Annotated in this window: 51 protein-coding genes (2 of these 51 cut by a window edge); 22 read left to right on the top strand and 29 right to left on the bottom strand. The window is 34.3% G+C overall.

The window, feature by feature from the left end:
- The 3 genes in view from ACKX2A_RS05835 to bla are tightly spaced (at most 24 nt apart) and all read left to right on the top strand, a layout consistent with a single transcriptional unit that may run on beyond the window.
- On the top strand, window positions 1-889 hold the 3' portion of the coding sequence (locus ACKX2A_RS05835; protein WP_415328274.1) for a hypothetical protein. The gene continues 44 nt to the left of window position 1, outside the view; 889 of the gene's 933 nt are visible here — the last part of the coding sequence; the start codon falls outside the window, past its left edge; it ends in the stop codon at window positions 887-889.
- 1 nt (window position 890) lies between these two features.
- Window positions 891-1,268, top strand: a complete 378-nt coding sequence (locus tag ACKX2A_RS05830) for a VOC family protein (protein WP_415328273.1) — start codon at window positions 891-893, stop codon at window positions 1,266-1,268.
- 24 nt (window positions 1,269-1,292) lie between these two features.
- Entirely contained in the window at window positions 1,293-2,150 is an 858-nt protein-coding gene (gene bla / locus ACKX2A_RS05825) for a subclass B3 metallo-beta-lactamase (protein WP_415329417.1), read from the top strand.
- 2 nt (window positions 2,151-2,152) lie between these two features.
- Here the strand turns inward: bla and ACKX2A_RS05820 are convergent, their stop codons facing one another.
- Window positions 2,153-2,536 (bottom strand): DUF1634 domain-containing protein, encoded by a 384-nt coding sequence (locus ACKX2A_RS05820; RefSeq protein ID WP_415328272.1) that lies wholly within the window; start codon window positions 2,534-2,536, stop codon window positions 2,153-2,155.
- A complete protein-coding gene (locus ACKX2A_RS05815; RefSeq protein ID WP_415328271.1) occupies window positions 2,536-3,366 on the bottom strand; it encodes a sulfite exporter TauE/SafE family protein in 831 nt (276 codons plus the stop codon). The genes ACKX2A_RS05820 and ACKX2A_RS05815 overlap by 1 nt, the downstream gene beginning before the upstream one ends.
- An 85-nt stretch (window positions 3,367-3,451) precedes the next feature.
- On the opposite strand from ACKX2A_RS05815, the gene ACKX2A_RS05810 reads away from it, so the two are divergent.
- Window positions 3,452-4,000 (top strand): DUF1543 domain-containing protein, encoded by a 549-nt coding sequence (locus ACKX2A_RS05810; RefSeq protein ID WP_415328270.1) that lies wholly within the window; start codon window positions 3,452-3,454, stop codon window positions 3,998-4,000.
- A 291-nt stretch (window positions 4,001-4,291) separates the two neighbouring features.
- On the top strand, window positions 4,292-5,404 hold the full coding sequence (locus tag ACKX2A_RS05805) for a 5-(carboxyamino)imidazole ribonucleotide synthase (RefSeq protein WP_415328269.1): 1,113 nt from the start codon (window positions 4,292-4,294) through the stop codon (window positions 5,402-5,404).
- A 53-nt stretch (window positions 5,405-5,457) separates the two neighbouring features.
- On the opposite strand, the gene ACKX2A_RS05800 is transcribed toward ACKX2A_RS05805, so the two are convergent.
- The 4 genes from ACKX2A_RS05800 to ACKX2A_RS05785 form a co-directional block, all read right to left on the bottom strand.
- Entirely contained in the window at window positions 5,458-6,288 is an 831-nt protein-coding gene (locus ACKX2A_RS05800) for a hypothetical protein (protein WP_415328267.1), read from the bottom strand.
- Between the two features lie 70 nt (window positions 6,289-6,358).
- Window positions 6,359-6,718 carry a hypothetical protein gene (locus tag ACKX2A_RS05795; protein ID WP_415328266.1) on the bottom strand — a complete coding sequence of 120 codons (360 nt, stop codon included), beginning with the start codon at window positions 6,716-6,718 and terminating at the stop codon, window positions 6,359-6,361.
- 12 nt (window positions 6,719-6,730) lie between these two features.
- Complete coding sequence (locus ACKX2A_RS05790; protein ID WP_415328264.1) at window positions 6,731-7,303, bottom strand: hypothetical protein; 573 nt, start codon at window positions 7,301-7,303, stop codon at window positions 6,731-6,733.
- Window positions 7,296-8,201 (bottom strand): DMT family transporter, encoded by a 906-nt coding sequence (locus ACKX2A_RS05785; protein ID WP_415328262.1) that lies wholly within the window; start codon window positions 8,199-8,201, stop codon window positions 7,296-7,298. The genes ACKX2A_RS05790 and ACKX2A_RS05785 overlap by 8 nt, the downstream gene beginning before the upstream one ends.
- A gap of 307 nt (window positions 8,202-8,508) precedes the next feature.
- Here ACKX2A_RS05785 and purE point away from each other — a divergent pair, with 307 nt between their 5' ends.
- Window positions 8,509-9,012, top strand: a complete 504-nt coding sequence (purE, locus tag ACKX2A_RS05780) for a 5-(carboxyamino)imidazole ribonucleotide mutase (RefSeq protein ID WP_415328260.1) — start codon at window positions 8,509-8,511, stop codon at window positions 9,010-9,012.
- A 128-nt stretch (window positions 9,013-9,140) separates the two neighbouring features.
- Here purE and ACKX2A_RS05775 read toward each other — a convergent pair whose 3' ends face one another.
- From ACKX2A_RS05775 to ahcY, 3 genes are all read right to left on the bottom strand, one after another.
- Complete coding sequence (locus ACKX2A_RS05775; protein ID WP_415328259.1) at window positions 9,141-10,715, bottom strand: BspA family leucine-rich repeat surface protein; 1,575 nt, start codon at window positions 10,713-10,715, stop codon at window positions 9,141-9,143.
- A gap of 151 nt (window positions 10,716-10,866) precedes the next feature.
- Window positions 10,867-11,259, bottom strand: a complete 393-nt coding sequence (yiaA, locus tag ACKX2A_RS05770) for an inner membrane protein YiaA (RefSeq protein WP_415328257.1) — start codon at window positions 11,257-11,259, stop codon at window positions 10,867-10,869.
- Between the two features lie 273 nt (window positions 11,260-11,532).
- The gene (gene ahcY / locus ACKX2A_RS05765; protein WP_415328255.1) at window positions 11,533-12,849 is read right to left on the bottom strand and encodes an adenosylhomocysteinase; all 1,317 of its coding nucleotides are present in this window, start codon (window positions 12,847-12,849) and stop codon (window positions 11,533-11,535) included.
- Window positions 12,850-13,396: 547 nt separating this feature from the next.
- Between ahcY and ACKX2A_RS05760 the strand changes: the two genes are divergently transcribed.
- Window positions 13,397-13,927: a HugZ family protein gene (locus tag ACKX2A_RS05760; RefSeq protein ID WP_415328253.1), complete on the top strand. Its 531-nt coding sequence runs from the start codon at window positions 13,397-13,399 to the stop codon at window positions 13,925-13,927.
- Between the two features lie 292 nt (window positions 13,928-14,219).
- Entirely contained in the window at window positions 14,220-14,834 is a 615-nt protein-coding gene (locus ACKX2A_RS05755; RefSeq protein WP_415328251.1) for a 4'-phosphopantetheinyl transferase family protein, read from the top strand.
- On the opposite strand, the gene ACKX2A_RS05750 is transcribed toward ACKX2A_RS05755, so the two are convergent.
- From ACKX2A_RS05750 to porU, 3 genes are all read right to left on the bottom strand, one after another.
- Window positions 14,815-17,100 (bottom strand): FUSC family membrane protein, encoded by a 2,286-nt coding sequence (locus tag ACKX2A_RS05750; protein WP_415328249.1) that lies wholly within the window; start codon window positions 17,098-17,100, stop codon window positions 14,815-14,817. The two genes, ACKX2A_RS05755 and ACKX2A_RS05750, sit on opposite strands and share 20 nt — an antisense overlap.
- A 249-nt stretch (window positions 17,101-17,349) precedes the next feature.
- Window positions 17,350-18,513 (bottom strand): type IX secretion system outer membrane channel protein PorV, encoded by a 1,164-nt coding sequence (porV, locus tag ACKX2A_RS05745; RefSeq protein WP_415328247.1) that lies wholly within the window; start codon window positions 18,511-18,513, stop codon window positions 17,350-17,352.
- A 60-nt stretch (window positions 18,514-18,573) separates the two neighbouring features.
- On the bottom strand, window positions 18,574-22,470 hold the full coding sequence (gene porU, locus ACKX2A_RS05740) for a type IX secretion system sortase PorU (RefSeq protein ID WP_415328245.1): 3,897 nt from the start codon (window positions 22,468-22,470) through the stop codon (window positions 18,574-18,576).
- Window positions 22,471-22,634: 164 nt separating this feature from the next.
- Between porU and gldJ the strand changes: the two genes are divergently transcribed.
- Entirely contained in the window at window positions 22,635-24,233 is a 1,599-nt protein-coding gene (gldJ, locus tag ACKX2A_RS05735; protein ID WP_415328243.1) for a gliding motility lipoprotein GldJ, read from the top strand.
- A gap of 63 nt (window positions 24,234-24,296) precedes the next feature.
- Window positions 24,297-25,568, top strand: a complete 1,272-nt coding sequence (locus ACKX2A_RS05730) for a UDP-N-acetylmuramoyl-tripeptide--D-alanyl-D-alanine ligase (RefSeq protein WP_415328241.1) — start codon at window positions 24,297-24,299, stop codon at window positions 25,566-25,568.
- Here ACKX2A_RS05730 and ACKX2A_RS05725 read toward each other — a convergent pair.
- On the bottom strand, window positions 25,561-26,172 hold the full coding sequence (locus ACKX2A_RS05725) for an NUDIX hydrolase (RefSeq protein ID WP_415328239.1): 612 nt from the start codon (window positions 26,170-26,172) through the stop codon (window positions 25,561-25,563). The two genes, ACKX2A_RS05730 and ACKX2A_RS05725, sit on opposite strands and share 8 nt — an antisense overlap.
- Before the next feature lie 40 nt (window positions 26,173-26,212).
- Between ACKX2A_RS05725 and ACKX2A_RS05720 the strand changes: the two genes are divergently transcribed.
- Window positions 26,213-26,602 carry an SRPBCC family protein gene (locus ACKX2A_RS05720; RefSeq protein WP_415328237.1) on the top strand — a complete coding sequence of 130 codons (390 nt, stop codon included), beginning with the start codon at window positions 26,213-26,215 and terminating at the stop codon, window positions 26,600-26,602.
- Between the two features lie 29 nt (window positions 26,603-26,631).
- Here ACKX2A_RS05720 and ACKX2A_RS05715 read toward each other — a convergent pair whose 3' ends face one another.
- From ACKX2A_RS05715 to ACKX2A_RS05705, 3 genes are read right to left on the bottom strand one after another with little or no spacing between them, the layout of a single operon-like run.
- Window positions 26,632-27,675, bottom strand: coding sequence for an anhydro-N-acetylmuramic acid kinase (locus ACKX2A_RS05715; RefSeq protein ID WP_415328235.1), 1,044 nt, complete (start codon window positions 27,673-27,675; stop codon window positions 26,632-26,634).
- 4 nt (window positions 27,676-27,679) lie between these two features.
- On the bottom strand, window positions 27,680-28,273 hold the full coding sequence (locus ACKX2A_RS05710) for an LPS export ABC transporter periplasmic protein LptC (RefSeq protein ID WP_415328234.1): 594 nt from the start codon (window positions 28,271-28,273) through the stop codon (window positions 27,680-27,682).
- A gap of 1 nt (window position 28,274) precedes the next feature.
- Window positions 28,275-29,573 carry a hypothetical protein gene (locus tag ACKX2A_RS05705; protein ID WP_415328232.1) on the bottom strand — a complete coding sequence of 433 codons (1,299 nt, stop codon included), beginning with the start codon at window positions 29,571-29,573 and terminating at the stop codon, window positions 28,275-28,277.
- Window positions 29,574-29,820: 247 nt separating this feature from the next.
- On the opposite strand from ACKX2A_RS05705, the gene ACKX2A_RS05700 reads away from it, so the two are divergent.
- Window positions 29,821-30,936: an ATP-binding protein gene (locus tag ACKX2A_RS05700; RefSeq protein ID WP_415328231.1), complete on the top strand. Its 1,116-nt coding sequence runs from the start codon at window positions 29,821-29,823 to the stop codon at window positions 30,934-30,936.
- A 46-nt stretch (window positions 30,937-30,982) separates the two neighbouring features.
- Here ACKX2A_RS05700 and ACKX2A_RS05695 read toward each other — a convergent pair whose 3' ends face one another.
- Entirely contained in the window at window positions 30,983-31,570 is a 588-nt protein-coding gene (locus ACKX2A_RS05695; protein ID WP_415328229.1) for a hypothetical protein, read from the bottom strand.
- 368 nt (window positions 31,571-31,938) lie between these two features.
- Between ACKX2A_RS05695 and ACKX2A_RS05690 the strand changes: the two genes are divergently transcribed.
- The 4 genes from ACKX2A_RS05690 to ACKX2A_RS05675 all read left to right on the top strand — a co-directional run bounded on the left by ACKX2A_RS05690 (window position 31,939) and on the right by ACKX2A_RS05675 (window position 37,282).
- Window positions 31,939-32,565, top strand: coding sequence for a TetR/AcrR family transcriptional regulator (locus tag ACKX2A_RS05690; protein ID WP_415328227.1), 627 nt, complete (start codon window positions 31,939-31,941; stop codon window positions 32,563-32,565).
- Entirely contained in the window at window positions 32,549-33,871 is a 1,323-nt protein-coding gene (locus tag ACKX2A_RS05685) for a TolC family protein (RefSeq protein ID WP_415328225.1), read from the top strand. Before ACKX2A_RS05690 ends, ACKX2A_RS05685 begins: the two co-directional genes overlap by 17 nt.
- Window positions 33,872-33,892: 21 nt before the next feature.
- Complete coding sequence (locus ACKX2A_RS05680) at window positions 33,893-34,996, top strand: HlyD family secretion protein (RefSeq protein ID WP_415328223.1); 1,104 nt, start codon at window positions 33,893-33,895, stop codon at window positions 34,994-34,996.
- Window positions 34,997-35,707: 711 nt separating this feature from the next.
- Window positions 35,708-37,282, top strand: coding sequence for a DHA2 family efflux MFS transporter permease subunit (locus tag ACKX2A_RS05675; RefSeq protein ID WP_415328221.1), 1,575 nt, complete (start codon window positions 35,708-35,710; stop codon window positions 37,280-37,282).
- Here ACKX2A_RS05675 and ACKX2A_RS05670 read toward each other — a convergent pair.
- From ACKX2A_RS05670 to ACKX2A_RS05650, 5 genes are all read right to left on the bottom strand, one after another.
- On the bottom strand, window positions 37,279-37,602 hold the full coding sequence (locus tag ACKX2A_RS05670) for a hypothetical protein (RefSeq protein ID WP_415328220.1): 324 nt from the start codon (window positions 37,600-37,602) through the stop codon (window positions 37,279-37,281). The genes ACKX2A_RS05675 and ACKX2A_RS05670 overlap by 4 nt on opposite strands.
- Window positions 37,603-37,917: 315 nt before the next feature.
- Entirely contained in the window at window positions 37,918-38,703 is a 786-nt protein-coding gene (locus tag ACKX2A_RS05665) for a hypothetical protein (RefSeq protein WP_415328219.1), read from the bottom strand.
- A 6-nt stretch (window positions 38,704-38,709) separates the two neighbouring features.
- Window positions 38,710-39,513, bottom strand: a complete 804-nt coding sequence (locus tag ACKX2A_RS05660) for a hypothetical protein (RefSeq protein WP_415328218.1) — start codon at window positions 39,511-39,513, stop codon at window positions 38,710-38,712.
- A gap of 427 nt (window positions 39,514-39,940) precedes the next feature.
- Window positions 39,941-41,587 carry a tail fiber domain-containing protein gene (locus ACKX2A_RS05655; RefSeq protein ID WP_415328217.1) on the bottom strand — a complete coding sequence of 549 codons (1,647 nt, stop codon included), beginning with the start codon at window positions 41,585-41,587 and terminating at the stop codon, window positions 39,941-39,943.
- A gap of 956 nt (window positions 41,588-42,543) precedes the next feature.
- Complete coding sequence (locus ACKX2A_RS05650; RefSeq protein WP_415328215.1) at window positions 42,544-44,130, bottom strand: helix-turn-helix domain-containing protein; 1,587 nt, start codon at window positions 44,128-44,130, stop codon at window positions 42,544-42,546.
- 265 nt (window positions 44,131-44,395) lie between these two features.
- Between ACKX2A_RS05650 and ACKX2A_RS05645 the strand changes: the two genes are divergently transcribed.
- Together ACKX2A_RS05645 and ACKX2A_RS05640 are read left to right on the top strand one after the other, a co-directional pair.
- A complete protein-coding gene (locus tag ACKX2A_RS05645) occupies window positions 44,396-44,716 on the top strand; it encodes a MazG-like protein (protein WP_415328214.1) in 321 nt (106 codons plus the stop codon).
- Window positions 44,713-45,264, top strand: a complete 552-nt coding sequence (locus ACKX2A_RS05640) for a DNA-3-methyladenine glycosylase I (protein WP_415328212.1) — start codon at window positions 44,713-44,715, stop codon at window positions 45,262-45,264. Before ACKX2A_RS05645 ends, ACKX2A_RS05640 begins: the two co-directional genes overlap by 4 nt.
- A 51-nt stretch (window positions 45,265-45,315) precedes the next feature.
- Here ACKX2A_RS05640 and ACKX2A_RS05635 read toward each other — a convergent pair whose 3' ends face one another.
- From ACKX2A_RS05635 to ACKX2A_RS05625, 3 genes are all read right to left on the bottom strand, one after another.
- A complete protein-coding gene (locus ACKX2A_RS05635) occupies window positions 45,316-45,825 on the bottom strand; it encodes a hypothetical protein (protein ID WP_415328211.1) in 510 nt (169 codons plus the stop codon).
- A gap of 78 nt (window positions 45,826-45,903) precedes the next feature.
- On the bottom strand, window positions 45,904-47,490 hold the full coding sequence (locus ACKX2A_RS05630) for a patatin-like phospholipase family protein (RefSeq protein ID WP_415328209.1): 1,587 nt from the start codon (window positions 47,488-47,490) through the stop codon (window positions 45,904-45,906).
- Window positions 47,491-48,024: 534 nt separating this feature from the next.
- On the bottom strand, window positions 48,025-48,924 hold the full coding sequence (locus ACKX2A_RS05625; protein WP_415328207.1) for a CorA family divalent cation transporter: 900 nt from the start codon (window positions 48,922-48,924) through the stop codon (window positions 48,025-48,027).
- 72 nt (window positions 48,925-48,996) lie between these two features.
- On the opposite strand from ACKX2A_RS05625, the gene ACKX2A_RS05620 reads away from it, so the two are divergent.
- Together ACKX2A_RS05620 and ACKX2A_RS05615 are read left to right on the top strand one after the other, a co-directional pair.
- Window positions 48,997-50,019 (top strand): 3-oxoacyl-ACP synthase III family protein, encoded by a 1,023-nt coding sequence (locus ACKX2A_RS05620; RefSeq protein WP_415328205.1) that lies wholly within the window; start codon window positions 48,997-48,999, stop codon window positions 50,017-50,019.
- A gap of 430 nt (window positions 50,020-50,449) precedes the next feature.
- Window positions 50,450-52,117: a hypothetical protein gene (locus ACKX2A_RS05615; RefSeq protein WP_415328203.1), complete on the top strand. Its 1,668-nt coding sequence runs from the start codon at window positions 50,450-50,452 to the stop codon at window positions 52,115-52,117.
- Window positions 52,118-52,152: 35 nt separating this feature from the next.
- Here ACKX2A_RS05615 and ACKX2A_RS05610 read toward each other — a convergent pair whose 3' ends face one another.
- A complete protein-coding gene (locus ACKX2A_RS05610; protein ID WP_415328201.1) occupies window positions 52,153-53,322 on the bottom strand; it encodes a thioredoxin family protein in 1,170 nt (389 codons plus the stop codon).
- 348 nt (window positions 53,323-53,670) lie between these two features.
- Between ACKX2A_RS05610 and ACKX2A_RS05605 the strand changes: the two genes are divergently transcribed.
- Both ACKX2A_RS05605 and ACKX2A_RS05600 read left to right on the top strand, forming a co-directional pair.
- Entirely contained in the window at window positions 53,671-55,296 is a 1,626-nt protein-coding gene (locus ACKX2A_RS05605; RefSeq protein WP_415328200.1) for a helix-turn-helix domain-containing protein, read from the top strand.
- Window positions 55,297-55,579: 283 nt separating this feature from the next.
- Window positions 55,580-56,473 (top strand): hypothetical protein, encoded by an 894-nt coding sequence (locus ACKX2A_RS05600; RefSeq protein WP_415328198.1) that lies wholly within the window; start codon window positions 55,580-55,582, stop codon window positions 56,471-56,473.
- Between the two features lie 208 nt (window positions 56,474-56,681).
- Here the strand turns inward: ACKX2A_RS05600 and ACKX2A_RS05595 are convergent, their stop codons facing one another.
- From ACKX2A_RS05595 to pruA, 3 genes are all read right to left on the bottom strand, one after another.
- Window positions 56,682-56,891, bottom strand: a complete 210-nt coding sequence (locus ACKX2A_RS05595) for a hypothetical protein (protein ID WP_415328196.1) — start codon at window positions 56,889-56,891, stop codon at window positions 56,682-56,684.
- Between the two features lie 136 nt (window positions 56,892-57,027).
- Complete coding sequence (locus ACKX2A_RS05590) at window positions 57,028-57,168, bottom strand: hypothetical protein (protein WP_415328194.1); 141 nt, start codon at window positions 57,166-57,168, stop codon at window positions 57,028-57,030.
- A 441-nt stretch (window positions 57,169-57,609) separates the two neighbouring features.
- Window positions 57,610-57,671, bottom strand: partial view of an L-glutamate gamma-semialdehyde dehydrogenase gene (gene pruA / locus ACKX2A_RS05585; RefSeq protein WP_415328192.1) — the 3' end only. Its footprint extends 1,564 nt past the window's final position; 62 of the gene's 1,626 nt are visible here — the last part of the coding sequence; its start codon lies off the right edge, out of view; it ends in the stop codon at window positions 57,610-57,612.

Below are 57,671 nucleotides of genomic sequence, written 5' to 3'. Positions count from 1 at the left end.
TTTAATCATTTTATTTTTAAACGATCACATCTTTAAATTTCAATATACAAGCTGGTTTACAGGAAAATTATCAGACGTTGTCGGAATTATTTTATTGCCGATGCTTTTGACGTATTTATTTCCAAAGCTGAAAGAAAATTCTGTTTTCGAAGCCGGACTATTTTTCGCTTTTTGGAAGTCTCCGTTTTCTGAAAGTTTCATCAAAATTTATAACGTAATTTCTCCAATTTCAATTCATAGAGTTGTTGATGAGTCGGATTTATTGGTTTTGTTGCTGTTGCCGATTCCTTATTTCTTGATTAAAAATATTCACGTTTTAGATCAATTTAGCTTAAAAAAAATTAATGTGTTTGCGGTATTGTTGCCGACGGTTTTTGTTTTGATGTCAACTTCACAAGCGAATGTCTACAGTTATTCTTCTGACACAGGAATATTAAGTTTTAGAGACGCAAGATTTGAAATAAAAAAAACTGGTCCCAATTTGTTAAAAGAGTTTGAAGATCAAAATGTTGCGTGGGTAAAAGATACAGTATACATTCTTGAATCTATGAGATTTCAAATAGCAAGAATGGGAAAAATTGATCAAAAAGCAATTAAAAATGGAGGTGATATTTTTAAAATCAATAACACTGAACTAAAAGAACATATTGAGAGAGAAATTTATTACAGTTCAGATTATAAAATTAAAGAAATTAAGATTGGAGATCGAATCATAAAAAATCTTCGATTCTCTATTCATCCTTCTTACATGAAAATGAGTCCTAAAAAATTTGTTCAAATTGAAGTTCGTGAAGTTCAGATTGATAAAAATTTAGATCAGGACAAAGTAGGAGACAGGCTCAGAGAGCTTTATCAAAGTATTATAGCAAGCAAGTTTAAACATTTTTAAAATGAAAATTCATCATATTGCCATTATCGGCTCAAGTTACGAAGTTTCAAAAAAATTCTATACAGAAATTTTGGGATTAAATATCATTCGCGAAGTGTATCGCGAAGAAAGACAATCGTACAAACTCGATCTCGCTATTGGAGATCATTATATCATTGAATTATTTTCTTTTCCGGATCCACCACCAAGACCTTCCAGACCAGAATCTTGTGGTTTAAGACATTTGGCTTTTTCGGTTGAAAATGTTAACGAAAAACGTGAAGAATTAATTCAAAAAGGATTAAACTGCGAAGAAATAAGAATAGACGAATTCACAGGAAAAGAGTTTTTCTTTACCCAAGATCCGGATCAGTTGCCGTTGGAGTTTTATGAAATGTAAAAATTAAAGAAATAAATTTTAATGATGAGAAAATATGCAGTAATTTTTGCACTTGCGATGGCAGGTCAGTTTCAAGCTCAGATTGTCAATGAACCCAAAAATCATTCTAAAACTTGGTCGCAACCTTATGAACCATTTAGAATTGCCGGAAATTTGTATTATGTTGGAACTCAGGATCTGGCTTCATACCTTATTGTGACGAAAAAAGGAAATATTCTGATCAATACCGGATTGGCAGATTCGCTTCCGATGATTAAAAATAATATTAGAAAACTAGGGTTTAAATATCAGGATATCAAAGTTTTATTACTTACTCAGGCGCATTATGATCATTTAGGTGCGATGGCTGCGATAAAAAAAGAAACCGGAGCAAAATTATATGTCGATTATGCAGATGCAGACGTTGTGAAAAGTGGCGGGAAATCCGATTACGAAATGGGAAAATATGGAGTTACATTTGCACCGATAAATCCGGATTATATTTTAAAAGATAAAGATTTTGTAACACTTGGAGATACAAAATTAATGATGCTTCATCATCCGGGACATACGAAAGGCTCCTGCAGTTTTTTGTTTGAAACAAAAGATAACAAAAGAAACTATAAAGTTCTGATTGCCAATATGCCGACAATTATTATTGATCATAAATTTTCTGATGTTGCCACTTATCCAAACATCGAAAAAGATTACGAATATACTTTAAATGAAATGAAAAAACTTGATTTCGATATTTGGGTCGCTTCTCACGGAAGTCAGTTTGGACTGCTTGAAAAACGTAAACCAAAAGATCAATATAATCCTAAAATTTTCATGAATAAAAAGAAATATATGGATGAACTTGATTCTTTGGAAAAAGCTTTTATTGAGAAAAAATCAGAATAAATTTAATGAGCGTAACCTGTAAAAAAGCTTACCGCCATAATCGCCAAAACAATTGAAGAAATGACTACGTAGATGTAGTCTTTTTCTTTTAAATACCCAATTAAAGCGAAAATAATTCTCATTAAAGGTGTAAAGATCAATAGCAAAATTCCCAATTGAATAATTGCCATTCCTTCCCCTTTGCAAAGGGAAGTCCAGAATTGTCCCCACACTTTTTCGGAAGACGTTCCCATGTCGAGAGAAGTATATTTTTTCGGCATTGTAAAACCTTCCATGAAGAGTTTAATAAAGCCAATCAAAGAAGTTACAACAGAAAGAATAACTCCCAGTCTCAATAAATTTCCTACGGAACGGTTCAGATCTACGTCTGTGAAATTTTTTCTCATTATCTGAAACTTTTATTGATACCATTATACATCATGTAAACCGATAAAATCGTGATTACAATCGCAAAAAATACCTTCAATTTTTTTGTCTTAGAAACCATCAAAGTTTTAGATCCGATGAAACTTCCAACCACAACTCCAATTAAAACAGGAGCTGCAATAACAGGAATAATTTCACCTCTTTGGAAATAAATCAAAGCACTTGCAACAGCCGTTACCCCAATCATAAAATTACTTGTCGTGGTCGAAACTTTGAACGGCAATTTCATCATATTATCCATCGCTAAAACTTTCAATGCGCCAGAACCAATTCCCAATAATCCGGACATTGCACCTGCAAACATCATCATCAAAAATCCAGGAACTGTATTTCTTGCCGAGTAATTTTTTAAAACACCTTTATCCGGAAATGTCCCATAGAGTTTTAATTTTTCCTCTAAACTTCCTTTAATTACCCCTTCCTGATGATCTGGTTTTCCTTTTAAATTTAAAATAACCGTTAAAAGAAGAATACTCGCGAAAATAATTCCGATTGTGTTTGGATTAAGCATTCCTGAAACCAAAGCTCCGATAATCGCACCGGATGTTGTGGCGATCTCCAAAAACATTCCGACTCTCATATTGGTAAAACCTTCTTTCACAAAAGCGACTGCCGCACCGGAAGAAGTTCCGATCACGGAGATCAAAGAAGCGCCGATGGCATAATGCATAGGAACGCCGAAACCCAGCGTCAATAAAGGGATAATGATAACTCCTCCTCCTAAACCGGTCAATGAACCTAATAGTCCTGCCGAAATTGCTCCAAGGAAGAGTATGATGATTTCTGACATGCTACAAATATAAAACTATTGCGTTAGTCTGCCAAACGTTTAAAAAAGATAAATTTAACGTATTTTTGCATAAACAAAATTTTAAATGAAATTATTTTATATCATCCTCGGCGCAACACCGAAGGGAAGGAATATTGAGCAGCATGATGTATTTTTCGGGATTGCGGAAAGTCTGAAAGATCTGGTTCCGGATATGAAAGAATTCTGGAAAGAAGCAGATGGGAAAATTCACCTAGATTGTTATCAGGAAGTGAAATTTGCCGATGGATATGAAGTGAAAATTGTTGAAAAAGGTGAAAAAAATTCAGAAGAGCAATTGTATTTTATTAATCTGGGAGGTTATAAAAGAGGATTTTTTGAAGAATTTCACGAGCAGCATTTGATGGTGGGAAATTCAATGGGAGATATTGTGAAAAAAGCAAAAGCAACCGAATTTTACAAAACGATGGGATTTGAAGGTGCAGTAAGTCACATTGATGATAAGCATGGTGTTGATATCGATGATATTTTTAATGTAAATGATATTCTGCCTGAAAAAATGAAAGAAAAATATTCAATTTCATTAATAAAATCTGATGCTGATAATCAGGAAAATGTGATGGGGTTGGGATATTTGAAAATTGATAAAATTTAATAAAATTTGTTTAAACTTTTTATTTTCACAGTTTGTCATTCCGTAGGAATCTAGGCAAAGTATTAGAAAATAAAATGGAAAGATTCTACGGAATGACAAACTCTGTAGATATTTTCCTAATGCTTCAATAGACGACAGCAACCATAGCCCCGATTGTAACGGCATCCTTTTGTGTAGCGAAGCGAAACAAAAGATATAGTGAAAAGCGGGATAAAGCTCCTAAAAAAGTTTAAGCAAGTTTAAGGTTTTTAAATCAAAAAATTAAATCTAACAGAAAAAATAAAAGTAAAAATGAAAATAGGAATTTTAGGAGGAGGACAGCTTGGAAGAATGCTGATTCAGGAAGCGTTGAAATACGACGACGAATTTTATACACTGGATCCGGCTTCTGATGCGCCTTGCCACAATATTTCTTACTTTACACAAGGGAATTTCAACGATTATGAAACAGTTTTGAATTTCGGTAAAGATAAAGATGTGGTGACGATCGAAATCGAACACGTAAATGCAGATGCTCTTGCCGAACTGGAAAATCAGGGAATAAGAGTCGTTCCGAATTCTAAAATCATTAAAACTATTCAGCAAAAAATCCTTCAGAAAGAATTTTATAAAGCTCACGATATTCCAAGTCCGGAATTTGAAATCATGGACGGAAGTTCTGACGAAATTAAAATGCCATTACCTTTTGTTCAAAAAATGAATACAGGTGGTTACGATGGAAAAGGAGTTCAGGTAATTCGTACCAATGAAGACATGAAAAATCTTTGGATTCAGGATTCTGTGATTGAAAAATTGGTTGATATTGATAAAGAACTTTCTGTAATTGTAGCACGAAACGAAAACGGTGAAACAAAAACTTTTCCTGTAACGGAAATGGTTGCCGATCCGAAGTTAAATTTATTGGATTTTAATATTTGTCCGGTTTTCCTGACTGAGGAAATCGAAGAGCAAATTAATTCGATAACAGAAAAATTCTTAAACGCGATCAATTCTCCGGGACTTTTTGCGATTGAATTATTCTTGGATAAAGAAGGAAAAGTTTGGGTAAACGAAACGGCTCCGAGATTGCATAATTCCGGGCATCAAAGTCAGGAAGGAAATGCCAATTCTCAGTTTGAGCAGATGTATCGTGTGGTGAAAAACTTGCCTTTGGCCGATACAGACGCTATTATTTACAGCGGAATGCTGAATTTAGTGGGAGCTGAGGGATTCTCAGGAAAAGTAGTTTACGAAGGAATGGAAGATGTATTGAGACTGCCTGAAACTTACGTTCACCTTTACGGAAAAACAGAAACCAAGCCTGGAAGAAAAATGGGACACATCAATGTTTTGGCAGATTCCAGAGAGGAGCTGATGGAGAAGCTGGTGATGGTGAAAGGAATGGTGAGGGTGATTGCGGAGTAATTAGCTTTAGATTAGATATTGAAAAAGACTGCTTTGAGGCAGTCTTTTTTATTTTAATTACATTTATATTCAGCAAATCGAGGATATCCGTTCTCGTTGTATTCATAGCCACTTATTTCATAGCTTTCATATGGGGCAGTCGGGTTAGTTGGAGAATTGTTGGTATAAACTACTGTTTTTAAGTATTTCCTATGGTTATTTTTAGAGAGTCTTAAGAAGAAAATATCTTCAAAAGGAACATTTACGTTGGCGTATGGATTTTTGTAAGAATCGTAATTATCATATTTTGTTACTGTTTTAGCAGTTGGTGTACTTGCATTTATTTGTTCAATTACTCTTAGATTTCCATCGGCATCATAAGTAAGCGTTTTGGTGTTTTCATCATAAACATCTCCCCAACTATTAGTTGATTTTTCCGCTATCAAGACTATTTTATCATCAGAATAGGTATATTTAAAATTTTTAGTATAACTGCTGCCATCATTGTAATTACTTAAAACCCTATTCTTTTCAGATAATTTTCCCTGATTGTCATAAGAAATATACTCAATATATTGATTGTTGTAATAATCAATAGGTTCAATTATTTTTATGGGTTGACCTAAGGAGTTATACTCAATATTAATGGTACTTTTTAATTGGGGTGCATAAGTTGGTGGAAATTGACCGGGAGCGCTATTATCTACCAACGAATAATCCAACTTTTTTATAATTTTATTACCATCATAAACATATTCAGAAGTATAAAGTTGTTGTCCGGTAAGAGAAATATTTACTTTGTTGAATTTCGTCATGTAGCATTTCTGTTCCTGTACAGAGTCATCATCATTATTAGTACATGAAAATAAGAATAGTAGTGAAACTATTGCAAAGAGTTTTTTCATTTGAAAGGTTATTATTTTTTTGATGTGCAAATATATAAACTGCTTGGGAGAAAAAGACTATAGACTGATCTTATTTAAAAATTTTAGGATAATCAACAGTCCATTTTCTTTCTTTAGAATTCCACATGAGGTAAGGACCATCAAAACCTTCAAGGTAAGTGAGTTCATAGTTTCCTTTATTATCGGTTGTGTAATTAAGGTAAGATACGGAATCCTCGAACTTAAAACCTAATTTTTCTAATGCCTTAAAATTTTGGTTTTCAGGAAGTCTTCCATTTGTTTTTTGGTAAGTTTCAATATTTTGAATGATTTTATTTCCTTTTTTAATGTCGGATTTTCTTGTAACTTCGATTGGTAAATTCCAATAAGTTGTGATTGAAATTATAACAAGAACTATAAAAGAAATGATAATTAGTATAATTTTTTTCATTTTTGAATAAATTTATCTTAATAACTCTATTTCAATATATTTAAAATAATTACTCCTAACACTATTTGTAGTATCAAATATAATTGCAGAACCACCATTATTTATTTCATCGAGTATTATATTGCAACAAAATTCAATTCCTTGTAAATTTTGTCCTGCAAAATCAACAATTAAATTTTGAAATTTAGATAAAACAGAATAAAGACTTAATAATTTTCTTGGATTTCCGGCAAGCCAATTAACTTTTGTTTTTTTATTTATCCAGCTTATTTCGTAGATCTTTTCCGCATATAAATTACTAAGATTAGCATTCTTTTTTAGATATTCACCCACAGTAATCGGATGAAATATTCGTCGGAATTCAGATTCCCAAATATAGTCTACAAATGTAAGTGTTTGATAAATAGAAGTATTTTTATGTTTGATTTTACCAATGAAAATATCTTTTAAAAACATCTGAATATTAAAACTATGTTCATTATTAAGAAGTTTAATGACAATAGTTTCACCTTTCTTCAACTCAAAAGGAGGAATATAAAAACGTTGTGTTTTTATCCCATTACTTTTAATTATTAAATCACTCAATTCTCTGCTTTTTAAACATCTGCGGATTATAATTAATCACAAACACTCCAAAAATAATTAAAATTGCAGCAATAATAAATTTTACGGAAATTTCTTCATTCAAAATAAGCCAACTCAAAAATATGGAAATAATTGTATTAATGTAAGCTAAAATCGAAACCTGAACAGGCGAAACTTTTGTCAGCGCATAATGATACGCAAAAAATGCAGCAACAGAACCAAATATGGCAAGATAAAGCATTGCTCCTATACTTGTTGCACTCCAATTCCCAAAATTGTAGTTTTCAGTGAAACAAAATGCAAAAATAATCTGTAAAATCCCGGCAAAAGCAAATTGATAAAACAAATTCAGCGAAATATTTTTACTTTGAATATTCAGTTTTTTTGTGAAAATTGTTCCTGAAGCCCAACCCGAAATGGCGACAAATAACAAAAGAATTCCAAATCTGTAATCCGGATTGGCAAGATCTTTTATTCCGTCCCAAAAGATGAAAAGAATTCCTCCAAAACACATCAAAAGTCCGATCAATGCTCGGATTGTGAACTTTTGCAGACCAAGCGCAAGACTTCCAAGAAAGACAACGATAGGAGAGGTGGCGCTGATTAATGAAGTCAGACTACTCGTCAAAGTTTCTTCAGCCACAGTCGTCAATCCATTGGCCATAACCAGCATCAAAAAAGAAAAAACGATCTGGTAGCCTAAATTTTTCCAGCCTATCCACTCAAACTGTCTTCGGTAAAGAAGCACCAAAAGCATAATAATTGCCGCCAAAAACTGTCGGATTCCCGCTACAAACCAAGCCGGAATAGTCTCTACCGCAACACGGATTGACAAAAAAGTAGTTCCCCAAACAATGGCGACAGTGAGGATGGCAAAAGTCAGTTTGTAATCTTTCATTCAATGATGTAATTAGCAAAAATATATAATTAAAAACTGCATCGATGGATACAGTTTTTAAACTTATTTAGGTAACAGAATCAACTTTTGCGCCTTTTTCATTATTATTGAATTTCTACTATCGCTTTTGCTCGGGAATTCTGTTTTACATATTATTTAGAGGTTCATTATTTTATTTTAATCCGAATAAGTTTTTTAAAACAGGAAAAATTCAATAATAAAGTAGGCTGACGGTTAACAATTCAGAATCAAGCATTCACTCATCCGAACAAATTTCTTTATCTTTGAAATCTAATAAAATTGAAGAATGGTAGGAATAATTATGGGAAGTCAGAGCGACTTACCGATCATGGAACAGGCTGCAACTTTTTTGAAATCTTTGGACATTCCTTATGAATTGACAGTGGTTTCTGCGCACAGAACGCCGGAAAGAATGTTTGATTATGCAAAAACAGCTCAGGAAAGAGGTTTGAAAGTAATTGTTGCAGGAGCGGGTGGTGCAGCGCATCTTCCGGGAATGGTGGCAAGTTGTACGACTTTGCCCGTGATTGGTGTTCCTATTTTGTCGAGCAATTCTATCGACGGTTGGGATTCTGTATTGTCGATTCTTCAGATGCCGGGCGGAATTCCGGTAGCAACTGTTGCTTTGAATGGAGCTTTGAATGCAGGAATTTTAGCAGCAAAAATCATTGGAAGCGGTGATGCTCAGGTTGCGGAACAGCTTCAGAAATATCAGGATTCTCTGAAAGATAAAGTGTTGGGAACAGTAGATGATATTAAAGCTCAACATCCGAATCATTTTGATAAATAAGATAAATGAATTCTGAATAGTCAATTCGTTTTAATTATGAAGTTTTATTAATTTAAAATTGACTTTCGAAGAAAAATTGACGATTCGCAATTCACAACAAAAAGCCTCACATTTCGTGAGGCTTTTTATTATTTTTTAATGAACTTAAAACTTTGAAGTTTTTGTTTTGAAATAATTTGTAAAATATAATTTCCCGGAGGCAGCGTCTGAACATTAATATAATCCCTTACGAAGGAATCTTTCATTATAATTCTTCCGCTGACGTCGGATATAATGTAATTTTTAAGATCAGAAATGTTTTTCACAAAAATAACATCATCGGCGGGATTAGGAAAAATCATTGCAGAGGAATGAGCTACATGTTCTGAGGTATCTAAAAAACTGCATTCAGACATTGTATCACCTGTCATCGACCAACCTTTTGACAAAAGTAGAGATCTCTCATTGATTACAGCAGCAGAATATACCAGCGGACTTACACTTTGAAGATTAACGTTGTTGGAAGTACTGGGATTAAGCGCCCATCCGTAAATGATTTTACTGAAATTTTCACAATTTACACCTGAAGCATAGAACATATTGTCCGCAGAAGAAAGGACATCGAGTCTCCAGTCTTGCAAGGTTTGATTAAAGCTGGAAGCTTGTGAAAACATCGTATTCATGTCTATAACTTTGCTGGTATTCCACATATTGATGGGTTGATCGAAGGCTGTACAACCATGGAATAAATGTCCCATATTGATAACATTCGAAGTATCCCATTGATCAAGAGGTTGATTAAACGAAGTAAGAAAATGAAGCATGAACATCATATTGGTTACTTTCGACGTATCCCAATTGTTAAGAGGTTGATTAAAAGCAGTACATTCAGCAAAAAGATATGCCATGTTGGTGACATTAGATGTATTCCAGTTATTGATATTTTGGTTAAATACTCTTCTTCTTGTAAACATATAGCTGAGATCTTGTGCAGATGAAGTGTTCCAAGTTCCGATAGGGGGATTGAATGTATCATTTAAAACAAATCCGATGGGCGGACTACTAATATGACCAAACATATATTTAAAATTCTTAACATGCGAGACGTCCCAATTCTCCATCGATGGAGCTCCTTTAAAATTATAAGCATGGTTAAACATCAATGAAGCATCTTCTACAATGGAAAGATCGGGAGAATCTGTTGCAGTAAGCTGTACATTCATACATTGCGCAAAAGCATTATTCATAGATGTCCATTTTATATTTCCCCATTGTTCTATTTCAACTATTTTATCTGAGCTTCCTGAAGTTTGCACAAGTATGAAATCGATGATCGGGTTTGTTTGTATAGTATTGTTTGCAAATCTTATTTGTTTAAAATTTCCATTTCCGTTAGAGACTTTTACTCTGTATGTTGCGTCTTCAGCGACTGGATTTAAAGGTGTTCCAAAATAGATGAAAACACGGTCTGTAGAAGTAACATTCTCCATAAGGTCATTATGAGATGGAAATCCTACTTCTTCCCACGCAATCGTATAGTTTTCGCCAATTCCGGGAAACCAGATTTGTCCTTGCCCTGCCATATTGGGCATAATGGGATTTACAATCGGATTAGCAGTTGTAGCTGGTAAATTGGGCTTCCAAACGGTAATGAATTCGTTTTGAGCTTTTGTAATTTGAATTAAAAAAATAAACAGAAAAAGGGTTAATAGTTTTTTAAGCATATCAAAAAATTGTGAATTAATTATTGTAAAAATAAAAAATTCTTTAAAATATTAATTGATTTACAGATATAAATGTAAAACTTTAACAAAAACTATATGTTAAAATCTATTTTTAAATAAAAAACTCTCCAATTTGGAGAGTTTAAAAAATTTATTCCTGAATCATATTATCCCTTGTATTTTTCTGAACTGCAATAGCTCCGAAAAGAGCCAGTAGAAAGGCAAATCCATAAAATCCTTTTTCGCTGGGAAGAATGGTTGCATTCCAAAGTCCGATTGCTAATAAAACGATGGAAGAAAGGGTGGCAAACCAACAAATACCATAATAAATATCAGTTACTTTGATGTTTTCCAATCTGTCACGAACTGCTTTCTGTAAAGAAACCACGGCAAATAAACCGTATAATAAAATGGTGAAATAATAGCCTTTTTCGTTTAGTTGCATTTCAGCTCTCACAAGACCTACGATATAACCGATCATTCCTGCTCCCAATGCAATCCAGGATGCCGCAACGAATGCGTTTGATACATTTTGCTTTTTCATGTTAATGTTTTTGTTAAAGCTCCAAAGATATTAATTTAAATTAAATGCGAACGACAACTTAAATATTGAATTTTTATTGCATGATTGAAAAGTCAATTGTTAATTGTGAATTCATTTTATTGGTTCCGGGCGGCGCGGCTTTGCCGCGCCGCCCGAAACCAATAAAATAGCAAGTGCAGGGAGTAGGAAATAGCTCCAAAAACAAAAAAACTCCCCAAAAACTGGAGAGTTTAATTTATGTTGAAATCCTTCGACAAGCTCAGGAAGACAATTTTAGTATCTGTAATACTCCGGCTTGTAAGGTCCTTTCACATCAACACCGATATACTCAGCTTGTTCAGGAGAAAGAGTTTCCAATTCTACACTTAATTTCTTAAGGTGAAGAGCAGCTACTTTTTCATCTAAATGCTTAGGCAACATATACACTTCGTTTTTGTAAGCAGCAGAGTTGTTCCAAAGTTCGATTTGAGCCAAAGTCTGGTTAGAGAAAGAGTTTGACATTACGAAAGATGGGTGACCTGTAGCACAACCAAGGTTTACCAATCTACCTTCAGCAAGGATGATAACTTCTTTACCACCTTCCAAAGTATAGATATCTACTTGAGGCTTAACTTCAGTTTTTGTGTGACCGTAGTTTTCGTTCAACCAAGCCATATCGATTTCGTTGTCGAAGTGACCAATGTTACAAACGATAGCTTTATCTTTTAATTTTAAGAAATGCTCTTTTCTTACAATGTTGAAGTTACCAGTAGTCGTGATTACGATATCTGCGTTATCAACCACAGTATCTAATCTTTTTACTTCATAACCGTCCATTGCAGCCTGAAGCGCACAAATTGGATCGATTTCAGTTACGGTAACGATAGAACCAGCTCCTCTGAAAGATGCAGCAGTACCTTTACCTACGTCTCCGTATCCGCAAACTACAACTCTTTTTCCGGCAAGCATTACGTCAGTCGCTCTTCTTACAGCATCTACTGCAGATTCTTTACATCCGTATTTGTTATCGAATTTAGATTTAGTAACAGAATCGTTTACGTTGATTGCTGGCATTACCAAAGTTCCGTTCTTCATTCTTTCGTACAATCTGTGAACACCAGTTGTAGTTTCCTCAGAAAGTCCTTTGATATCTTTTGTGAATTCAGGGTATTTATCGAAAACCATGTTCGTTAAATCTCCACCATCATCCAAAATCATGTTCAATGGTTTTCTGTCTTCACCGAAGAATAAAGTTTGTTCAATACACCAATCGAATTCTTCTTCATTAAGACCTTTCCAAGCATAAACAGGAATTCCAGCAGCAGCAATTGCAGCAGCAGCGTGATCTTGTGTAGAGAAAATATTACAAGAAGACCAAGTAACTTCAGCTCCTAAAGCTACCAAAGTCTCGATAAGCACAGCCGTTTGGATCGTCATGTGAAGACATCCTGCGATTCTTGCACCTTTTAATGGTTGAGAAGGTCCGTATTCTTCACGGATAGCCATCAAACCAGGCATTTCTGCTTCAGCAAGAGTAATTTCTTTTCTTCCCCATTCAGCAAGGGTAATGTCCTTCACTTTGTAAGGAACGTATTGTGTTGTAGTACTCATATGTTAAATGAATAGGTTTTAAATTCAATTAATAAAGTGCAAAATTACAATTAATAATTTAGATAGAAAAATGACATTTTTTGGATTTGGGTTTGGCAGGAAGTTGGAGGTTTGAAGATGGGAGTTTTTAAAGTCACAAGAATGAATTTTTTGTTTACTTAGAATTTATTTAATTTTTTTTTGAAGCTATTTCCCGCTTTTCACTGTATCTTTTTGGTTACGGGCTCCGCTTCGCTCCACCCGCAACTAAAAAGGATGTCGTTGCAATCGGGGCTAGGGTAGCAGTTTTCCATTTGAAGAGAATAAAAATAACAACAAATTTTACCATCCAAAGTCGAATTTGCTATTCTCTCAATACTATATTTAGGTTCTTACAGAATGACAAACTTTGAAAATATTTAATAAAAGCAATTAAAAATTATTCTTGTGACTTTAAAAACTTCCATCTTCAAACCTCCATCTTCCAGCCATTTTACAAATATTTTACATAAGAAATTATTTTTCTTTATTCTAAATAAACTATTTTTGCAGAAATAAATCTTTTATTATGAATCATACAAATACTCAGGAAGAAGCACAGAAGCAAGCAAAACCACTTACTCCGAAAGTTAAAGAACTTATCGAGAGAACGAAAAGTGTAATTTTAGCAACGGTAGATGCAGAAGGAACGCCGAATTCTAGTTATGCCCCATTTGTTGAATTAGACAATACTTTCTATATTTTGGTTTCTTTCATGGCAAAGCACACAAAAAACCTTGCTGACGGAAGAAAAACTTCAATAATGTTTATTGAAGATGAGTCTGCTACAAAACAAATCTATGCTCGTGAAAGATTAACGATCGAAGCATCAACTTCTCAAGTTGAAAGAGATTCTGAATCTTGGAACACAATTGTTGCTCAATTAAAAGAAACTCACGGGAAAGTTGTAGATATCATCGCTGAAATGCAGGATTTCATCTTGATCGGACTTCATCCAACGAAAGGTTCTTATGTAAACGGATTCGGAAGCGCGTATTTTGTAGATCAAAATCTTGAAATCATGGAGCACAGAAACGATGTGAATCATCAATCTAAATAATTTGCTGGAAGCTGGAGGATTGAAGTGTGAGGCTTTTACAACTGACTGCTTTATTGTCCTTAAGCTTTAAAAATAATATAGAATTCACTTGAGTCTTTGGATTTAAGTGAATTTTTTTTGCTTAAATTTTTATTTGAATACAAACTTTTGCGGTCTGTTTGTAATGCTGAAAACATCTCAATTTTGTGCGTTCGAACATTACTTAGATACTTTCAGCATAACAAACTCTGTGTAAAAACTCCCATCTCCCAACCCGAATTTTTTCACTAATTTTGTCCAATAAATCAATTAAATGCCTCTTTACCGCGACTTTTCCGATGACAATGCTACGATTCTCGTATGGAAGTACGATGAAACTGAAGATTTAGATATTAATCAACTTCTAGAACCGGAAAATGCTGATAAAGTAAAAGATTATCACCCGAAGAAATTGTTGGAGGTTTTAATGGTGCGTAAATTACTGAAAGGTTTAAAGCCACATTCAAAAATTCTTTACAAAGAAAGAGAACCCTTTTTATCTCCAAAAGATGCTGAAATTTCAATTACACATTCTTTTCCGTTTGCTGCGATTGCGATTTCTAAAAATAAAATAGGGATCGATATTGAGAAATTTAATCCGAAAATTTTAAGGGTAATCGATAAGTTTACTTACGAAAATGAAAGAGGTTTCATTCCTTTTGATAATGAAGTGACTTTCTATACGATTATTTGGAGCGTGAAGGAAAGCATGTACAAAATTCATCATTCCAAACATTGGTCTTTGAAAAAGCATTATGATGTTCAACCTTTTGAATTAAAACACCTTCATCACATCAAATGCAGAGTTTATGATGACCAAATTTCGGATGAATTAAAGGCTAGAGTAGAGTTTTTCGACGATTATTGCTTTACGATTGTTGAGGAATAGGTTCTACAAAATCCGATTTCTCATGTGATTCGTTTCGATATTTTTCAATCACTTTTCGTTGTTCTTTGGCAACATCATAGATTAGCTCCAAAACGTCATGAATATTTTTAAGCTCCGTTAAATGTGATATTTTTTCGGGATCTCGAAGATCGTAGCTTTCATTTTCGATAAGCTCGGTTCTTCTTTTTAAAATTAAATCTTCTAATGACGAATCTTCGGGCTCGATTCGGCTGTCCATTTTTAGAACTTCATCGATTTTATTTCCGTTTAATAGATTGAAAACCTGTTGTAATTCCGCTTCGATTTTCTTGCTCCAACCTTCTGCATCGATTTCAGGGTATTTTTCATCATCCTTCACATATTGCGAAAGTGAAGCGGTATAAGCCGTAATAAGATGTGAGGTTGCCACAAACTGATGCACAACTTCCAATTTTTTCTGCTGATTTTTAGGTTCAGAAATCATTCTCTGGAAATTATCGGAAAGATTGGCTAATGAAATGATGGCATTTTTACGTTTCACTTTATAATCTTCTTCATCATAATGTTCTTCAAGAAATTTAGAAATCACATTTTGAAAATAGGCTAAATTGCATTCCGCCGTTTTTTTCATTAATTCTAAATTCTGTGTGTGCTCCCAAACCGGTAAAACGATATACGCAACCAATGAAGTAATGACTCCTGCAATGATAGTATCGACAATTCTGTCTCTAAAAATAATGTTTACATTTCCGGGACTTAAAAAATTAAAGCTCAGAAAGACATAAATGGTCATAAATAAAACTGCCCAGAAATATTTCCCTTTCAAAAAGCTGAAACACATTATCATACTTAATAAAAGTACGGTGAAAAGTACTTCGCCAACGTTTACAAAATGTAAGATTCCATAAGCAATGACGGCTCCTGCAATTGTTCCGTACAGACGAAGGAGATTTCTTTGTTTGGTGATGGAATATGCAGGTTTTAAGATCGCAACGATTGTAATTAAAATCCAATAGGTATGACCAATTCCAATAAACTGAAACAACGAAAATGCATACCCCAATAAAAGGGCAATCGTGATTCTAAGCGCGTGTCGGAAATGTGAAGACGAAAGCGAAATATTGTTTTTTAAAACTTTAAAATTAAGTTTCTCTTCATTCGGCATGAATTTCTTTAAATCCAATCCAGTGGAAAGGCTTTTTGCCAGTTTCACGTTTTGGGAAAAGACTTTATAAATCTCGTTTATTTCTTTTGTGATTTCATTGATTCGCATTAAAATTTGTCGCAAAATCATGAAATCCTCAAAGTTATCAGGCGAAATTTTTTTGTTTCTTAAATCAAAATAATTGTGATTCAGGCTTTTTAATTCAACATCCAGATTGAACATTGGTTTTGCTCTTGTTCCAATTTGAAGTGCGATTCCGATGTTGGTGATTTCTTCGGCCAATAAATTTAGATAATCATGAATATTGACTAAAATTTCAGAATTGTCAAAACTTTTCTGAAGTTTTTCGTAATCACTTTCAGAGGTCATCAGTTTTTCGTGCAGATCCATCGAATTCAGTAGCATCAGCATCAGCAAACGGCTTGTTGTCGTAGATTCGTTCACGATCACCCTTGTTTTGAAAACTGTTTCTCTGGTTTCTTCCTGAAGGTTTTTTATTTCAATCTGTTTGGCGATAACTTGTGTTGTAAGTTTATCAAAATCAGGATTTTTTTGGTAATAATTGGCTTTAATTTTTAGAAATTCAGCGAGTTGAAGATAGTTTTCTCCAATCATCTGACTTGCTAATTTATAAGGTTGAATCGTGGTTACAATTAAAAATATCAATAAAAACCAAGCACAACCTGAAGCGAAAATCAATAAGCTTTTGAAAATATTGGCTCCCGTTAAATGTCCGTCGATAAAGATCGCCAAAACAACCAGCGAAAGTGATCCGACTGCTGCTAATCTTTGTCCGTAAACACCAATTAATGAAAAGAACATTCCGAAAACGATGATTTCGCCGAGAACCAAAATTTTGATTTTCATGACTAAACTTGCAATAAGCGCCACAAAGACAAAGCAAATAATAGCAAAAGTTAAGGCATTTCTTCTACGTATAAAAGGTCCCGGTTGATCACAAAGTGCTACAAAGCTGGTTCCCAGAGGGAAAAGGAAGTATTCTTTTAAAATTCCGAAATGGGCAAGAACCAAACATGGTAAGACAGTGGCTAATGTAATCCTGATTGCAGAATACACATATTGGCTGGTTACGAATTTTTTGAGCTCCGCAGAATAGTTCATAGTGCAAAATTAGGTATTGGAAACAGAAATTGCCTTATAAAAATAAGACTTTTGTGAACATATTTTTTATTGTTGATGTTTATTTTTTTGTGAATTGTGGATTTTTCTTCGAAAGTGAATTGTGATTTTTGTTTTTGGAAAATAATTAAACCTTCAATGTTTCAAAAACCTTGAAGGTTTGGATTAGGTTGTGAATAAAAAAAGCCCCATAAAAAATGGAGCTTTGTATTTATAAAAGATAATTTTTAATTATCTGTCTACGTTAGATGTTTCATCACCGATGTTCCAGGTAAGACCGAAACGCAGTGTGTTATCCAAAGCAGTGTTGATTTTTGACATATTGATAAGGTAAGAAAGATCAAGACCGAAAGAACGGTATTTTAACCCGATACCTGCAGTCGCAAATTGTCTTGCTCCCTGCTCTTCACTTTCGTGGAAATAACCTGTTCTCACAGAGAATGCATTATCATATGAATATTCTAATGCTCCACTCATCATGATAGAGTTTTTGTTTTTGAAAGATTTTGAAATCCCCTGAATAGGTCCTACGTTTGGAACTTCGTAGATCGGTTGTCTAGTATTCGGATCCATTCCCACGTATTCTGAACCAGGAACTAAGATTTTTGAACCTTCAAAACTGATCCCAACTCGGTTCATATCATCTAGATACATATCATAACCAAGACCTAATCTTGCCATCGTTGGAAGGTAAGATCTCGATTCTTCGTTTCCTGTATAGTCTAATTTCGGACCTAAGTTTGTAATCGCAAAACCTCCGTTGATTTTACCATCCATATTTCCGAAGCTTGAAAATCTAGGAGATGTATAGTAACCTGAAACGTCTACTGCGAAAGAGTTTGCCGGCTTCAAAGTAGTATCTGTGTTGAATCCTCCGGCTAAATCTGAACGGATGAATCTACCAGTAACAGCCATCGAGTATGAATCGGATAATTTAAGACCGTATGCAACGTCGATAGAGAATTCGTTTGGTTTTGATGTACCCATCGAAGTTACTTCATTTCCTACTAATTGAGTCAAATCTACTTCACCCATATTAAAGTAATAGATACTCGCAGAGATGGTAGATCTTTCTTCCTGCCCTAAGAATTTGTGGAATGCTCCGTATAATAAAAACACATCATTGGTAAGTTTCGACATGTAAGGTGTGTAGTTTAACCCTACTGAAGAACTTGTTCTGCTGAAAGGATATTTCGCCGCGTTCCAGAATTGTGAGAAAGCATCAGGCGAGGTTACAACCCCCTGGTCTCCCATACCTCCGGATCTTGCATCTGGCGCGATTCTTAAGAAAGGAGCTCCGGTTAGAACAGGTCTTACTAGACTTAAATCTTGAGAATAGCCTAAAAAACCAGCACTTAACCCAATTCCTAAAAGCAGTTTAGTAGTTAAATTCATATGTTGTCTTTTATATATTATCAGTTTTTTGTTAATATTATTACTGTTATCGTTTTAAATTTATTTCAAAAGTACCATTTTTTCTACAGCTGTAGCACTTCCTTTGCATTTTTCTTGATTTTGACTTTTTGCAAATATCTTAAAAATATACGTACCTTTTGCTACTGTTGCCCCAAAATCGTCTCTTCCGTCCCATTCTATTGCCTGACGTGGCGTTCTAAAGCCCTGTAGGAAAGGTTCTGCAACCACAGGAGTAGATAAAGTTCTTACTAATTTTCCTGTAATTGTATAAATCTGAACATTCACATCCAAAATATCATCACAATTATGCTCAAACTGAATATACGTTTTGTTGGTAAACGGATTCGGCCAGTTCAGTGGTCTGTTGATAACCAAATGCTGATCGGCTTCATCCTTAACCTCAAAGTTTAACGTACTAGTTGTCGAATTATTGTTTATATCCCAAACTTTAAATGTTAATTGATGTTGCCCTACTGCAAGATTTCTGAAAGGATACGTTACATTTCCTTTTTGATAATCTGCCAAACTTGGGCTTACACAACCATTTCCTTCTCCTGAAGCGTAGAAGTCATTCAAAACAACAGTGTTGATAATTTGACCGTCCAAATATACAGTAATATCGTGACCAATACCAGAACCTGTTGAATTTATTCCTGTATCATCTGTAATACATGCCAATAACATCGGATTTTGGTCTGTAATACCTCCATCTGCAAAATTGGTGTTGTTCATGTACAATTTCACCTTTGGAGGTTCATTATCATTAATTCCATTTGGATTGATGTCTCCAACTTGTACCGCTTGGTTATTGAAAACATCTGTCGCTTTATTATCTGCATATCCTAAGATTCTACCTTCTCCGATAGCGTAGTTAATGTCTTTCGGAACATAGAATTCTACGTTAAATACACCATTCACAGCCGTTCCTGATGCTTTTACAATGGCACTTCCTTCTTCTGTATATTGAAGAATTGGAGTCAATCCACCGTCGTTATTAAGAGTAGATTTATTTAATCTCTTATCAAAAATATTAATGACAACTCTTCCGTTGAAAGTTGTATTAACAGTACCGTTTGGATTACTGATGTGACCTTTTACTTTTACAAAATCCAAACCTCTGATTAATCCCGGAACCGGAGTTTCGATAGCATCAATCGTTAATAATCTTTTTGGTCTGCTCAGCTTCATCGCAGGATCTCCAAGGAAATTTACCTTTAAGTGATTCGATTCTGCTCCTTTTTGTTTTTTAGCATTTAAATGAGCGTACCCTAAAGTATCAAAATCATCACTCGTTAATTTAAAAATATCCTGAGTGAATAAATTGGTAAAATCGATACCGTATCCAACAGCAATTGCACGGCTGGAGGTAATCATTGTAGCAGGTCCTCCTTGTTTTAATTTAATGAATTGTTCACCTGCAGAAGAGGTATCCGGATCATCCCAAAGTGTAAATTCACAGGTAATTGTCGATACAAACGGGAATCTGCTGTATACATTAGAAAAATTATTGGCATTTTGAATTTCATCCAGTGTTAAAACTCTTTCCTGCGCCCAGCCATTGATTCCACCATGTCCGAAATAGAAAAGATACAAACTGTTTCCTATATCATTAGAAATCGCCTGATTTACCTGAGGATATCTTTGTCCACCTGCTGTACTTTGTGCCTGAAAAGCATCCAAATATAATTTTCTTACATTATATTCTTTAAGAGTCGTTGTATTGGTTTCAAAAACTGTCTGCAAAGAATTATTCATGACAGTATGGAAAGGAACTCCACCATCATTGTCATCATCCACAACGAAATCCACCTTCATTCTCCATTCTCCGAAAGGAGTAGACTGACCGGATAAATTATTATAATATGCCAATGTTTTATCAATCATATTCGCTGCTTCCGTTACGTTTGCCGCAGGAAGTCTTCCCACAGGTACATCCGGAAGATTGTTGGTGATAAATTGCGTTGTCTGAGGCTTAGTCATTACAATATAATCATCCGTAACGTAAGAATTGATCACATCCGCAGATTCTTCACTCTGATAAGACGATACAACATTGGTGTTATTGGAAATTCTGTTTTTATAATCGTAAGAAGTATCTCCTAAAAGGAAAACATATTTTAAACTTCCAAGTGGGGTATTCAATTTTGTAACGAAATCTCGGATTGCGGTAAGATCTCTGCTCCCGCTTCCGAATTCATTATAAATTTTGTCTGTGTCTACAACCTGTACATTATAATTGTTTTTTGTTTGGTGATAGTTGGCTAATCTCTGAGCCTGTCCCATCATTTCAGGAGTTGTAATAATCAGATAATCTACATTTTGCAATGCTGAAAGATCTTGATTATTAATTCTTCCAACAAATTGCGGACTGTAAGCTGCATCTGCTTTAAAAGCAACAAACTCATTATTAAAGTTTTGATTTGATGCAGTGTAGGCAAAATTAAAAGTAGCATTACTTCCTGCTTTATTTACCCTTCTGTTGGCATTGGTAATATCAGTAACATCCCATACTTGCTCTGCAGAACCCGCATTCGCAAGACTAAATCCGTACGTTGTATTACTTCCGCTTAATAAAGAAAAATCTCTGAAATTCATCTGAGTTCCGTTGAAACTTAAATTATCTTTATACTGAACTTCAAAATAGTCCGGATAAAAAGTTCCGTTCGGATTTACCGTAATGCTTGGCGTTAGATTGAAAGTAAGCTGGGTTCCGCTCAGTCCCGTTACAGTTCCGGAATAGTTGGCCGGATAGAAATCATAAATTCCTCCCGAGTTATTTGCAGGAATCGGAATTGTTGCCGCATTTTGATTATTAATATTAAAGCCAATGGTATTTTGCTGGGATTTGTAACCTACTACCTGAGCTCCGTATCTGATGACATCACCTCCCTGAATAGGCGAGGCTAAAGTAAAAGATATTGTTTTATTCGTCGTAAAAGGAGCATCTTCTACCCAGATTCTACCAACTTTCATCAGGTTTTTCTGATCATTGTTAATCACCTGATAATTGTCGAATCTAGTAATAAGTGGAGTAGCAGGTAAATTGATATCAACCGGCTGCACTCTTTTTCCCGGGCCTTTATCGAAATTAATATAATAATATGAAACATCTTCGTAAATATTTTTTACGTTTTCGCTTCTGTTACTTCTTGTATCAACTCTCTTAAAACCGTTTCCGTTTGAAGTATTATAAAGGTTATATCCATTCGGACCTTGAGCGTAGAACAAAGCATAATCGTTATCATTCCAAGTTCCGTCATCTTCTCCTACAACCTGAATGGCGTTTTCCTGTAAAGCACTATATTTTACATCCTGATTGTACTCAGGAAGCATTAAACCTCCATTTCCATAAATTCTAAAATTCTTCGGATTTACAGAAGAAGGATTGATTCCGTTATCCTGTAAAAACTGTCTTGTAATCTTAAAAATACCAGATTTATCTACCTTAATTTTATAAAAATTTCCGGTTCCAAGAGGATTATTGGCAGTTCCGACTTTTAAAGTGCTTCCGGAATTGATGGAAGAACCACTTTCAGAAATTTCAAATGAAGATAATCTTTGTACCCTACCGTTTACTTTCTTGAATAAAGCAACATTGATGCTTGCATATCGCTGCCCGTCAAGATAATAATAGTTGATGTCATTAATATCATAGCTCGGAAGAAGGTCTTTGCTCATTTCGAAAAGATCTCTTCCTGAAATATTTTCCCAAACAGGATTAGAAATTTTCAATTGCTTTTCGCCAATCTGTTGTTTTGTAGATATAAAAATGTTATTTTGGCTGAATGAAAATCCTTGATTTTTGAAATTTGGAAGATTAATTTTTGTGTCACCAAAGTCTTGAATTTTTGATCCATCCCATTCGATGGTCATTCTTTGACCCCAAAGTGCTGACGCAGAGATTAATAAGGATAAAAGCGTGATTTTTCTTCTCATGTTTATTATTGAAATTTCTAAATTACAAAATAAATGAAAATTTTATAATTAAATTGTGATACAATAAAATTAATTTGTTAACGTTTTTCAAAAAAATCAAATCTTTATTTGATTTATTGAATAATTTATTTTTTCTTTGTACTTTGAAAATATTTATATCGACTATGAAAAAACTACAGTTGTTTTCATTAATAGCATTAAGTTCTACACTTGCATTAACCAGTTGCGGAGGATCAAATAATGGCGGCGGTACTAAAAAATTTGTCAGCAAAACAGGTTGGAAACCAAACGAGAAACAAGGTTGGTTTTTTGCAGGAAAGCAACAAAAGCAGAAGGGTTGGCCGGGAATGGTATATGTAGAAGGTGGAACTTTTACAATGGGATTAGTGAAAGATGATGTTATGCACGATTGGAATAACTCACCGCGCAGAATGCAGGTAAGTTCGTTCTTTATCGGAGAAACAGAAATTACTAACTACGAATACCGCGAATACCTTACATGGTTGAAGTACGTATTCCCTCCAAGTGATCCTAGCTTTAAGGATATCTACAACGGTGCGTTGCCAGATACTTTATTGTGGGACAACAAATTATCTAGAAATGATTACAACGAGACGTATTTCCGTTCTCCTGAATTCGATTACTATCCTGTAGTAGGAGTGTCTTGGACTCAGGCAAACAGATACTGTGAGTGGTTGTCAGACAGAGCAAACGAGAAAGCTTTAATGCAAGCCGGTATCATTGCAAAAGATTTGTATATCAACGAATCAAACAATCAAGGTGGAACTGCATTCAACATGGATAAATTCAAATCGAATGATCCGGAAATGCAAGGATATATTAATGAAAAAAGAATGCAGCAAAAGAATGGTTTGAAAACTACAAACCAAAGATTATTAGCTGCTAACAGAGCTCCAAGTGCTGCAATGGTAACGAAATTCAGACTTCCGACTGAAGTAGAATGGGAATACGCAGCTTTAGGAATGGCTAAAAACAGAGAATACAACCAATATAAAGGTAAAAAACCTGAAATTGAATTGTTGAGAGGTACGAAAGGTAGAGACAAAGGTATGTTCCTTGAAAACTTCAAGATGGGAACTGGTGACTACTCTGGTATCGCAGGTTGGAAAAATGACGGTTCGGCTAGAACTTCAGACGTAAGACAATATCCATCAAACGACCTAGGTATCTATGGTATGTATGGAAACGTTGCTGAATGGACTGCTGATATTTACAGACCTATCATCGATGAAGATTTCAGTGATTTCAACTATTACAGAGGGAACGTTCCTGAAGTTGTAGTAAAAAATGGTGACGGTACTTACAAGACTGTTGACGAAACAAGCATCAAGTATGACACTTTAGCAGATGGTAGATTGGTTTACAAGAATCTTCCAGGTCAGTTTGAAAGACAGGCTATCGCAGATTACAGAAACTATAGAGATGGTGATAGAATGTCTTCACTAGACTACAGAACAAATTCAGATTCTGCAGATTCTTCATACAATATGTACAATGCTCCAAAATCGAGATTTATCGTAGATGCTGCCGGGAAATTGGTAATGCAGAGAGATAAAGGAGAAAGAACTTCTGCTATGACGAATGATATCAGAGTTGTAAAAGGTGGTTCTTGGCAGGATACAGCTTATTGGTTGGATCCGGGACAAAGAAGATATAAGACGGAGAACAAAGCTTACGGATGGATCGGATTCCGTGTTGCGCAAGATGCAAGAGCAAGCGACAAGACTAGAACGAGAAGATAATATTTATCAAAATAATTTCAAAAAAACCTTCCAATCTTTGGAAGGTTTTTTTATTTTTGAGCTATGAATATAGAACAGTTTTATCCACTATTTTTAAGATCTGAAAAGGTAACTATCGACAGCAGAAAAATCGGAAAGAATGATATTTTCTTTGCTTTTTCGGGAGAAAATTTCAATGCGGCGACATTAGCTGAAAAAGCGATTCAGGAAGGTGCTTTGGCTGTAATTGTAGAGCAGAAGGATTTTGAAAATACTGATAAAAACATTTTCTATGTACCTTCAACATTAGAATTTTTGCAGAAATTGGCTGTTCATCACAGAAGACAATTGCAGATTCCTGTTATTGGACTGACTGGAAGTAATGGTAAAACGACCACGAAAGAAATCATTCATGCTGTCCTTTCTGAGAAATTCAATGTTCAATATACTTTTGGAAACCTTAATAATCATATCGGAGTTCCATTAACAATCCTTTCTATTAAGCCTGAACATGAAATGGCAGTGATCGAAATGGGAGCTAATCATCAAAAGGAAATCGAACTTTTAAGTTCAATTGCTCAGCCAAATTTTGGATATATTACCAATTTTGGGAAGGCACATTTGGAAGGTTTCGGAGGTTTTGAAGGAGTAATTAAAGGTAAATCTGAGTTATATGATTATCTTAAAAATAATCAACAAACAATTGTTGTTAATGAAAATGATCCTATTCAGGTTCAAAAAACAGAAAATTATTCACCTAAGATTACTTTTGGAAAAGAAAATTCTGATTATCAATTTGAATTATTTTCTGAAGAACATTTTGTTGGTTTAAGCTATCAAAACGAAAAAGCTGTTTCAAAATTAACCGGTGAATATAATTTTACCAATCTTTGTGCTGCAGCAAGTCTCGGACTTCATTTTGGAATTAATTTCGATCAAATTAAAAGTGCGATCGAAAATTATACACCAACAAATATGCGTTCTCAAATCGTAAAAAAAGAAGGGAGAACTTTAGTTTTGGATACATACAATGCCAATCCAAGCTCTATGACGGCTTCTTTGAACAACTTTATCACGTTTGAAGGTTCAAAAACAATCATTATTGGTGATATGTTGGAATTGGGAGATGAAAGTGAAAAAGAACATCAAAATATACTGAAACTAGCTCAGGAATTAAATTTTAATGAAATTATTACAGTCGGAAAAAACTTTAAAAATGTAAATTCCTCTAGAACGGCTTTTGAAAGCACAGCAGAATTAATAGAATATTTAAAATTAAATAAAATTCAGTCTGAAAATATTTTATTAAAAGGATCGAGAGGAATTGCTCTGGAAAAATCGATTGACTTTATTTAGTCTTCGAATCCCAGAATTCTTTGATAATCAGTTTGATATTTTTAAATGTGCTTGGGAAAACTTCATCCTCGATCTGGGCAGTAGTTTTCCAAGCAACCTCAGTGATTCCTTCCTCTATTTGCGGAGTCGAAGTGTCTTCACCGTTAAAATTCATTTCAAACCAATGCGTGCATTTCAGGACTTTGTCACCGTTTCTTTCAATATAAATATGATATGTTGTGTTGATAAATTTTACCAATTCAACGTCTTTTAAACCTGTTTCTTCCTCGATTTCACGGACAGCAGACTCTTCACGGGATTCGCCTTTCTCCATTTTTCCTTTTGGAAGATCCCATTTTCCCAGTCTTTTAATGAAAAGAATTTTACCATCAGGATCGTTTACAATTCCTCCTGCCGCTTCAATAATTCTAAATAATTTTTGAAATTCTGTCCAAATTTCATCAATATTTTCGCCAAAAACATTCAATTCGTTTACAGATGTATTTTCCAAAAGATCCAAACCGATCTCCAGCGTTGTGACGTTTTGATAGTCCAGCGATTTTTCTAAGTTTTCAGATTGCTTAGACAATAATAATTTTTTTTCGTTCACAAAAACTTTATACATATATTTGTAAGAATTAAGAATTTAAATACAAAAATAAAAAATGAATTTAGAAGGACGAAAGATTATTGTCAATAAATCATCTAAAGAGTTAACAGAGATCCTAAAATCTCCTGAAAACTACAAAGATTTTATGCCAGACGGGCTTCAAAAGTTTGAAACAAGAGAAGATGGATTTAAATTCGGATTGCAGGGGATGCCTGAAATTGCTTTAAAAATTGATGAAGTAAACGATCAGAAAGCAGTTTTGAAGTCTGCAAGTTCGAGTTTAGACTTTTCATTGACAGCAACTTTGAATCCTCTTAATGAAAATCAGACAGAAGTACAGATGTTATTCGAAGGAAAATTCAATCCTTTTATCAAAATGATGGTTGAAAAACCGCTTCAAAACTTCATCAATACGCTTACAGATAAAATCGAAGCTTATAAATAAAAAGAAAACCTTCAGAAATGGAGGTTTTTTTATGCAATAATGCCTGAGCTGTGATCGTGAGAACTTCCCGTCGCAGAAGCCAAGATATTAATTTCATTATTAAGTCTTAGAACTCCCATAAATGCGAAGATCAAAGCTTCTTTGTAGTCTATAATTTCTTTTTCAGGAATTATGATTTCCGCGTTTGTTTTAGCTTTAATTTTCTCAATTAAATATTGATTGTACGTTCCGCCACCCGTAAAAAGTACTTTCTTTAATTGATTTTCATTAAGAACTTTCGCGATTTGTTGAGCAACGTGTTCTGTAAAAGTTGAAAGAATATCAATCGTTTCTATGTTTTCAAAAAGAGGGAAAATATTTTCGTTGCACCATTCAATTCCAAGAGATTTTGGATGAGATTGTTGATAAAAGCTTAATGAATTTAATTTTAATAATAAATCTTCATCAATTTTCCCTGTTCTTGCTAAATCTCCGTTTTCGTCGAAATTTTTGTTGAATTTCTGAACTAATTTATTCAAAACAATATTTACCGGAGCAATATCAAAGGCGATTCTTTGATCATTAATTTTTAAAGAAATATTCGAAAACCCACCTAAATTTAGACAAGCATCGTATTGAGAAAACAACAATTCATCGCCAATTGGTACTAGGGGAGCGCCATTTCCGCCCATCAAAACGTCCTGAGTTCGGAAATCGTAAACGACAGGTAAATTTGTTTCCAATTTAATCGCTCTTCCGTCACCAATCTGTAAGGTAAATTTTCTTTGAGGCTGGTGAAAAACCGTATGACCGTGAGAAGAAATTAAATCTATATTTTCAAGCTGATGCTTTTCAATGAAATTTTTAACAGATTGGCCTAAATAAAAACCATATTCTGAGTTCAATTCCAATAATTCTTTCGCCGAAAGATGAATGGAATTTCTAAGCTGATCTTCCCAATTCTTGAGATAAGGAATGGTTTCTGCTTTTAAAATTTGAAAACTCCAAAAATCTTGCTTTTCAAATTTTACAAAACAAATATCCAAACCGTCTAAACTCGTTCCGGACATCAATCCGATTGCATGAGAAATCATAGGATTATTTTGCTTTTTCAGATATTTTGGTTGATGTAAAATTTCCTGAGTTTTGATAGAAAACGTATTTTGAGAAATCGTCTTTTGCCCACATTCCATTAGCTCCAACGAGTGTAGAGCCGTCTTTTCGAGTTACATAAACTGTATCTTTCGTATACATTTCCTTTTTTATCTGATCCCAGTAAATACTTTGCATAGCAAATCGATCACCATCGTTGGTAGTGATTCTTACATCACCTTTTGCTTCGTAGAATTTTTTATAATCCAGAAAACGAGCATATTTCGCCTTAATCGTTCCCGGAATCTTTGGTTTTTTCTTATCAAAAAACTGGATGTCAATTCCTTTTTTTGCAACAGTGTAAGGACTGTCGATCAACTCATATTTTTCAATAATAGGAGCTTTTGCTCTTAAGGTAACAAAACCTGAATCTCTCTGGATAATATTTGCATTATTGATAATGGTTGAAGGAAAATTTTTACTTTGTTTACCATTGTTTTTGGTAAGATCTTCCTCACAAGATGTTATAATAAAAAATATAGCACAACTAAAAAGGTATGCTATATTTTTTTTGTATGATATGTTTCTAAAAAACTTCATTTTAGTTATATAGAGTCTTTCTAAACCACTTATCAGCAAAATTGAAACCAACTCTCAGGTTGATGAAGTTTTGGTTGATTAAGTTGTTTTTAAGTGTTCCTCTTTTTCCAACTTCAAGACCCAATTCAAGACCACTCATTCTCGTTATGCTGCTGTTTTTGAATGGAAGTAAAACTCCTGCAGAAACTCCAAATTTGTTAATGTTTTGTCCTGCAAGCTGTAAGCTCCCTTTTTCATAGAAAGCTCCGTAACGGTAAACAATTCTTGAAAAATAACTTCTAAAGTTGTTGTAATTTGGCAAATACCAACCTCCGGCAGAAATTCTGTAAGAATCCTGAAGATCCAAAGATTGTCCGAAATAAGCAATTGTTTCTCCTTTTTTATAATCTCCCTGCAAAGATAAGAACCACTTGTTTTCTTCACCATAACCTACACCTAATGATGCTTGTAATGGTAGAAGGTTTTTAGAGCTCATACTTTTTTGCTCGATTGTACTTTCGTTACTTTTTACCGTTTTGTCGGCATCTGTATAGAAATAAGTACTGTTCAGGTAATCGGTTGTCATATTACTTGTGTTTCCAAAAGTAGTGGTCGCACCAATTGTCAGTTTTCTGTCTGTACTTGTATTCAAATTTTGGTAGCTTGCTCCTAATGTAAAGTTGAAATTTCTTACATTATTTTTAGTCTCATAACCATTGATTAATTCAGCATTAGACTGATATAATTCGTTAAGGTCATACAGATTTCCAAAATAATAATTCGCTCTTACACCTACAGCAAATTTATCATTTACTTTATATCCTAATGCAATCTGAGCAGTGTTCAATGTACCGCTTCCTTTGAATCTGTTGTATCTATTGGCATATACTACACCATTTTCGTCTTTAAGCTCATCTGTATGTAAGATTTCATAACTTTTAGAGCTATAAGGCTGGTAAGAAAATCCCATTTTCAACTTTGGTGACAAAGGAAAGGCTAATGAAATATTAGATAAATACGTAGAATGTTTAGTAGACTTCGTATTATTATAATCAGTTTTGAAGTAATTGTTTTCGTTGGTTGCTTCCAGCTTTATACTTGTAAGCTCGAAATTGGCATTGTTTGCTGGGTTTGCAAAATTGAAATTACTGCTGAAATCGCTAATAAATGCTGTTGATATACCTCCCATAGAGGCAGTTTCAATCGTATTATCATATTTTACATCTCCAATTCCGTAAGTTGCATAAGGTGAGTTACTCAAATTCTGCGCATTTAGGAAATATCCAACTGATATGAATGATAGTACAAAGATTTTTTTCATTCTTTATTTTTAAAACAATGCGCAAATATCTTAAATATTAATGAATTGTAAAAATTATAAGAGGTTAAAGTTTGTTAAGGGGGATGAATAGACATTAATATGGTGAATGGTGAATTGTAAATACGCTTTACTTATGAATTTTTTAAAGAATATTTATATAGTATAGGATAAAAATTAACAATTCACTTGCAAAGCAAAATTGACAATTCGCAAATCGTCCGTTGCAAAAATTCTTTATCTTTGAGCCATGAATTGGGAGAACATTGCCGGACAAGAAAGTCTGAAAAAACTTCTTAGAGACAGTATCGCCGAAAACAGAGTGAGCCACGCCCAGCTTTTCACAGGAAAAGAAGGATATGGAACATTGCCGATGGCTTTGGCATATGCAAAAGAAATTCTTAGTGGCGAAAATGAGCATGCTGCCTCTAAGGTGGAACACTTAAATCACCTTGATTTACACTTCAGTTTTCCGGTTTTTACGGACAATAAGAATTCTTTAAGCAAAAATAAATTTGATGAATTCCGCGAAATGATCATCAATGCTCCTTACTCCAGTTATGATGACTGGACAGCTTTTCTGGAATCGGAAAACAAGCAGCTTTTTATTTCTGCAGATGAAATCGATGATCAGAACCAAAAATTTTCATTAAAGAGTTATGAAGGCGGAACCAAAATTTTAATTGTCTGGCGAGCCGACAAAATGAACGTCGCTGCCTCCAACAAATTCCTGAAATTTTTAGAAGAACCGCCCGCAAAAACCATTATTTTACTTACCGCAGAGTCTACAAACGACATTCTTCCCACGATTCTTTCGAGAACGCAAATTGTAGAAGTTCCCAGAATTATTGATGAAGATCTTGAAGCTTATTTAAAAAAGAATTTCAATATTTCTGATGATAAAATAAGGGAGATCATTCACCAAGCTCAGGGAGATTTGAATGATGCAATTAAGCTTTTACAATCCGGAAATAAAACCGACGAATTCGAAAAACTCTTTGTACAATGGGTTCGTGATGCTTTTATGGTAAAAAAGAAACCGGAATTTTTGAAAAGTATCATTCTATGGGCAAGAGAAATTGCCAGCTGGAATCGTGAAAAGCAGAAGAACTTTTTAAATTACTGTTCCGAAATTTTCCGTTTGGCTCTGCTTCAGAATTATCAGTCGGAAAGTTTAGTTTACAAGAAAATTGATGCGAATGGGTTCAATTGGTTAGGTTTCTCAAAATTCATCAGTGGAGCCAATATTGAGAGTATTTTAGAAGAAATCAATACTGCCGATCTGCACCTTACCAGAAACGGAAATCCTAAAATTGTCTGGACAGATTTAGGTATAAAATTATCAAGATATATTCATAAAAGTTAATAGAAAACTCCGGCGATTTGTCGGAGTTTTCTTTACCCATTTAAATTTACTCAAAAACAATGTCGATGTAAGGAATAGATGTATTATTAATGGGGCCTCCTGTTCCGTAATATGATGAACCCGTAATTTTAAGATCTCCGTAAACTATTGGAAGAGTTGGGCTAGCTATTCTTCTGCCGATAGTATTAGTTATATTTCCTGCATAATTGTTTTGACTTCTTTTTATGGTGTATGAATGTCCTGTCTGTATAACGACAGGTGTTATTGCTACATAAGAAGTTATAGTCGAAGAAAAAACATGGCTTCCAGAATACATTACTGTTCCTGAAGTATTGTCATAAATTTCAATATCATAAGGTGTTGTACTCATTGCAGGAATGCTTCTATATCCCACTTTACAGATGACTTTGTTGGAAGTTACGCTAAAAGTATAGGAATGAGTAACAAGATCTAATGAAACATTGTTTCCTGAATCTGTTGAAGTGATAAGGCTAGTGTAAAGCTGATTAAAAGTTGTATTGGATGAATCACACATAACCTTGTTAATTTCTTCGTCCATTTCATCATCTGTCTGACAGCCTAATGAAAATAATAATGTTGCAGAAAATAAAAAAGGGATAAATTTTTGTCTCATATAAAATTGTTTATTAATTGTTTTCTTGTTATAGTTTTTTGAATTTCAAATTGAACATCAATTGATGTTTTCAAATATAAACAAAATCATCATTTTAATAACTTGTTTTAAATCGTTTTGATTCTTTTTTTATTTATAATTTTAATTTAATAACAATTTTCGGGACGCGATTTTATCACAAAAAACCAATAAAACACAAAATCTATAACATTTATTTAATTTATAAATAAAGAATAAATATTTGATAATCAATAGTTTAAAATTTTAAACATTAAAAATAAATTAAATTTAAATTAAAAATCAATCAATCGTTTGATTTGTTGAAAAACTATTGTAAATTTGCTCCCTGAAAAAATGAGAGTATAAAAATGATTTCAAAAGAAGAAAATATATTGTTTGCTGCCGAAAAGCTTTTCGCCGAAAAAGGTTTCGAAGGAACTTCAACCCGGGAAATTGCCAAAGCTGCAAATGTAAATATTTCTATGATCTCTTACTATTTTGGTTCGAAGGAAAAGCTTTACGAAAAGCTGGTAGAATACAGAATGAATGAGGGGCAGTTTTTTTCGAAAGATATTATTGAGAGAACGGATATTAATGACTGGGAGAAAGTAGAAAAGATCGTAGATCAGTTTGCCGGTAAAGTAAGAAACCATAAATGTTTCTACAGAATCATGCAGAGAGAGCAGCTTCACGCAGAAAACCCTCAGATCGTGGAGTTTTTGAAGGAAACCAAAATGGGATTTCTTACCATGTACTCAAAAATTTTGGAAAGCGGATTACAAAAAGGAACTTTTACCAAAAATCCTCCGATTTATCTGCTTCATTCAACAGTAAGCGGAACTTTATTTTATGCATCAAATGCAAAAGAAATGTATAAAGAATTTCTTGATAATACTGAAGACGAAGAAGTTTTTGAAGAAAAATTTTACACAGAACTTAATATACATATAAAATACTTACTAAAAGACCTTTTAGGTTATGAAGAGAATAAATAACTCAGTTATTGCCCTTTCCTTACTTTTAGGAATCGCAAACGCAAATGCTCAGGAGAAAAAAAGACTCACTCTTGATGAAGCTGTGCAGTTGGGTATCCAAAACAGCAAAAACCTGAAGATCGACGCAGCTAAAATCGAAGAAGCTACTGCAGATCTTTTGGAAGCAAAAAACAGACAACTTCCCGAATTGAAAATTTCTGGAAGCTATTTGTATCTTCCCAATAAACCGAATGTAAATATAAAACTTTCCGGAGCTTCATCAGAAGGAGGTGGAAGTAGCCCAGAAGTTCATCAGGTTGCTTACGGAATGGCAAATCTTAGTGTTCCGATTTATAGCGGCGGAAGAATAAAATACGGAATCGAATCTGCAAAATATTTGGTGGAAGCATCAAAATTGAATACAGAAAACGATAAAGTAGCGATTGCTTATAACGTTGCTCAGGCTTACAATAATTTATTTAAAGCAAACCAGTCCATTAAAGTTTTAGAAGAAAACCTTACGGCTTCTCAAAAAAGAGACGAAACTTTTCTTAAACTTGAAAACAATGGTGTTATTGCAAGAAACGACCGTTTAAAGGCAAATCTTCAGACTTCAAATATCGAATTGCAATTATTGGAAGCAAGAAATAATTACAATATTGCTAACATCAACATGGATTTATTAATTGGTCTTCCCGAAACTACAGAAATTGAAGTTGACGAAAACTATATCGATGAAGGAACAGATGTAAAACCTGTTGATTTCTATGTAAATGAAGCAAAAGAAAATCGTAAAGATGTTCAGGCTTTAGCAAAACAAAGACAAGCTGCAGCATTGGGAACAAAAGCAGCAAAAGCTGAAAATCTTCCTTCAGTTGCATTTACAGGGGGTTATGTTGCTGCAGATATTCCTAAGTTTTTAACGATTTATAATGCTGTAAACGTTGGAGTTGGGATTTCATACAATTTATCAAACATCTGGAAGAAAAATTCAGCAGAAAAACAATCTCAGGCAAGAGAGTTGCAATTATCTGCAACGAATGAATTGTTGAATGACAACATCAAACTAGATGTAAACAGAGAATATCAAAACACAGATTATTCTAAAAAGAGAATCACTGTTTTTGAAAAGTCTGCTGAACAAGCTAATGAAAATTACAGAATTACAAAAAATAAATACGATAACGGTTTGGCAACCATGACGGAATTATTGGATGCAGATGCCGCTCAGATTGCTGCAAACGTTGGAGTGATCAATGCAAAGGCAGATGCAGCATTGGCGTACAGAAAACTTTTACAGACTACTGGAACTTTAACAATTAAATAAAAAATAAGAACTATACCAACAATGGAAAATAATAATACACAAGCGACTGAACCTAAAAAGAAAAAAAGTTTAGTTTTCCCGATAATTTTAGCGGTTGTTTTAATCGGTGGAGGAATCTACGGTTATAAAACATATTCTTACGGACAAGTTCACGAAGAAACAGATGACGCACAAATTGCTTCAAATTTAGCTCCGGTAATTTCTAAAATTTCTGGATATGTAACTGAAGTAAAAGTAAAAGATAACCAGTTTGTAAAGAAAGGAGATACGTTGGTTATTTTAGATAACAGAGATCAGAAAATGGCTCTTCAACAAGCTGAAGCGGCGTTGGTTACAGCTAAAAGTAATATTTCTAATGCACAAGCTTCTACAACTGCAACTTCAAAAAACATCGGTTCTTCTGAAGCAGCGGTAACAACTGCAAACGCACAAATTGAAGCTGCAAAAGTAAACGTTTGGAAAACAGCTCAGGATTTAAAAAGATATTCTGTATTGGTGAAAGATCACTCGATTACAGAACAACAATATGAGCAGGCTTTGGCTGCAAAACAATCGGCTGACAGACAGTTACAAGTTTTGGTTGACCAAAGAAATCAAATTGCTCAACAAACAAATATTGCTTCTTCTCAAACGGCTGCAAGTTCTCAGCAAATCAGTGTTGCAGGATCTGTTGCTAAACAGAGAGAAGTAGATGTAGAAAATGCAAAATTAAATTTATCATACACAGTAATCGTTGCTCCTGAAGATGGATATGTTGGAAAAGTTCCAATTCAGGCAGGGCAATATTTACAGGCTGGTTCTCAGTTGTTTGCTTTAGTTAAAAACGACCAAAAGTGGGTTGTTGCAAACTTCAAAGAAACTCAGGTTGATAAAATGGTTGAAGGACAAAAGGTAAAAATCGAAATCGATGCCTTCCCGGACAGAGAATTTGATGGTGTTGTAAGCTCATTCTCTCCTGCAACGGGTGCTACATTTTCTATCCTTCCTCCGGATAATGCGAGTGGTAACTTCGTAAAAGTAGTTCAGAGACTTCCTGTAAAAATCGATTTTATAAATCTTGATAAAGATGTAGCAAAGAGATTAAGAACAGGAATGAACGTAAAAGCAGAGGTTTCTTTAAAATAAAATTTAAATTTTCAAATAAGTGAATTGTCAGTTTTGCAGGAGCAAGTCGATTGTGGAATGTAAAAGAAGTAGTAAAATTGACGACATGATGGATGATCCACTCACAATTCACTTTTTGAATTCCATATAAAGTGGATTGTCAATTTTGCAAAAGTGTCTGATGCTGTATGAAATTGAAGGAGTAAAATTGATGATGAAGTTGATGCCGGAAATGATGATAAAGTCAATAATGAATGTGGAAATGAAGATGTTGGCGATGAGGTTGATTCTGGTTTAATGAAGATGGAAATCAAGAATGCGGTTGGTAAATGTAGCGGTATATTGATCATGTAGTTGATGCCGGTTTTGAAGAGGAAAGTCTCAATGTTGCAGAAAATGAAGCAGAGGACGATGAAGTTGATACCGGAACTGAGGATGAAAATCAATAATGATTTTGGAAATGAAGTAGTAAAATAGACAAAATGAAGTAGGTTTAATCATTGACAATTCACTTTTAAAAATTAAGATATTTAGAGATTCGGAAACGATCTGTGTGGATCATCGGTTTAGATTGTTTTAAACATCATAAACTCGACGGGTGAATAAGTTTTTAACCTTAATCTTAGCCTAAACACAGATTCAATCAGTTAAGTTAGTTCGTAAAAATGCATATATTGATTGTAAATCTCTGAATCTCAAATCTCTTAATTCCCAAAAAATATTAAAAAAACTATGCAAGATTCATTAGTAGAATATGGAGCCCGAAGAGTGATCATTACAATCACGGCGATCCTTTGTGCCCTGCTGGAAATTGTAGACTCCACGATTGTAAATGTTGCCCTGAACGAGATGAAGGGTAACCTGGGAGCTACACTTTCGGAAGTAGGATGGGTGATTACAGCATACGCAATCGGTAACGTAATTATTGTACCGATGACGAGCTGGCTGTCTCAGCAGTTTGGGCGTAGAAATTATTTCGCGGCATCCATCATTATATTTACAGTATTTTCATTCTTATGCGGAAATGCTACGAATATCTGGGAATTGGTATTCTTCAGATTGATGCAGGGAATCGGTGGGGGAGCCTTATTGGTAACTTCACAGACGATTATTACGGAATCTTATCCGGTTGAAAAAAGAAGTATGGCTCAGGCGATTTATGGTCTTGGGGTAATTATTGGTCCTACATTGGGGCCACCTCTGGGAGGATATATCGTAGATAATTTTAGCTGGCCGTATATTTTCTATATTAATATTCCTATCGGGATTGCAGCAACTTTAATGACGCTTCAGTTCGTGAAAAGTCCAAAATATGCAGAAAAACGTAAAGCTTCGGATGTCGACTGGATTGGTATCGGATTACTGGCAATTACGGTTGGTTCATTACAGTATATTTTAGAAAGAGGGCATGAGGAAGACTGGTTTGCAAGTGGATGGATTGTATTATTTACCGTTTCGGCCGTTTTAGGATTTATTTTATTCCTTTGGCGAGAGCTTACTTTCAAATATCCGATTGTTGAATTAAGGGTTTTAAAAAATAGCAACTTAAGGATTGGTACGGTGATGTCCTTTGTATTAGGATTCGGATTGTACGGTTCTACCTTTATCGTTCCTTTATATACGCAGAGTATTTTAGGATGGACGGCTTTTCAGTCCGGTGCTTTGATGATTCCTGCGGCGCTAACGACCGCTTTCATGATGCCAATTATTGGACGATTGCTTTCAAAAGGTGCAAAACAGCAGATCCTGGTATCTTTAGGATTATTAGTATTCTTTATATATAGTTTCTGGGGATATAAAATTTTGACACCCGATACAAGTAAAGAAGCATTTTTCTGGATGCTAATGGTGAGAGGAGCAGGACTTGGATTATTATTTATTCCGATCACTTCATTATCATTAAGTACCCTGAAAGGTCAGGAAATTGGTCAGGGAGCAGCTTTTACAGGGATGATGAGACAACTTGGAGGCTCTTTTGGAATTGCAGCAATTACTACATTTATTGCTAATGCAGGTCAGAAATACAGACTCAACCTTATTTCTCATCTCGATGAAACAGATTTTGCAGTTCAGCAGAGATTACAGGCACTGAAAGGCAGTTTTATGGCAAAAGGAATGACTCCCGATGCGGCAATGAATGCCGCTTATAAAATGCTCGATCTGTCGGTAACAAAACAGGCAACAGTATTATCTTATATGGATGTTTTCCTGTATTTGGGGATCGCATTCCTTGTCTGTATTCCGTTTATCTTATTAGTAAAAGAACGAAAAAGCAAAGAAAAAATAGATTTGAGTGGTGTACACTAAATTTTTCTTACCATAATAACAAAAACCTCCGCAATCGTGGAGGTTTTTATGTTTAAATACAGGTTGAGGTCGTCGGATTTTCCGAAAGTCTTAACCTGTTTAGTTTCTTTCCGTCGGAACTTCCGACAGCTTACATAAATATCGATTCTTCTCGTCGGAGTTTCCGACGATGTAAAATAGTTTTGCTTGGTTTCATCGGAAGTTCCGACAATGTGAACTTGTATTTTGGATGAATATTGGAGGATTTTTTTACCCTTCCTTTCATTTCCGCGAAGGAAGAAATCTATTAAATAGGAGAGATGCTTCGGCAGGCTCAGCATGACAGGTCGCTAATACCAACTGTTTTATCTGCAATTATTTTTAATGAATTCAGGCGGAAGCAGCTAGTATTAGCGTTGTCATACTGAGTGCGAAGCAGTCGAAACATCTTTAACATTAAACAATGACCTCAAAATATTAAACAAAAAAGAACCTGCTCAAAAAAGAACAGGCTTCTGATAACCTAACTAAAATTAAAGGAATTATTTTAAAATAGACCGGAACACGCGCGTTCCCGAATAATTTTTATATAGACATTTGTATTTTTAAGAGTAATGAAAAATGAGGGGAAATTTCATTACAATATATCATACATTTTAATTGTTGATATAAGACGCATTAAAGGACATGGAAATCGCTCTGCATACCATATTTGAACCCGATGCTACACCATTATTGAAAGATCTGATCATTCTTACATCAACAGTATGAGTACCAGCAGACAAAGTTTTTACCGTACTTATTGAGTATTGGGTCTGGGATCCTCCTTGTACACGTTCCTGCGTGACAAGATATACATTGGTAGGAACATCGTCTACAAATAATCTTGCTTCATAATAAGCTGCTCCGCCGCCGGGAAGAAATGTAAAATAATCTATTCCCAACATAAAATTGATGAATACTGCTTTTCCTCCTGCCGGAATATTCAGAGTTTGTTGAGAAGTCGGAATAAGCGTATAAGCCTGATCATTTACATTGTAACTGAAGCCAGTAGAGTTGGACACCTCAGCGGTGATTACATTAGGACTGGTAGGTGTCGGAACTGTAACTACATTTCCAAGCTCGTCTACTCCAAGATTTTGCCCGGTTGCGGCGATAGGCGTAGATGAAGTTAGATTTCTAAACTTTAGACCACTTTCGTTTGTTGTTCCTGAAAAGATTTCAACCTTTGAAGTTGGTGCTGAAGTTCCTATACCGAGATTTCCGGAAGTATTGGCGGTAAAATCATTAAGCTGCTGAGCCGTAGTTGGAGTTCCTGAAGTGTTGTTATCTTTAGCACCATCCACATGAAAGGCAGTCTGAGGATTCTGGGTATTGATTCCCACTTGTGCAGACATAGTTGTGACGGCTAACAATCCTGCAAATAATAAATGCTTTTTCATAAATTATTAATTTAAGTAAGAAGCATTAAATGACATAGAGATTGGTCGGCAACCTGTAACGGTACCTGCCGCAGTTCCATTGTTTGCAGTTCTTCTCATTCTGATATCCAGAGTATGAGTACCTGCTGTAAGGAATTTTACCGTATTTAAAGTATATGAAAGCTGCTGACCTCCAGTAGCTGCTGCAGATCCAACGGGTTCCTGAACAATAAGATAAGTATTGGTGGCCACTCCATCTATAAACAGCATGGCTCGGAAGTATCCTGCTCCTGTTCCTGTAGTTGTTGTAAAATCGATTCCTAACATAAAGTTAATAAATAGAGCTTTTCCTCCGGTAGGAATATTTACAGTCTGTGAAGTTCCCGTAACCATGGTGTCCGAGGAATCATTCACGTCAAAATCAGATGTAGCTGTGATTGTTGTGGAGGCTACTTCTGCTGTTGTAACTCCCACAGCAGTAGGATTAGGTAAAGTGACCACGTTTCCCGATGCATCCACACCGATGGTTTGTCCTGCTGAAATAGGGGAGGCAGAGGTAAGATTGGTCAGTTTAAGTCCACTCGTGTTTGCCGTTCCCGAATTGATTTCCATTTTTGCGGTGGGAACTGTTGTTCCTACTCCCACATTTCCTGCGCTCGTTACCACCAAATCATTAAGTTGCTGAGCCGCAGTTGGCGAACCGGTAGCGTTGTTGTCTTTAGCTCCGTCGACGTGGAAGACCCCTTGCGGATTGGTTGTGTTTACTCCCACCTGTGCGAATGAAACTCCGAAAGTAACTAAAGCACATGCTACAATAATGTTTTTTTTCATTGTTTTAAAATTTTAATATGCTTGACATTGTTTGCAAATGTATCAGAAACGCGACCTTAAAAAAAGAAATAGGCTTTTCGTTTTCGGAAAAGAGAAAAAATAAAACTTTTAATATATTGATATTTAATTATTTATATAGAAGTGTTGAAATTCAAAATAATTCTGTTTGCAGTGATAATTCTGGGAGTTTGCAATCGATTTCTTTTAATCTTAGCTTAAATATTTAGTGTAAATCTTTAACTTGAGAAAAGAATACCCTTAAAAAAAGGGTACTCAAATTATACAGCTAAAAAAATAACTGAATAATTAAACATGACTGTGAACTTGTAAATTGAAATTATATGTTTTCTATCCTTATTTTGGGAACAGTGGCTTTTGAAAACATGTAGTAAATTGTAGTGTGTTTTTAGAATCTAAATAATTTCTTTTATTTTACAGCAACTTTTACACTTGATTCGGTTTTCTTTACTCCAAGAATTCTTTGCATATCTTTTATTTGCTGAGCCAAGTTAGTATATTCTTTTTCCATTGTTTTGGTATTTTCTACAACATCCGCAAGTTTTTTATTTTCTTCTTTTAACTGACTGATTTCCTTCTGCTGTTCCTGAATTGCCTTCGCAAGCACCGGAATAAGTTCTGTATACGAAACCGAAAGTAGTTTATCTTTATCTGCACCACTTGTAACCAAGGAAGGAATCACTTTAGCAATATCCTGAGCTAGAAAACCTATTTCATGCTTGTTGTAATCATTATTTTGAATGCTATTTTTCTTTTGATATTCTACAGGACGAAGTGCCATTACAGTCTTCAGACCATAAGATGTATCATGTATATCTTTTTTCAGTCGAGAATCTGATGTAAGTACAACACCGTTTGCTCTTACGTTTCCAGAAGCATTGATAACACCATCTACATCAAGCTTATACAATGGATTAGAGACTCCGATACCTACATTTCCGGATGCCGGTTTTATTCTCAATTTTTCAACCAATCCACCACCTATCGAAGAGCCAATATAAAAATCTTCCTGGGCTCCGGTAACAACTCCAACTCCTGAGCGAATAGATCCTACTGCCCAATTAGCTCCTCCATTAGTAGGACCACTATTAGTAAACCCTAAAAGTGAATAATTTCCGACCGCCATTGCAGATGTATTTCTTAAAGCAAGGATAAAATATTGATCTGTTCCCACTGGTGAATCCATTAGATTGAATCTGGCCGAGTTTTCCACAGTAGAGACAACATGAAGTTTTGTTTCGGGAGCAATAGTTCCAATTCCTACTTTGTTATTCGCTCCATCAACTGAGAAAGTATTTCCATCGACAGAAAATCCATGAGGAATAGTTGGGGTAAAACGTAAAAAATTAGATCCTTGAGTTACGACACGGTTACCGGTAAGTGTTCCGTTCGCTACATATAGATTTACAGGGTTTTCCCAACTTGGTGCTGTTGCAGCTCCTCCAGAAGTAAGAATTTGTCCGTTTGCCCCAGCACTTCCGGCCGTTGTATTGGTACCTCCTACATTGAATTCGTTGGTAAGTTGCATAGGTCCATTAATATGTAGTTTTCTTTGCGGAGTAATAGTTCCGATTCCTACTCTGCTGTTTTCTCCATCTACAGAAAAAGTGTTTCCATTTACAGAAAATCCGTGAGCAATGGTTGGGGTAAAGCGTAAAAAGTTTGCGCCTTGTGTAACGATTCTATTTCCGGCCAAGGTTCCGTCAGTGTTATAAATATTTACAGAACTTGAAGGTGTCGATGAGGTTGTTAGCTTTGTCCATAATGAACCATTAAAATAATAATATCCTACATCATCAATGTTTAAAGCGTTCCCAGTTTGCCCTCCGTTTGCTACACTGTTTACATAAATCAAGGTAGAAGTGGGAATAGATGCCATTGTTTGAGCTTTCAGTCGATCGACTCTGGGAATTAATAATCCTTCTACAGAATCTCCTACTGTCGTTTTAGCAGTAATGTCCAATGTTGCTGTTGGAGTAGAAGTGTTAACGCCTACCTGCCCAAAGGCAACCATGCCAAATGTTAGAGACAAAATTGTTAATAGTTGTTTTTTCATGTTTGTAATTTTAGAATCTTATGATTTAATCTTTTTATGTGTTTTAAATATTTGGGAATAGGTAATAGCAGTCTCTTAAAAATCATAATAGATTTCTAAATTTTTAAAGACTTTATCAGCTATGAATCATTCTTGTAAAAGCAAGAAAGGGGAATTTAATAGTATGAATGGCTTTCTAAATGAACAAATGTTCTGTCAGAAGAGAAGGAACAATTTGAGGGATAAATTTTTTCATGTTTTAAAGTTTTTATTATGCTTGACATTACTTCGCAAATCTACAGCAGAACCTTTGTTTTGAAAAGAAAGATACTTTTCATTTTCCGAAAATGAATAGGTTTTAAACCTCAATAGATTGATTTGTAATTATTTGTGTTTTGTTTTGAAATTCGATAAATCTTTGTTAAGTGATAAATTAATTTGTAAACCTGAAATAATTTTTAAACCTAAGTTTTGTATGGATAACTGAAACCTAGCCCCGATAGAAACGACATCCTTTTTGGGTTGCGGCTGGAGCGAAGCGGAAGCCGTAACCCAAAAAGATACAGTGGATAGCGGGAAATAGCTTCAAATAAAAAACTGCAGGAAACAAATCCGATGATATTCGTGATTATAAAAACTGTAGAGTTGTATTTATTCTGAGTAAAAAAGAATGCGGGAAAATAGTTTCCCGCATTCCGCTAAACATAGCAAATTTTTCAGATGTTTTTTTAAAACATGTGTTTTGTAAATTCTGTCAAGGCTTTACACATCTTACTCAATAATTCGCCTGGTTTATACCTTCACAAATTTATCTTAAGAAAATATTTCCTGAAAATGATATACTTTTCATTTTCGGTAAAAAGAAAAGCAACATCTTTTTTTAGAAAATTATGTGATGTAAGTACCTTAGAAAAGACAAAAAACCTGTACCATTGTAAAGTACAGGCTGGTGTAAAAAATTAATAATTGTATCGAAATTACTTTTTAGCTCTCTTTGCCTCTTCTTGTTCGATGAAAGAAATAAAAGTAGAAGGTGAAATTCCTGTAATAGATTTAAAAATAGTGGTGAATTTGCTGTGAGAAGAAAAGCCGCATTCTTCTGCCAAAGCGCCTACTTTGTATTTTCTGTATTTTGGTGAAGTATTTAGTTTGTGGATAATGTAGTTGATTCTCAGTTTGTTAATGTAGCTTTTGAAATCAACTCCTTTATGTTTTTTCACGACATAAGAAATATATCGAATATTGGTATTGAATTCCGTTGCCAAAAACGATAGCGAAATATAAGAGTTGTTATACACTTCATCTTTTTCAAAATGTTCAAGCTGTTCAAGGATTTTTGCCTCAGTTTCTTTATTAATGGCAATATCGGTTTGTTTATTTTCTGAATCCATTTCTTCCACGATCTTTTCTTCTTCTTTTTCAATTTCGTCTCTATCAGATGTGATAATTTGGGTTTCCAGAACGTATTCTTCTTTTTCTTTATAATGATCGATAATACTTTTGAATTTTTTGTATTCTTCTTGTTGTTTCTTCTTATTTATAATGAAAACAATGATGAGGCTTAAAAGAAATAGAGAAGCGATACCAATTACAATGTTTTTTGTGTTGTTCCAACTTGCGTATTTATTTTTTTCTTTTTCTATTTTATTGTTGTCCTTAGCAACATAATATGAGATTCCACCCGCTAGTTTTGCATTGGTTTTAGCATTCATTTTCCTATAAAAACTAGCCTTTTGGTATTGTTTGGTTTCATCATATAAATCAGCAAGGCACTGGGCAACAAGATTTTTCATTCCGGTATTTTGCGATTTTTCGGCGAACTCCAATGTTTTTAAAAAGATCTTTTCTGCCTCGCTGTAGTTTTTTTCTTCAAGCAAAACCTCTCCAAGCCCATTTTGAGCAAAAGCCATAGTGATAGTTCCCTTTGGAAGAATATTTATTGCTTTCAGATAATATTCTTTGGAAAGCTTGTATTTTTTTGTAGTAAAGTAAAAGGAACCAATCTCTTGGTAATGATGTCCCACATTTTGGCTGTCAGTAGGTATTTTTGAAAGATATTCTAAAGCTTTAAAATGATAATCTAAAGCTTTTTCTGGTTTATATTGGGCAAGTGCTGTGCAAAAACGAGATTGCACTAGTGCCTTTTTTACAGGATCTTTTATTTTATCAGCAGTTTTAAGACCTTCATCAAGACATTTTTCTGCTTTTTCATATAATTTTAAAGTACCATAGTTTTCTGCTAAAAGTCCAAGAGTTCTTGCCTGCAATTCATAATTATCTGTTTTGCTAAGAACTTCTCTTGCCATTTCTCCATACTTTACACTTCTTCCAAGTTTGTATTGGAACATATAAATATTGGCGGTTAAAAGATAGCTTTTTGCTTTTAATTCAGGAGTTTTAGCAATTTTAGCTAAAGAATCTGCGATTTTTAAAGCACGTACAGGATCTTCTGTTGCGGTTTCATTCATTGTTTTTGCATAAATATCAACAACAGGTTGTGCAGACTTTTGAGCCCATGTCATTGTAGAATACAAAATAATGAGAAGTAGTAAGTTTTTAGCCATGGCTTAATTAAATGTTAATTTTATTCTAATATAATTTTAATTTAATTAATTTTAACAAATATAAATTAAAAATTACTTATTATGATTTAATTTTCTATTAAATGTGGTAAGCGTTGAAAATGAGATTTTTAATTGTTAAAAATTTTCATTAGGATAATTTATCTATCATATTTGAATGATTTTTCTAAAAAGTAAGATAAAATTCTCCTGACATACAGTTGTCACAATATCATCTTATCTTTATCCCGACAAAAATTATTTGTTTATGGATCATAATAATTTAGATAAAATCATAAAGCGTTCTCTTGAAATCAGAGAAAAATATCATCAATTAGAAATTCAGCAAAATGGTCAAGAATGGACGCTGGAACAGGATGCTTTAGCATTTCTTACCGATACGGCATTGGTCGGAAGAAATGTAATGTCGCATGAAAAAACCTGGACAAAAGCAAATGCTGCCGAAGAACTGGAACATAAATTAGCCGAAAATATCTGGTGGTTGATTATCTTAGCAGACCGAACAGGAATTGATATTAAAGAGGCCTTAGAAAAATTTTTAACCAAAACAGAAAATATACTGAAATGAGTTATTGTTCAGCCATTAAAGGAATGCAGCCTGAAAGCAGGAGAGAACTTCACAAAAAATACCACGACAATTATTACGGTTTTCCGATTCATGATGATAATGAATTGTTTGGAAGACTCATCATGGAGATCAATCAGGCCGGTTTGAGCTGGGAAACGATCTTGAAAAAAGAAGAAAGTTTCAGACTGGCTTATGATAATTTTGATATCCAAAAAGTAGCAGCTTACACCGAAACTGACCGCGAAAGATTATTAAGCGATCCAGGAATCATTCGAAATAAATTAAAGGTAAACGCAGCGATCGAAAATGCAAAAACTATTATAGAATTACAAAAAGAATTCGGTTCTTTTGAAAAATGGCTGGAAAGCAACCACCCGAAAACCTTACCGGAATGGATGAAATTATTCAAAAAAACGTTCAAATTCACAGGTGGTGAAATTGTGAATGAATTTCTAATGAGCATCGGTTATTTAAAAGGTTCTCACGATGAAAGTTGTTCTATTTACAAGGAGGTTTTGAAGCATAAGCCAATGTGGGAGAAAGGGTAGAGTTCCTAGCGTTATGTCATGCTGAACCTGCCGAAGCATCTTTAATTAAAACTACCTCAAACTTCTCACAGAAACATCTGGTTTTTCACCTTGCGGGACGATAAAAATCGCATCATCATTGATGGTATCTCCCGCATCAAAATAATAACTTCCCGTTATCGGAATAATATTATTGACAAATTTACCTGATTTATCGTAAGCAGAATAAGTAACATTGATGATTTGAGCTTTCATTTTTAGTTCAATCTTTTTGGATGTGAGTTTGGCTCCGGTTGCATTAATGCAATCCAGTTCGACAAGCCCGATATTACTGGCAATCTGCGGATATGATGAAAGTCTGATGTTGTACGACTTATCAGAAGTATTTTTCACAGAAGCCGAAACTTTGTAGCGATCATAAGATTTTCCGCCCGCTTGAATGGTTTCTTTATTTAAAATATTAAATGTAACATTCATTCCATTAACATCTATAGATTGTCCGTCTGTGATTTTTTGAGCATTCACAAAACTTCCGAAACCGATCATTACAAGTAGGAAAAATGTGTAGATTGAATTTTTCATGGATGAATATTTTGATGTTGTGATATTAAAGCTACGAAAAACATTAATGTAAATAGTGAGAATTAATGGAAATTAATTTTACCCCACTGTCTTCGTATTTTCTTCCTTCAAAATCTTTTTCTCCTTCATCGACAGCATCATTCTTTCGCACTTGTATTTTTCCCAATCGAAATTATTAAGAAAATCTAAAGCTGCAGAAAATCCGCGGTTAAAAAGTTCTTCTTTTTCCTCTTTTTTCATGAAGAAATTCAACCAGTTGCTCGTTCCACAATTCACGGTTTGGATGCTGAAAAGATGATAAAAAGTATGTTTGGTAAGAAAGGTTTTATCATTAAAACCTTTCAATGTACTGATGATATTTCCTGCAAAAGAAAGAGGAGACTTCAGTATTTCTGCGCTCGTTTTTCCTTTTTCGGACAGAATATCAGAATCGCTTGTCAATTGAACACCAAACAAAGGCATTCTCGGATAAAAAATATCGGTGGCGTGGAAAAGATCGATCGGGAAATTCGAAATACTTCCGCCATCAATGAAAACTCCGACAGGATTAATATCTTCCTGTTTTGTATTCATCCAGAATTTCCATGCATATTTTACGGAATCATCATTTTTGTCGATTTGTTTTTGCAAAGGTTCAAAAAAGAATGGAACCGACATCGAAGCACGTACAAATTCTGCAGGACTGATGTGTTTCATTTCCTCTTCAGACCAATATAAATTCGCCATTGTCGGCAATTCAACCTTGATTTTTGCATTAATATCTGTTGTGATAACGATATATTCCGATTTTAATGAATAGAAAGGATCTTGTTTGTAATAATCATTGTTTACTGCACTTTCGTAGAAAATTTTGTAGCGAATTTCGTCGATGTGCTCTTTATTATTCACTTTGATTTCTTCGATGCTGTTTAGGGCGATGGCATAGTATTCCATGCCGTTTCCGTAGCGGTAATTAAGATTGAGATCTTTTCCGGACTGTACGAATTTATCATTCAAAGCAGCGACGGTTTTTATTCCGAAGCTTTCCAAAACTTGGGTCATCTGGTTTAAAAAAGCATTTCCGGGATTCAAGCCAGAATTGGCTTTCTTCAAATCACTGTACAATTTTCTGAAATAAAAAAATGCAATAATAATAGGAATGATAGGAACTAAAAAAAGCAATTTTGCTCTCAAAGTCGTTTCAGAAGAAATCGCAAACGGCATAATTACAAGAATTAACATAATTACGGCTGCAATAATTGCATTGGTCTTGATGAAATTCTTATTGTTCAGCATCGAATGAATGGTGGTTTTCACATACGATTTACCATCCATAAAATCAGAAAAATTCCAGTTGAAAAGTATGTCCTTTATGGTTTCGCTTTTCGCTTCTTCTTTCGTTTTACAAGCTGCAATCAGCATGGTGTTGATTGCTCCTGCGCTCGTTCCCGCCACTTTTAGAAAACGGATTCCGAAAATTTCCAGACCATACAAATAACCGACCAGCGCACTTCCCCAAACTCCGCCACCTTCCTGTACGAATTCCACATATTGGTTGCCTTGCTCATCCAAAAGATCAGAAAATTCTTTGGACGAAATATTTTCATGCAAAGCCGCAAGTTTCTGTTTTGATTCTGGTGAAAGAACGTCTTCTTCAAGAATTTTATTCAGCGTTTCGGTTTTCATGGTTTCTTTGTTTTTATGGCGTTTTTTTATTTTCTCTCACAGATTTATTATTTTTATTTGGAGCTTAATCCCGCTATCCACTATATCTTTTGGGTTACGGCTTCCGCTTCGCTCCAGCCGCAACCCAAAAGGATGCCGTTTCTATCGGGGCTAGGGTGGAAGTCATTTATTTAAACTTTGGAAAATATTTACAAAGTTTAAATAAATCAAACATAAAAATCTGCGTCATTTGCTCAATCTGCGAGAGAAATAGTCATTGTGAGGAGTAAAGCGACGAAGCAATCTCAAAGAATAATTGATAAATCCCAAGTTTGTCATTCCGTAGGAATCTCAACTATTATCTTTAAAATACTGCCTAGAGTCCTACGGAATGACAACTAGACGATTGTATGCCGTTTCGCTTTAAAATTTCAATGAACTTTATATTTTTAACATAATAAAAATACAACGTTTTGCTTATTAGTTTTATAATTTAAAATTAATTATAATTAAAATATTCAAAATCAGGGTTTTTACGATTTCAAATTAGGGAAATTACCATTGTTTTCTTCTTGCATAGATAAAAGTACAGATTACAACAACAGCCATTAAACCTAGTGTAAAAAAATAACCATTTTTATGATGAAGTTCGGGCATGTTATCAAAATTCATCCCATAAACTCCTGCTATAAAAGTAATTGGTAAAAAGTATACAGAATAAATCGCCAAAACCTTCATCACTTGATTCGCCTTTTGATCGGAAAGAGCCAAAAACATTCCGATTAAGTTGGTAATCTGAACGTTAAGATGGTCAAAGTCAGCAACAACGTCTTTATGCTTATCTTTTAAATCAACGACTTCAGAATCTTTTAAACCTAATAATTTAAACTTATCAATTGCATCTGTTGAAATCGTCAACACTCTGGAATTTAATCCTGATTTCCTTTTTAATTTATATAATCTTTTAATTTGATTGGTATGGTTTGTATTTTTAAGGAAAATCTCGTTTTCAATGTTGTCCATTGTTTCCAGAAGACTTATCGATTCATCATCAAAACTTTTCATAATTAATAAAGAAATTCTCAACGCAATATTTTCAGCCGTTGTTTCTTCTTTTAAGCATGAAACCTGTTTTTTTGTTTCAGAAATACTTTTGGTTTTCATCCTGTGAATCGTAATAATCGTCCTTCCCATAAGGAAAATGCCGATTTTGGTACTGATATCACTGATGGTGTTAAGATTTTTCCTTTCCAATTCAGTACTTTCTCGTAAAAGAAAGAATTTCACATCTCCGTCTTCTTCATATTTCGGTAAGTGATTGGGATCCAAAGTATCTTCCAAAAGAAGATTATTGATTTCGTATCTTTCATGAAGAAATTTCATATCTTCCGCTGTAGGCGCTTCTACGTCTACCCATTCGCATTGTGAATCTCTGTATATTGTGTCGATTGGCATATCGTAAAAATAGGAATATTTTGAAATACTATGTCTTAAATAAGTTTATCTTTGTCAAAATTAAAAAACTATATGATTAAAAGTACAATAAAAGGGATCGGATTTTATGTTCCAGATAACGTTGTTACCAATGATGATCTAGCAAAATTAATGACCACCAATGACGAATGGATCACCGAAAGAACGGGGATTAAAGAAAGAAGACACAGAAAAAACAGAAACGATTCTCAGGAAACCAGTGCTTATTTAGGTTTTAAGGCATCGGAAAAAGCTTTGGAAAAAGCCGGAATGACGGCTAAAGATATAGACTATATTATTTTTGCGACACTTTCTCCAGATTATTATTTTCCTGGTTGTGGTGTTTTGTTGCAAGATATGTTGGGTTGCGATACGATCGGAGCTTTGGACGTGAGAAACCAGTGTTCGGGATTTGTATATTCGATGAGTGTGGCAAATGCTTTCATTAAATCAGGAACTTACAAAAATATTCTGGTAGTTGGTGCTGAAATTCATTCTTTTGGGTTAGATTTTTCTGACGAAGGAAGAGGTGTTTCTGTAATTTTCGGGGATGGAGCAGGAGCGATCGTACTTTCTGCAACGGAGGATGAAAATGCAGGAGACATTTTATCGGTAAATATGCATTCTGAGGGGAAATATGCAGACGAATTGTGTACGCAATTCCCAGGTTCTAAATTCGGGTGGAGCGACAGAATGAGAAAAGAACCTGAAAATGTGACGAATAAGGAAGTATATCCGATCATGAATGGAAATTTTGTTTTCAAGCATGCAGTTACGAGATTTCCTGAAACGATGCAGGAAGCTCTTGATAAAGCTGGAAAAAAGATTGAAGATTTGGATATGTTTATTCCACATCAGGCGAATTTGAGAATTGCTCAATTTGTACAGCAGAAATTTGGTTTGCCGGATGAAAAAATACACAATAATATCCAGAAATACGGAAATACAACGGCAGCTTCTATTCCCATTGCTTTGAGTGAAGCGATTGAATTGGGTAAAATCAAAAGAGGTGATTTGGTACTTCTTTCAGCTTTCGGGAGTGGTTTCACTTGGGGAAGCGTTTTGTTTGAGTATTAATTTTACTTTTAAATTTAAAATAGAGACAGTCTTAAGCTTTTTAAGGCTGTTTTTTTATGCTTTAATTTCAAAATGTTTTAAAAATTTCATTAAAATGAACATTTTTGATATTGATTTTATTTTTGTAAATGATCTGATGGAAGAATTTTATTCATCATTTTAATTGATTTAAAGTGTAATTGATTGATATTTAACTGTTTTTATGAACATTCGAGTGTTTGTAATTGTGATTTATATATTTTGATTATCTATTTTAATTAATTCAAATAATTTTCATTAAAAATATTAAATGTGTAAACGTTTAATTATTATTATTGAATTATGTTTAACTATAATTATTCTATTTTTCACATTTTTCAATATGATTTAGTTTAACTTTGAGTAAACAATTGTTGACAAAATTTATTTTTAACCGTAAAAATCTAAGGTGATGAAAAACATAATTTTAATGAGTATTTTAATGACTCCATTACTTTATTTCGGTCAGGTAGGTATAAATACTACTTCTCCTGCAGCTACTCTTGATATTGTTGCAAAAAACTCGACCGGAACTTCTACAAATATTGATGGTTTAATAGTTCCAAGAATAGACAGGCAAAGAGCGCAAAACATGACAGGAATTACAACTTCTACATTGGTTTTTATCAATAGTATAGCAACAGGAACTCAAACAGGAATTGCTGCAAACATAGACACAACAGGATATTATTATTATGATGGTACAGTTTGGGTGAAACTTCATAATCCTACAAATGCGACTAATCTTGGAGTAAACATTTATAATTCTGATGGTACTTTAACAGGAAATAGAATTGTAACACAAAATGCAAATACACTGGCCTTTACAGGAACCGCAGTTAACGCTTTTTCGGTTGCCGGATCAGCTTTTTCTGTAGATGCTTCTAATAAAAGGGTCGGAATAGGAACAATAGCTCCCTCAAATTATCTACACATAGCAGAGCCAAACCAAAATACTGGGATTTCCACAAGTTTTGTAAAAGGAGCAACTATAACTGCAACGGGTGGTGGAGCAAGTGGAGGTTATGCAGGACCGGGAATGTATTTTGAAAATCTTACAAATGCTTCTGGAGAGAAAATTTTTAAACTTAATTATACCTCTAATTCAAACAATGAAGGAATATTGAATTTTCAGACCGTATCAGATGATGCTTCATTAGCTGTAACTACGCCTATGGTATTAACGCATAACGGAAAAGTCGGTGTAGGTATCACAACACCTCTCACAAGGTTTCATGTAGACGGCGGGGAATCTAGATTTAGTTCCGGAACTTCAACTTGGGGACTTGTACCCACAACGGGTGGAACTACAGGAGCTTCCAATTCCCTTGAGCTTATTGATCGCATAAACAACGTACGCCGAATCGTTTTTAATGATAATGGAGATGTTTCTTTAGGAGGAATTATTCTTTCAAATTCTGGAATGGGAGCTATTTCTATTCGAAGTGGAAATGTTGGAATAAATACTGCCACACCTCAAAAATTATTTCATGTAAATGGATCATTACAAGTGACGAATGAATTGAATGTAGGTGGTAATGCAACTACGGCAGGATCAGCAGGGACTTCTGGCCAGGTTTTGATTTCTAATGGTACAGGAACAGCTCCTTCTTGGAAATCTCCCAGTACCATTAGTGGAACTGTGTTTTCTGCTTCTTATGTACAAGGCACTACGGCTCTTACTGTTAATCAAGGAACTGTGGCAGATGTTCCAGGGGTAACTTTAACGCTTACAGTACCTTCTGGAAGTACACAAACCTTCCTTTTTACTATTATGGGATATGCTATTTCTAATTCGAGTACCGATTCACAGGGAGCTTTTTACCTTTTGCAAAACGGAACTAAAATATCATCGGCTTATGCTTCAATGGTAAGTGGATCGCAGCTTGTAAGACTTCCTATGTGTACGACTTTTTTAAAGGCAGTGACACTTTCTGCTGGTACGTATACGTTTAAAATACAGTATTCTTCCTGGTCTGGAAATGGAACGGTGAATTTTGTTCCGTCCGGATATTCCGGCTACAATGGAGATACAGAAGCTATGCTTACAAAAATGCAGGTAATCGTTTATAATAATTAAACAAAAAATCCGCAGAACAATCTGCGGATTTTATTTTATTGAATGTTAAGACTTTTCAGCAATTTTTCAGTATCTGCCGAATCCTGTCCTGTTTTTTTCGCCAGTTCAATCGACTTTTCAGCCCAAATTTTAGCGTTTTTCTTATCTCCAACTTTGTTGTAAAGGTTTGCTAGAGTATCTGTATTAGCATAATTTTCACTTTTCTTTACAGATTCCTGTGCCCATGCAACTGCTTTTTCTAATGATGCTTTGTTGGTTACATTTTCAAAGAAATTCCATGCAACTGAGTTTAATTCTTCAGAACTTGCTGAAGATGGATCTTTGTAAAGTTCAATTGTTAATTTTTCATATGTTGCAATATCTTTATCTTTCAAGGCTCTGCTGGATTTTGCTCTTTTTAAGATTTTTTCAGCCTCGTCTTTAGATAAAAATTTTGTAGATTCTGTCATGAAATAACTGTCGTTCCATGTTTTTGTATCCGCGTTGTAAGATTTTTTAACAACAGAATTCAGCTTAATGTTTTTGTCAAAAGCTTCATATCTTTCAGCCGGAAGAATTTTTGTTATTTCAGCTTTCTTAGCCTGAAAAATTTTATACAACGGACTGTCTGTGTTTTGCGCACCAGAAAGTAACATTTGTACATCATCTCTGTCCAGCTCAGTTTTTCCGTTGAAATAGCGTTCCATTACTCTTCCTGCAAATTCAGCATCACTGTATATAGTAAGACTTGCTAAGTTTTTCAAAAATTCAGGATCTTTTTCTCCGTTTTCAAACTTTTGCTTTAATGCTGTTAATCTTTTACTAGGATCTCCTGCATCTTTTGCAAACTGGATAAAATCGTTTTCTTCTACATAACCTAAAGTTCTATGTACCACTTCACCGTTTCCATCCACGAAAAGGTAAGTTGGGAAAGCTTTTACGTTATATTTTTTTGCCAAATCTACCCCTTCACCTTTTTCCATGTCGATTTTTGCGTTCACGAAATGTGAATTATAATAGTCTCCAACAGCTTTTTGAGGGAAAACATTTTTCACCATCAATTTACAAGGACCGCACCAAGATGCGTATGCGTCGATAAAAACAAGTTTATTTTCTTTTTTAGCTTTTGCTAAAACGGTTGAGAAATTGGTGTCCTCAAATTGAATTCCCTGAGCAAAGGCAATAGCACCGATGAATAGGGAAGAGAGTATTGCTAATTTTTTCATAAATACTTTTTATTGATTGCAAATGTAACAAATATGTTAACACATAAGTCTTCATTAAATAAAAATAGTTACATCTTCATTTTGATTAATTTTTTGAAATCAGGTTAAAGAAAAATTTCACCTTTAGATTATTTAATATTACATTTTTTAAAATTATTAATTCCGTAAAATAAAAAATAAATCAATTTGTTGTTAAAATAAACAATTGTTTAATTTTTAGTTTAAAATATTAATCTACCAGATAAAATTTTAATAAAATATAAATTATTCTTAATTTTGTGAAAAACAAAAAGACACCCATGAAAATGATGAATTATTATAATACCCAAAATAATAATTTATTAGTTTATGCCTAAAAGTTTTCATTGGCTTGTATTTTTACTAATCATTACTATTCAAATTCCGGCTCAGGAAAAGAACGATTTTGAAAAAATTTACGAAAAAACTTTTTTAGAAACTGCACAGAAAGATATGCCCAAAGCTTTGAAAGTGGCAGATTCTTTATATATATCTTCAGAAGATCCTTTAAATAAGGTAAAAACATTGATGCTGTCGGCTAGTTTGTACCAACAAATCGGAGATTTCAAAAAATCTATCTGCTATGCTGAAAAAGCAAATTTATTAAGCAACAAAATCAATGATTCCGGTTGGGAATCGATGATTATTGGTTTTCTTGCAGCGCAATATCGATCGGTTGGTTTGTATGAAAGATCTAAAAAATATACAGCAAAAGGCTTAGAAATAGCGAAAAAAATTCAAGATCCTGCTCAATATAATAAATCTTTAGGTTTATTAAGCTTGGAAATGGGACATTACGAACTGGATAACGGAAATTTTCATAAATCAATTGGTTTTATTGAACAATCTTTAGATTCTTTTAAGAAAACGGAAGAATGGGGTGTTACATTTTTTATGGGAAATTCTTATCAGTTGTTGGGTGAAGCTTATTTTAAACTTAATGATTTTAAAACTTCAGAAATAAATTATCAGAAAGCCGAAAAAATATTAAAAGAACCAACTTATTTACTAGGATTGGTTTACAGCGGTTTAGGTGGAATCAGAATTAAAGAAAAACGATGGCAGGAAGCAGATTTTTACCTTAAAAAAGCGGAAAACATCGCCGAAAGATCAAGCCATCTTGAACTGAAAAAATCGGTTTATGCCAACATTAATGATTATTATGAAGGTATTGGTGATAATGAAAAGGCAACTTTATACGCCCAAAAATATGTAAAAGCATTTGGAAAGCTTACTTCTAAAAATGATTTTGAGACTGAAGGAAAGTCGGAAATCACAGAAAGACCAGCTAAAACAAATGGACAGATAAATATTGTCAAAAATATTACAATCATTATTTTGTTGGCGGCTTTGGTTGGGTTGTTTTTATTTTTTAAATCTAAACAGAAAAAACAGCATATAAAATTCAAGGATATTATCCGGAATCAGCAAAATTTTACTCCAAATGAAATTCATGATAAGGAAGCGGATACTCCGGAATCGGATTTTTCACATATCTCCGTAGAAGAAGTTTTTGGGAAAAATGGTGAAACGAGCAGAAGACGGAATGAATCTCTAATGACTTCCGAAACCGAAACCAAATTACTGGAACTTCTCGACGATTTTGAAAAAGGGAGTCTATATAATAATAAGAATATGTCGCTACCTTTTTTGGCGGGAGAGCTCAGTACAAATACGAAATATCTTTCTTATGTAATCAACCAGCACAAAAGTTCAGACTTTAAAACATACATCAATCGGTTGAGGATAAATTATATTGTTGATAAGCTCATTAATGACGATAAATACAGGCAATATAAGATAAGTATTCTTGCGGACGAGTGCGGTTTTTCTTCTCACAGTAAATTTGCTTCGGTTTTTAAAGCCGTAACAGATTTTTCTCCATCGGCGTATATTAAACAACTAGATTCTGAAAATCAAGCAGATAAAAATATTCATTTTCCTGAAAATAATTAATTTAGATATTATATTTATTCATTATCCTTATCATTTTCCCGAAAACAGATAACTATTTATTTTATGTAAGGTAGTCACTTTCATATCTTTGCGCCAGCTTTACGGGATGTAACCAATACTGCAGTTTGTCACGTTTTTTCTGGAATTATTTCCTTTGTAAAAATTGTAAGTCCTGTACTTCTACACCTAAACACTAAAACTAAAACTACTAGCTGAGGTATAAAATATCTAACCAGTATTTTGCACCAAACCATGAAACATTAACTAGTAACAAATTAAACGGATGAGAACAACTTTAAAAGTCGTTGTGGCATCTGTATTGTCCAACTTTGCCTTTTCGCAAATAGGAATCAATACGGCATATCCCATAGCGAGTTTAGATGTAGCCGCGAAGAAAAACGACGGAACTACAGCAGAGGGAATTTTGCCCCCGAGACTTACAGGAGATCAATTGAAAGCAGGAGACGGAACGTACACAAACATGCATGCAGGAACAATTGTTTATGCGACATCAGGAGTGGGATCGATAACTGCAAAAACAACAAATGTAACGTCTGCCGGACTCTATTATTTTGATGGAGTAATGTGGCAAAAAATGATGAATGGTGATGCAGCAATTTTAAATGCCAAAAGCGTAGGAGATATTAAGAACTCCGTGAAAACTGCAGATCACGACGGATGGTATTTATTAAACGGAAGAAGTGTTTCTACCTTGCCTGTAGCAGCACAAAACTATGCTGCAACTTTAGGATACACAGACATTCTTCCGGATGCAACCGACAGAATGCTGAAAACAAGAAGCGGAACTGAAATGTTGGGAAGCGAAGGCGGAGAAAATTCTTTAACGCTTACAAGATCGAATCTCCCGAACATTAGTATGGTAGGAGTAATCAACGGAGTGGCAGAAAATGGTGGAGCTCACTCTCACGCAGCAGGACAGGGAGGTTTTCTTTTGGGAGGTACAACGGTTGGTAACAACGGAACCGGAAACTACCAGGGAAATGGAACTCCAACTTCTTGGGGAGGCGTAGGTATTTTAGCAAATACAGCTTCAGGTGGAGCACATACGCACTCTCTTTCGGGAACGGCAACTGTTCCGACAGGTGGAACGGGAGCGGCTCTTGATAACAGATCTGCGTATTTGGTTGTGAATACGTTTATCTATTTAGGAGAATAATTGTTAGAAAGATTTTTTCTTAAAAATACGATCGGGATGATTGCCCGGTTTTTTCAGTCAAGTTTTTTTAAGTACAAATCCGCAGATTTTTTCTGCGGATTTGTTGTTTTTTTGGAGCGAAGTGACGAAGCCATCTCTAAATATTTTATAATATTTGATAGGATTTGCATCGTATCCCTGATCTATGTCGTCTCTCAGGATTTACTTTTTATTTTGTTTTTGTAGTATCGGTTTTTACCTTTGCTGTATCTGTTGTTGAGGCATTAGGTTCTGAATTGGCAACGGCAGAATCTCCCAAAGAATTTCTCATAGCACTTTTATCGTGCTCATCTTTAAACTCTTCTCTGTTTTCTTTTTTATCGGCACAGCTTCCTAAAAATAATAAACCTAAAACGGCTCCAATCCATAATTTTTTCATAATTAATTTCTTTAAATGTTTAGTATTACTCAAATATAATGATTTAATTAAAAAAATTAAAAAATTAATTTTGCTGAAACACTAAAAATCCCCAGAACTTTTATCTGAGGATTTACCTTATTAAATTAAACCTGTATTATTTTACAGTAGTTGCTGAATCCATCTTCATCTTAATACTGTCGGGATTAGCTGTCGTTGTAGTCATGGTATCGGTCGTTGCAGGTGATACAGTTCTTGTATTATCTACCGCTGTCGAATCTGTACTACTCGTTGACATGGAGGATTCCTTTGTGCCGCAACTTACTGCGAATATTCCGACTGTTGCTATTAACAATAACTTTTTCATAATACTTTGTTTTTGGTGTGTATTAGTAAAAGTCCAATAATTATTCCGAATAGATTTTGTTTTTACTAAAATATCAATAAAATGATTTAAAATTTGTTAATATTTAATAATTTGAATTAAAAATTTAAAGTTAAATATCAAAATGTTGAAAAAAGAGTCAAAAAGTAACCACTTAAGTTAGGGTAGGATGAAATCCTATCAATAATAACCATAATGAATTGCAAGAGATTCCTTCGTCTCTTCTTTCCTCGCAAGGACGATCAACAAGCAACCACAAACCATCAACTATCAACAAAAAAGCCCCGAAACCGAAATTTCGAGGCTGTATTTGTCTATGAACAACAATTGCTATTGCTCATTACGAATTACTTATTAACCAAGATATGGATATTTGTAATCTTTAGGAGAAACAAAAGTTTCTTTGATAGATCTTA

Origin of the sequence: Chryseobacterium sp. MMS23-Vi53 (genome assembly GCF_047651245.1) — a bacterium.
Lineage (GTDB): Bacteria > Bacteroidota > Bacteroidia > Flavobacteriales > Weeksellaceae > Chryseobacterium.
This window is presented reverse-complemented; position numbering and strand designations above follow the sequence as displayed.

What these genes read in the sequence shown, in the direction of transcription:
- ACKX2A_RS05640 (WP_415328212.1), top strand. Translation starts at nt 44,713, where the DNA reads ATGAGTTATTGTTCAGCCATTAAAGGAATGCAGCCTGAAAGCAGGAGA.
- ACKX2A_RS05685 (WP_415328225.1), top strand. Translation starts at nt 32,549, where the DNA reads ATGAAGAGAATAAATAACTCAGTTATTGCCCTTTCCTTACTTTTAGGA.
- porV (WP_415328247.1), bottom strand. Translation starts at nt 18,513, where the DNA reads ATGAATTTAACTACTAAACTGCTTTTAGGAATTGGGTTAAGTGCTGGT.
- ACKX2A_RS05750 (WP_415328249.1), bottom strand. Translation starts at nt 17,100, where the DNA reads ATGAACTATTCTGCGGAGCTCAAAAAATTCGTAACCAGCCAATATGTG.
- ACKX2A_RS05665 (WP_415328219.1), bottom strand. Translation starts at nt 38,703, where the DNA reads ATGAAAAAGCATTTATTATTTGCAGGATTGTTAGCCGTCACAACTATG.
- ACKX2A_RS05655 (WP_415328217.1), bottom strand. Translation starts at nt 41,587, where the DNA reads ATGAAAAAACAACTATTAACAATTTTGTCTCTAACATTTGGCATGGTT.
- ACKX2A_RS05710 (WP_415328234.1), bottom strand. Translation starts at nt 28,273, where the DNA reads ATGAAGTTTTTTAGAAACATATCATACAAAAAAAATATAGCATACCTT.
- ACKX2A_RS05700 (WP_415328231.1), top strand. Translation starts at nt 29,821, where the DNA reads ATGAATTGGGAGAACATTGCCGGACAAGAAAGTCTGAAAAAACTTCTT.
- ahcY (WP_415328255.1), bottom strand. Translation starts at nt 12,849, where the DNA reads ATGAGTACTACAACACAATACGTTCCTTACAAAGTGAAGGACATTACC.
- porU (WP_415328245.1), bottom strand. Translation starts at nt 22,470, where the DNA reads ATGAGAAGAAAAATCACGCTTTTATCCTTATTAATCTCTGCGTCAGCA.
- ACKX2A_RS05595 (WP_415328196.1), bottom strand. Translation starts at nt 56,891, where the DNA reads ATGAAAAAATTATGGATTGGAGCCGTTTTAGGTTTATTATTTTTAGGA.
- ACKX2A_RS05690 (WP_415328227.1), top strand. Translation starts at nt 31,939, where the DNA reads ATGATTTCAAAAGAAGAAAATATATTGTTTGCTGCCGAAAAGCTTTTC.
- ACKX2A_RS05635 (WP_415328211.1), bottom strand. Translation starts at nt 45,825, where the DNA reads ATGAAAAATTCAATCTACACATTTTTCCTACTTGTAATGATCGGTTTC.
- ACKX2A_RS05775 (WP_415328259.1), bottom strand. Translation starts at nt 10,715, where the DNA reads ATGCTTAAAAAACTATTAACCCTTTTTCTGTTTATTTTTTTAATTCAA.
- ACKX2A_RS05615 (WP_415328203.1), top strand. Translation starts at nt 50,450, where the DNA reads ATGAAAAACATAATTTTAATGAGTATTTTAATGACTCCATTACTTTAT.
- ACKX2A_RS05610 (WP_415328201.1), bottom strand. Translation starts at nt 53,322, where the DNA reads ATGAAAAAATTAGCAATACTCTCTTCCCTATTCATCGGTGCTATTGCC.
- ACKX2A_RS05715 (WP_415328235.1), bottom strand. Translation starts at nt 27,675, where the DNA reads ATGATTTCTCATGCAATCGGATTGATGTCCGGAACGAGTTTAGACGGT.
- ACKX2A_RS05605 (WP_415328200.1), top strand. Translation starts at nt 53,671, where the DNA reads ATGCCTAAAAGTTTTCATTGGCTTGTATTTTTACTAATCATTACTATT.
- ACKX2A_RS05810 (WP_415328270.1), top strand. Translation starts at nt 3,452, where the DNA reads ATGAAATTATTTTATATCATCCTCGGCGCAACACCGAAGGGAAGGAAT.
- ACKX2A_RS05795 (WP_415328266.1), bottom strand. Translation starts at nt 6,718, where the DNA reads ATGAAAAAAATTATACTAATTATCATTTCTTTTATAGTTCTTGTTATA.
- ACKX2A_RS05670 (WP_415328220.1), bottom strand. Translation starts at nt 37,602, where the DNA reads ATGCTGAGCCTGCCGAAGCATCTCTCCTATTTAATAGATTTCTTCCTT.
- ACKX2A_RS05695 (WP_415328229.1), bottom strand. Translation starts at nt 31,570, where the DNA reads ATGAGACAAAAATTTATCCCTTTTTTATTTTCTGCAACATTATTATTT.
- ACKX2A_RS05650 (WP_415328215.1), bottom strand. Translation starts at nt 44,130, where the DNA reads ATGGCTAAAAACTTACTACTTCTCATTATTTTGTATTCTACAATGACA.
- ACKX2A_RS05630 (WP_415328209.1), bottom strand. Translation starts at nt 47,490, where the DNA reads ATGAAAACCGAAACGCTGAATAAAATTCTTGAAGAAGACGTTCTTTCA.
- purE (WP_415328260.1), top strand. Translation starts at nt 8,509, where the DNA reads ATGGTAGGAATAATTATGGGAAGTCAGAGCGACTTACCGATCATGGAA.
- ACKX2A_RS05680 (WP_415328223.1), top strand. Translation starts at nt 33,893, where the DNA reads ATGGAAAATAATAATACACAAGCGACTGAACCTAAAAAGAAAAAAAGT.
- ACKX2A_RS05660 (WP_415328218.1), bottom strand. Translation starts at nt 39,513, where the DNA reads ATGAAAAAAAACATTATTGTAGCATGTGCTTTAGTTACTTTCGGAGTT.
- ACKX2A_RS05720 (WP_415328237.1), top strand. Translation starts at nt 26,213, where the DNA reads ATGAATTTAGAAGGACGAAAGATTATTGTCAATAAATCATCTAAAGAG.
- ACKX2A_RS05675 (WP_415328221.1), top strand. Translation starts at nt 35,708, where the DNA reads ATGCAAGATTCATTAGTAGAATATGGAGCCCGAAGAGTGATCATTACA.
- ACKX2A_RS05785 (WP_415328262.1), bottom strand. Translation starts at nt 8,201, where the DNA reads ATGAAAGATTACAAACTGACTTTTGCCATCCTCACTGTCGCCATTGTT.
- ACKX2A_RS05800 (WP_415328267.1), bottom strand. Translation starts at nt 6,288, where the DNA reads ATGAAAAAACTCTTTGCAATAGTTTCACTACTATTCTTATTTTCATGT.
- bla (WP_415329417.1), top strand. Translation starts at nt 1,293, where the DNA reads ATGAGAAAATATGCAGTAATTTTTGCACTTGCGATGGCAGGTCAGTTT.
- ACKX2A_RS05645 (WP_415328214.1), top strand. Translation starts at nt 44,396, where the DNA reads ATGGATCATAATAATTTAGATAAAATCATAAAGCGTTCTCTTGAAATC.
- ACKX2A_RS05830 (WP_415328273.1), top strand. Translation starts at nt 891, where the DNA reads ATGAAAATTCATCATATTGCCATTATCGGCTCAAGTTACGAAGTTTCA.
- ACKX2A_RS05620 (WP_415328205.1), top strand. Translation starts at nt 48,997, where the DNA reads ATGATTAAAAGTACAATAAAAGGGATCGGATTTTATGTTCCAGATAAC.
- ACKX2A_RS05820 (WP_415328272.1), bottom strand. Translation starts at nt 2,536, where the DNA reads ATGAGAAAAAATTTCACAGACGTAGATCTGAACCGTTCCGTAGGAAAT.
- ACKX2A_RS05760 (WP_415328253.1), top strand. Translation starts at nt 13,397, where the DNA reads ATGAATCATACAAATACTCAGGAAGAAGCACAGAAGCAAGCAAAACCA.
- ACKX2A_RS05625 (WP_415328207.1), bottom strand. Translation starts at nt 48,924, where the DNA reads ATGCCAATCGACACAATATACAGAGATTCACAATGCGAATGGGTAGAC.
- ACKX2A_RS05725 (WP_415328239.1), bottom strand. Translation starts at nt 26,172, where the DNA reads ATGTATAAAGTTTTTGTGAACGAAAAAAAATTATTATTGTCTAAGCAA.
- ACKX2A_RS05600 (WP_415328198.1), top strand. Translation starts at nt 55,580, where the DNA reads ATGAGAACAACTTTAAAAGTCGTTGTGGCATCTGTATTGTCCAACTTT.
- ACKX2A_RS05755 (WP_415328251.1), top strand. Translation starts at nt 14,220, where the DNA reads ATGCCTCTTTACCGCGACTTTTCCGATGACAATGCTACGATTCTCGTA.
- ACKX2A_RS05815 (WP_415328271.1), bottom strand. Translation starts at nt 3,366, where the DNA reads ATGTCAGAAATCATCATACTCTTCCTTGGAGCAATTTCGGCAGGACTA.
- gldJ (WP_415328243.1), top strand. Translation starts at nt 22,635, where the DNA reads ATGAAAAAACTACAGTTGTTTTCATTAATAGCATTAAGTTCTACACTT.
- ACKX2A_RS05705 (WP_415328232.1), bottom strand. Translation starts at nt 29,573, where the DNA reads ATGAAAAAAATCTTTGTACTATCATTCATATCAGTTGGATATTTCCTA.
- ACKX2A_RS05805 (WP_415328269.1), top strand. Translation starts at nt 4,292, where the DNA reads ATGAAAATAGGAATTTTAGGAGGAGGACAGCTTGGAAGAATGCTGATT.
- ACKX2A_RS05590 (WP_415328194.1), bottom strand. Translation starts at nt 57,168, where the DNA reads ATGTCAACGAGTAGTACAGATTCGACAGCGGTAGATAATACAAGAACT.
- yiaA (WP_415328257.1), bottom strand. Translation starts at nt 11,259, where the DNA reads ATGAAAAAGCAAAATGTATCAAACGCATTCGTTGCGGCATCCTGGATT.
- ACKX2A_RS05730 (WP_415328241.1), top strand. Translation starts at nt 24,297, where the DNA reads ATGAATATAGAACAGTTTTATCCACTATTTTTAAGATCTGAAAAGGTA.